Annotated in this window: 61 protein-coding genes, 6 pseudogenes and 2 riboswitches (1 of these 69 running past the window's edge); of the genes and pseudogenes, 32 read left to right on the top strand and 35 right to left on the bottom strand. The window is 32.7% G+C overall.

Features of this window, described 5'->3' with window-relative positions; all coding sequences use genetic code 11:
* From purR to AC37UB_RS04615, 3 genes are all read left to right on the top strand, one after another.
* Positions 1–342 carry the final stretch of a pur operon repressor gene (gene purR / locus AC37UB_RS04625; RefSeq protein WP_241699253.1) on the top strand. It extends 492 nt beyond the left edge of the window, so 342 of the gene's 834 nt are visible here — the last part of the coding sequence; the start codon falls outside the window, past its left edge; it ends in the stop codon at positions 340–342.
* Between the two features lie 81 nt (positions 343–423).
* Complete coding sequence (glmU, locus tag AC37UB_RS04620; protein WP_117972416.1) at positions 424–1,797, top strand: bifunctional UDP-N-acetylglucosamine diphosphorylase/glucosamine-1-phosphate N-acetyltransferase GlmU; 1,374 nt, start codon at positions 424–426, stop codon at positions 1,795–1,797.
* Positions 1,798–1,888: 91 nt separating this feature from the next.
* Positions 1,889–2,860, top strand: coding sequence for a ribose-phosphate diphosphokinase (locus tag AC37UB_RS04615; protein ID WP_117972415.1), 972 nt, complete (start codon positions 1,889–1,891; stop codon positions 2,858–2,860).
* Positions 2,861–2,891: 31 nt separating this feature from the next.
* On the opposite strand, the gene mscL is transcribed toward AC37UB_RS04615, so the two are convergent.
* On the bottom strand, positions 2,892–3,350 hold the full coding sequence (gene mscL, locus AC37UB_RS04610; RefSeq protein WP_241699252.1) for a large conductance mechanosensitive channel protein MscL: 459 nt from the start codon (positions 3,348–3,350) through the stop codon (positions 2,892–2,894).
* A 267-nt stretch (positions 3,351–3,617) separates the two neighbouring features.
* Between mscL and yfmF the strand changes: the two genes are divergently transcribed.
* The 6 genes from yfmF to AC37UB_RS04580 all read left to right on the top strand — a co-directional run bounded on the left by yfmF (position 3,618) and on the right by AC37UB_RS04580 (position 9,099).
* A complete protein-coding gene (gene yfmF / locus AC37UB_RS04605; RefSeq protein ID WP_241699251.1) occupies positions 3,618–4,880 on the top strand; it encodes an EF-P 5-aminopentanol modification-associated protein YfmF in 1,263 nt (420 codons plus the stop codon).
* A 1-nt stretch (position 4,881) separates the two neighbouring features.
* Positions 4,882–6,177 (top strand): EF-P 5-aminopentanol modification-associated protein YfmH, encoded by a 1,296-nt coding sequence (gene yfmH, locus AC37UB_RS04600; protein WP_241699250.1) that lies wholly within the window; start codon positions 4,882–4,884, stop codon positions 6,175–6,177.
* Positions 6,178–6,184: 7 nt separating this feature from the next.
* Positions 6,185–6,910 (top strand): elongation factor P 5-aminopentanone reductase, encoded by a 726-nt coding sequence (gene ymfI, locus AC37UB_RS04595; protein ID WP_490685386.1) that lies wholly within the window; start codon positions 6,185–6,187, stop codon positions 6,908–6,910.
* A 29-nt stretch (positions 6,911–6,939) separates the two neighbouring features.
* Positions 6,940–7,839 (top strand): helix-turn-helix domain-containing protein, encoded by a 900-nt coding sequence (locus tag AC37UB_RS04590; RefSeq protein ID WP_117972410.1) that lies wholly within the window; start codon positions 6,940–6,942, stop codon positions 7,837–7,839.
* Positions 7,840–7,858: 19 nt separating this feature from the next.
* Positions 7,859–8,434: a CDP-diacylglycerol--glycerol-3-phosphate 3-phosphatidyltransferase gene (gene pgsA / locus AC37UB_RS04585; RefSeq protein ID WP_117972409.1), complete on the top strand. Its 576-nt coding sequence runs from the start codon at positions 7,859–7,861 to the stop codon at positions 8,432–8,434.
* A 128-nt stretch (positions 8,435–8,562) separates the two neighbouring features.
* The gene (locus AC37UB_RS04580; RefSeq protein ID WP_117972408.1) at positions 8,563–9,099 is read left to right on the top strand and encodes a DUF308 domain-containing protein; all 537 of its coding nucleotides are present in this window, start codon (positions 8,563–8,565) and stop codon (positions 9,097–9,099) included.
* 37 nt (positions 9,100–9,136) lie between these two features.
* Here the strand turns inward: AC37UB_RS04580 and AC37UB_RS04575 are convergent, their stop codons facing one another.
* Positions 9,137–10,189, bottom strand: coding sequence for an AI-2E family transporter (locus AC37UB_RS04575; protein WP_242094068.1), 1,053 nt, complete (start codon positions 10,187–10,189; stop codon positions 9,137–9,139).
* 125 nt (positions 10,190–10,314) lie between these two features.
* Between AC37UB_RS04575 and AC37UB_RS04570 the strand changes: the two are divergent.
* From AC37UB_RS04570 to lrgB, 8 genes and pseudogenes are all read left to right on the top strand, one after another.
* A pseudogene (locus AC37UB_RS04570) lies at positions 10,315–10,443 on the top strand (MerR family DNA-binding transcriptional regulator); the annotation flags it as partial.
* Entirely contained in the window at positions 10,418–10,603 is a 186-nt protein-coding gene (locus tag AC37UB_RS04565) for a hypothetical protein (protein ID WP_242094064.1), read from the top strand. The pseudogene AC37UB_RS04570 and the gene AC37UB_RS04565, both read left to right, overlap by 26 nt.
* Positions 10,604–10,706: 103 nt before the next feature.
* The gene (locus tag AC37UB_RS04560; RefSeq protein ID WP_490685478.1) at positions 10,707–10,865 is read left to right on the top strand and encodes a TipAS antibiotic-recognition domain-containing protein; all 159 of its coding nucleotides are present in this window, start codon (positions 10,707–10,709) and stop codon (positions 10,863–10,865) included.
* An 82-nt stretch (positions 10,866–10,947) separates the two neighbouring features.
* Positions 10,948–11,505 carry a signal peptidase I gene (gene lepB / locus AC37UB_RS04555; protein ID WP_241699247.1) on the top strand — a complete coding sequence of 186 codons (558 nt, stop codon included), beginning with the start codon at positions 10,948–10,950 and terminating at the stop codon, positions 11,503–11,505.
* A gap of 118 nt (positions 11,506–11,623) precedes the next feature.
* Positions 11,624–13,393, top strand: a complete 1,770-nt coding sequence (locus tag AC37UB_RS04550; RefSeq protein ID WP_241699246.1) for a sensor histidine kinase — start codon at positions 11,624–11,626, stop codon at positions 13,391–13,393.
* Between the two features lie 14 nt (positions 13,394–13,407).
* The gene (locus AC37UB_RS04545; protein ID WP_241699245.1) at positions 13,408–14,136 is read left to right on the top strand and encodes a LytR/AlgR family response regulator transcription factor; all 729 of its coding nucleotides are present in this window, start codon (positions 13,408–13,410) and stop codon (positions 14,134–14,136) included.
* Positions 14,137–14,289: 153 nt separating this feature from the next.
* A complete protein-coding gene (gene lrgA, locus AC37UB_RS04540) occupies positions 14,290–14,718 on the top strand; it encodes an antiholin-like murein hydrolase modulator LrgA (RefSeq protein ID WP_117972401.1) in 429 nt (142 codons plus the stop codon).
* Positions 14,718–15,404, top strand: a complete 687-nt coding sequence (lrgB, locus tag AC37UB_RS04535; protein ID WP_117972400.1) for an antiholin-like protein LrgB — start codon at positions 14,718–14,720, stop codon at positions 15,402–15,404. The genes lrgA and lrgB overlap by 1 nt, the downstream gene beginning before the upstream one ends.
* A 55-nt stretch (positions 15,405–15,459) precedes the next feature.
* Here lrgB and AC37UB_RS04530 read toward each other — a convergent pair whose 3' ends face one another.
* The gene (locus AC37UB_RS04530; RefSeq protein WP_117972399.1) at positions 15,460–16,440 is read right to left on the bottom strand and encodes a polyprenyl synthetase family protein; all 981 of its coding nucleotides are present in this window, start codon (positions 16,438–16,440) and stop codon (positions 15,460–15,462) included.
* A 128-nt stretch (positions 16,441–16,568) separates the two neighbouring features.
* Here AC37UB_RS04530 and AC37UB_RS04525 point away from each other — a divergent pair, with 128 nt between their 5' ends.
* Complete coding sequence (locus AC37UB_RS04525) at positions 16,569–17,471, top strand: prenyltransferase (RefSeq protein ID WP_241699244.1); 903 nt, start codon at positions 16,569–16,571, stop codon at positions 17,469–17,471.
* A 390-nt stretch (positions 17,472–17,861) separates the two neighbouring features.
* On the opposite strand, the gene AC37UB_RS04520 is transcribed toward AC37UB_RS04525, so the two are convergent.
* From AC37UB_RS04520 to AC37UB_RS04490, 7 genes are read right to left on the bottom strand one after another with little or no spacing between them, the layout of a single operon-like run.
* The gene (locus tag AC37UB_RS04520) at positions 17,862–17,978 is read right to left on the bottom strand and encodes a putative metal homeostasis protein (RefSeq protein WP_117972397.1); all 117 of its coding nucleotides are present in this window, start codon (positions 17,976–17,978) and stop codon (positions 17,862–17,864) included.
* 3 nt (positions 17,979–17,981) lie between these two features.
* Positions 17,982–18,953, bottom strand: coding sequence for a CobW family GTP-binding protein (locus AC37UB_RS04515; RefSeq protein ID WP_117972396.1), 972 nt, complete (start codon positions 18,951–18,953; stop codon positions 17,982–17,984).
* Between the two features lie 6 nt (positions 18,954–18,959).
* Positions 18,960–19,340: a hypothetical protein gene (locus AC37UB_RS04510; protein ID WP_117972395.1), complete on the bottom strand. Its 381-nt coding sequence runs from the start codon at positions 19,338–19,340 to the stop codon at positions 18,960–18,962.
* A gap of 16 nt (positions 19,341–19,356) precedes the next feature.
* Positions 19,357–19,518: a 50S ribosomal protein L32 gene (gene rpmF, locus AC37UB_RS04505; protein WP_071456271.1), complete on the bottom strand. Its 162-nt coding sequence runs from the start codon at positions 19,516–19,518 to the stop codon at positions 19,357–19,359.
* A gap of 18 nt (positions 19,519–19,536) precedes the next feature.
* The gene (rpsN, locus tag AC37UB_RS04500; RefSeq protein ID WP_071456270.1) at positions 19,537–19,806 is read right to left on the bottom strand and encodes a 30S ribosomal protein S14; all 270 of its coding nucleotides are present in this window, start codon (positions 19,804–19,806) and stop codon (positions 19,537–19,539) included.
* A gap of 14 nt (positions 19,807–19,820) precedes the next feature.
* Positions 19,821–19,973 carry a 50S ribosomal protein L33 gene (rpmG, locus tag AC37UB_RS04495; RefSeq protein ID WP_117972393.1) on the bottom strand — a complete coding sequence of 51 codons (153 nt, stop codon included), beginning with the start codon at positions 19,971–19,973 and terminating at the stop codon, positions 19,821–19,823.
* A gap of 14 nt (positions 19,974–19,987) precedes the next feature.
* Positions 19,988–21,508 (bottom strand): metal ABC transporter solute-binding protein, Zn/Mn family, encoded by a 1,521-nt coding sequence (locus AC37UB_RS04490; RefSeq protein WP_490685385.1) that lies wholly within the window; start codon positions 21,506–21,508, stop codon positions 19,988–19,990.
* 353 nt (positions 21,509–21,861) lie between these two features.
* Between AC37UB_RS04490 and AC37UB_RS04485 the strand changes: the two genes are divergently transcribed.
* Entirely contained in the window at positions 21,862–22,335 is a 474-nt protein-coding gene (locus AC37UB_RS04485) for an S-ribosylhomocysteine lyase (RefSeq protein WP_071456268.1), read from the top strand.
* A gap of 278 nt (positions 22,336–22,613) precedes the next feature.
* Here AC37UB_RS04485 and AC37UB_RS04480 read toward each other — a convergent pair whose 3' ends face one another.
* Entirely contained in the window at positions 22,614–23,159 is a 546-nt protein-coding gene (locus tag AC37UB_RS04480) for an NADPH-dependent FMN reductase (protein ID WP_117972391.1), read from the bottom strand.
* A 189-nt stretch (positions 23,160–23,348) separates the two neighbouring features.
* Here AC37UB_RS04480 and AC37UB_RS04475 point away from each other — a divergent pair, with 189 nt between their 5' ends.
* The 3 genes and pseudogenes from AC37UB_RS04475 to AC37UB_RS04465 all read left to right on the top strand — a co-directional run bounded on the left by AC37UB_RS04475 (position 23,349) and on the right by AC37UB_RS04465 (position 25,849).
* Positions 23,349–24,071, top strand: coding sequence for a nucleoside phosphorylase (locus AC37UB_RS04475; protein ID WP_117972390.1), 723 nt, complete (start codon positions 23,349–23,351; stop codon positions 24,069–24,071).
* 1 nt (position 24,072) lies between these two features.
* Positions 24,073–24,774 (top strand): nicotinamide riboside transporter PnuC, encoded by a 702-nt coding sequence (gene pnuC / locus AC37UB_RS04470; RefSeq protein ID WP_241699241.1) that lies wholly within the window; start codon positions 24,073–24,075, stop codon positions 24,772–24,774.
* Between the two features lie 177 nt (positions 24,775–24,951).
* Positions 24,952–25,849, top strand: a pseudogene (locus AC37UB_RS04465) (amidohydrolase family protein).
* A gap of 517 nt (positions 25,850–26,366) precedes the next feature.
* Here AC37UB_RS04465 and AC37UB_RS04460 read toward each other — a convergent pair.
* A complete protein-coding gene (locus tag AC37UB_RS04460) occupies positions 26,367–27,743 on the bottom strand; it encodes an NCS2 family permease (RefSeq protein WP_241699240.1) in 1,377 nt (458 codons plus the stop codon).
* Between the two features lie 41 nt (positions 27,744–27,784).
* A riboswitch (purine riboswitch) is annotated at positions 27,785–27,886 on the bottom strand.
* A gap of 149 nt (positions 27,887–28,035) precedes the next feature.
* Here AC37UB_RS04460 and AC37UB_RS04455 point away from each other — a divergent pair.
* Positions 28,036–28,289, top strand: a pseudogene (locus AC37UB_RS04455) (transposase); the annotation flags it as partial.
* 68 nt (positions 28,290–28,357) lie between these two features.
* Here the strand turns inward: AC37UB_RS04455 and menC are convergent.
* From menC to menB, 6 genes are all read right to left on the bottom strand, one after another.
* The gene (gene menC / locus AC37UB_RS04450; RefSeq protein WP_117972387.1) at positions 28,358–29,467 is read right to left on the bottom strand and encodes an o-succinylbenzoate synthase; all 1,110 of its coding nucleotides are present in this window, start codon (positions 29,465–29,467) and stop codon (positions 28,358–28,360) included.
* A 10-nt stretch (positions 29,468–29,477) separates the two neighbouring features.
* On the bottom strand, positions 29,478–30,230 hold the full coding sequence (menH, locus tag AC37UB_RS04445) for a 2-succinyl-6-hydroxy-2,4-cyclohexadiene-1-carboxylate synthase (RefSeq protein WP_158559362.1): 753 nt from the start codon (positions 30,228–30,230) through the stop codon (positions 29,478–29,480).
* 53 nt (positions 30,231–30,283) lie between these two features.
* On the bottom strand, positions 30,284–31,999 hold the full coding sequence (menD, locus tag AC37UB_RS04440) for a 2-succinyl-5-enolpyruvyl-6-hydroxy-3-cyclohexene-1-carboxylic-acid synthase (protein WP_117972385.1): 1,716 nt from the start codon (positions 31,997–31,999) through the stop codon (positions 30,284–30,286).
* Positions 31,983–33,359 carry an isochorismate synthase gene (locus AC37UB_RS04435; protein ID WP_117972384.1) on the bottom strand — a complete coding sequence of 459 codons (1,377 nt, stop codon included), beginning with the start codon at positions 33,357–33,359 and terminating at the stop codon, positions 31,983–31,985. Before AC37UB_RS04435 ends, menD begins: the two co-directional genes overlap by 17 nt.
* 67 nt (positions 33,360–33,426) lie before the next feature.
* A complete protein-coding gene (locus tag AC37UB_RS04430) occupies positions 33,427–34,851 on the bottom strand; it encodes an o-succinylbenzoate--CoA ligase (protein ID WP_241699236.1) in 1,425 nt (474 codons plus the stop codon).
* Positions 34,852–34,864: 13 nt separating this feature from the next.
* A complete protein-coding gene (gene menB / locus AC37UB_RS04425) occupies positions 34,865–35,680 on the bottom strand; it encodes a 1,4-dihydroxy-2-naphthoyl-CoA synthase (RefSeq protein ID WP_117972382.1) in 816 nt (271 codons plus the stop codon).
* Between the two features lie 146 nt (positions 35,681–35,826).
* On the opposite strand from menB, the gene AC37UB_RS04420 reads away from it, so the two are divergent.
* Positions 35,827–36,198, top strand: a complete 372-nt coding sequence (locus tag AC37UB_RS04420; RefSeq protein ID WP_117972381.1) for a PaaI family thioesterase — start codon at positions 35,827–35,829, stop codon at positions 36,196–36,198.
* Between the two features lie 373 nt (positions 36,199–36,571).
* Complete coding sequence (locus AC37UB_RS04415) at positions 36,572–36,739, top strand: hypothetical protein (RefSeq protein WP_158559358.1); 168 nt, start codon at positions 36,572–36,574, stop codon at positions 36,737–36,739.
* A gap of 278 nt (positions 36,740–37,017) precedes the next feature.
* On the opposite strand, the gene AC37UB_RS04410 is transcribed toward AC37UB_RS04415, so the two are convergent.
* Complete coding sequence (locus AC37UB_RS04410) at positions 37,018–38,307, bottom strand: YdeJ family lipoprotein (RefSeq protein ID WP_117972380.1); 1,290 nt, start codon at positions 38,305–38,307, stop codon at positions 37,018–37,020.
* Positions 38,308–38,397: 90 nt separating this feature from the next.
* On the bottom strand, positions 38,398–39,588 hold the full coding sequence (locus AC37UB_RS04405) for a chloride channel protein (protein WP_117972379.1): 1,191 nt from the start codon (positions 39,586–39,588) through the stop codon (positions 38,398–38,400).
* 39 nt (positions 39,589–39,627) lie between these two features.
* Positions 39,628–39,708, bottom strand: a riboswitch (Fluoride riboswitch).
* Positions 39,709–39,903: 195 nt separating this feature from the next.
* On the opposite strand from AC37UB_RS04405, the gene AC37UB_RS04400 reads away from it, so the two are divergent.
* Together AC37UB_RS04400 and budA are read left to right on the top strand one after the other, a co-directional pair.
* Positions 39,904–40,365 carry a Dps family protein gene (locus AC37UB_RS04400; protein ID WP_117972378.1) on the top strand — a complete coding sequence of 154 codons (462 nt, stop codon included), beginning with the start codon at positions 39,904–39,906 and terminating at the stop codon, positions 40,363–40,365.
* A gap of 412 nt (positions 40,366–40,777) precedes the next feature.
* The gene (gene budA, locus AC37UB_RS04395) at positions 40,778–41,488 is read left to right on the top strand and encodes an acetolactate decarboxylase (protein WP_117972377.1); all 711 of its coding nucleotides are present in this window, start codon (positions 40,778–40,780) and stop codon (positions 41,486–41,488) included.
* A gap of 149 nt (positions 41,489–41,637) precedes the next feature.
* On the opposite strand, the gene AC37UB_RS04390 is transcribed toward budA, so the two are convergent.
* From AC37UB_RS04390 to AC37UB_RS04380, 3 genes are all read right to left on the bottom strand, one after another.
* Positions 41,638–41,922, bottom strand: a complete 285-nt coding sequence (locus AC37UB_RS04390) for a sortase domain-containing protein (RefSeq protein ID WP_490685384.1) — start codon at positions 41,920–41,922, stop codon at positions 41,638–41,640.
* A 68-nt stretch (positions 41,923–41,990) separates the two neighbouring features.
* Complete coding sequence (yghU, locus tag AC37UB_RS04385; protein ID WP_117972375.1) at positions 41,991–42,776, bottom strand: glutathione-dependent disulfide-bond oxidoreductase; 786 nt, start codon at positions 42,774–42,776, stop codon at positions 41,991–41,993.
* A gap of 86 nt (positions 42,777–42,862) precedes the next feature.
* Positions 42,863–43,258 carry a DUF1722 domain-containing protein gene (locus AC37UB_RS04380; protein WP_117972374.1) on the bottom strand — a complete coding sequence of 132 codons (396 nt, stop codon included), beginning with the start codon at positions 43,256–43,258 and terminating at the stop codon, positions 42,863–42,865.
* Positions 43,259–43,345: 87 nt separating this feature from the next.
* Here AC37UB_RS04380 and AC37UB_RS04375 point away from each other — a divergent pair, with 87 nt between their 5' ends.
* Complete coding sequence (locus AC37UB_RS04375; RefSeq protein WP_255424286.1) at positions 43,346–43,480, top strand: hypothetical protein; 135 nt, start codon at positions 43,346–43,348, stop codon at positions 43,478–43,480.
* 41 nt (positions 43,481–43,521) lie between these two features.
* Here AC37UB_RS04375 and AC37UB_RS04370 read toward each other — a convergent pair whose 3' ends face one another.
* The 4 genes from AC37UB_RS04370 to AC37UB_RS04355 all read right to left on the bottom strand — a co-directional run bounded on the left by AC37UB_RS04370 (position 43,522) and on the right by AC37UB_RS04355 (position 45,435).
* The gene (locus AC37UB_RS04370; RefSeq protein WP_241699224.1) at positions 43,522–44,139 is read right to left on the bottom strand and encodes a DUF3427 domain-containing protein; all 618 of its coding nucleotides are present in this window, start codon (positions 44,137–44,139) and stop codon (positions 43,522–43,524) included.
* A 105-nt stretch (positions 44,140–44,244) separates the two neighbouring features.
* Positions 44,245–44,655 carry a response regulator transcription factor gene (locus AC37UB_RS04365; protein ID WP_233519165.1) on the bottom strand — a complete coding sequence of 137 codons (411 nt, stop codon included), beginning with the start codon at positions 44,653–44,655 and terminating at the stop codon, positions 44,245–44,247.
* A gap of 358 nt (positions 44,656–45,013) precedes the next feature.
* Positions 45,014–45,106, bottom strand: a complete 93-nt coding sequence (locus AC37UB_RS04360; protein WP_117972371.1) for a histidine kinase dimerization/phospho-acceptor domain-containing protein — start codon at positions 45,104–45,106, stop codon at positions 45,014–45,016.
* Entirely contained in the window at positions 45,103–45,435 is a 333-nt protein-coding gene (locus tag AC37UB_RS04355) for a hypothetical protein (protein ID WP_117972370.1), read from the bottom strand. Before AC37UB_RS04355 ends, AC37UB_RS04360 begins: the two co-directional genes overlap by 4 nt.
* 311 nt (positions 45,436–45,746) lie before the next feature.
* On the opposite strand from AC37UB_RS04355, the pseudogene AC37UB_RS04350 reads away from it, so the two are divergent.
* Positions 45,747–46,069: pseudogene (locus AC37UB_RS04350) on the top strand (DUF4822 domain-containing protein); the annotation flags it as partial.
* A gap of 63 nt (positions 46,070–46,132) precedes the next feature.
* On the opposite strand, the pseudogene AC37UB_RS04345 reads toward AC37UB_RS04350, so the two are convergent.
* The 3 genes and pseudogenes from AC37UB_RS04345 to AC37UB_RS04335 form a co-directional block, all read right to left on the bottom strand.
* Positions 46,133–46,925, bottom strand: a pseudogene (locus AC37UB_RS04345) (transposase); the annotation flags it as partial.
* A 401-nt stretch (positions 46,926–47,326) separates the two neighbouring features.
* A complete protein-coding gene (locus tag AC37UB_RS04340; protein ID WP_241699223.1) occupies positions 47,327–48,592 on the bottom strand; it encodes a TIGR00341 family protein in 1,266 nt (421 codons plus the stop codon).
* Between the two features lie 397 nt (positions 48,593–48,989).
* Complete coding sequence (locus AC37UB_RS04335) at positions 48,990–49,088, bottom strand: type I toxin-antitoxin system Fst family toxin (protein WP_490685383.1); 99 nt, start codon at positions 49,086–49,088, stop codon at positions 48,990–48,992.
* Between the two features lie 148 nt (positions 49,089–49,236).
* Between AC37UB_RS04335 and AC37UB_RS04330 the strand changes: the two genes are divergently transcribed.
* Positions 49,237–49,596, top strand: coding sequence for a hypothetical protein (locus AC37UB_RS04330; RefSeq protein WP_490685382.1), 360 nt, complete (start codon positions 49,237–49,239; stop codon positions 49,594–49,596).
* 582 nt (positions 49,597–50,178) lie between these two features.
* Positions 50,179–51,105 carry a replication initiation protein gene (locus AC37UB_RS04325; RefSeq protein ID WP_490685381.1) on the top strand — a complete coding sequence of 309 codons (927 nt, stop codon included), beginning with the start codon at positions 50,179–50,181 and terminating at the stop codon, positions 51,103–51,105.
* Positions 51,106–52,249: 1,144 nt separating this feature from the next.
* On the opposite strand, the gene AC37UB_RS04320 is transcribed toward AC37UB_RS04325, so the two are convergent.
* From AC37UB_RS04320 to AC37UB_RS04305, 4 genes are all read right to left on the bottom strand, one after another.
* On the bottom strand, positions 52,250–54,367 hold the full coding sequence (locus AC37UB_RS04320; protein WP_490685380.1) for a heavy metal translocating P-type ATPase: 2,118 nt from the start codon (positions 54,365–54,367) through the stop codon (positions 52,250–52,252).
* Complete coding sequence (locus AC37UB_RS04315) at positions 54,360–54,722, bottom strand: ArsR/SmtB family transcription factor (RefSeq protein WP_241699697.1); 363 nt, start codon at positions 54,720–54,722, stop codon at positions 54,360–54,362. The genes AC37UB_RS04320 and AC37UB_RS04315 overlap by 8 nt, the downstream gene beginning before the upstream one ends.
* Before the next feature lie 168 nt (positions 54,723–54,890).
* The gene (fghA, locus tag AC37UB_RS04310; protein WP_241699696.1) at positions 54,891–55,736 is read right to left on the bottom strand and encodes an S-formylglutathione hydrolase; all 846 of its coding nucleotides are present in this window, start codon (positions 55,734–55,736) and stop codon (positions 54,891–54,893) included.
* Between the two features lie 4 nt (positions 55,737–55,740).
* Positions 55,741–56,856, bottom strand: coding sequence for an S-(hydroxymethyl)glutathione dehydrogenase/class III alcohol dehydrogenase (locus AC37UB_RS04305; RefSeq protein ID WP_241699695.1), 1,116 nt, complete (start codon positions 56,854–56,856; stop codon positions 55,741–55,743).
* A gap of 187 nt (positions 56,857–57,043) precedes the next feature.
* Here AC37UB_RS04305 and AC37UB_RS04300 point away from each other — a divergent pair, with 187 nt between their 5' ends.
* Positions 57,044–57,376 (top strand): winged helix-turn-helix transcriptional regulator, encoded by a 333-nt coding sequence (locus AC37UB_RS04300; RefSeq protein WP_241699694.1) that lies wholly within the window; start codon positions 57,044–57,046, stop codon positions 57,374–57,376.
* A gap of 109 nt (positions 57,377–57,485) precedes the next feature.
* On the opposite strand, the pseudogene AC37UB_RS04295 reads toward AC37UB_RS04300, so the two are convergent.
* Positions 57,486–57,671 (bottom strand): annotated as a pseudogene (locus AC37UB_RS04295) (hypothetical protein); the annotation flags it as partial.

Below are 57,671 nucleotides of genomic sequence, written 5' to 3'. Positions count from 1 at the left end.
ATTACTGAAGGATCAACAGTTAGTGTCAATTATGTATCTGGATCGTCTGAGAGAATTGAAAAAATGGAGTTATCTAAACGTAGTTTGAAACGTGGCTCTCGAGTATTAGTTGTGGATGATTTCATGAAAGGTGGCGGAACTGTTAATGGTATGAAGTCTTTGATTGAAGAATTTGAAGCAGAACTTGTTGGTATTACTGTTTTTGCAGAATCTACTTTTAGTGGTCGTCGTATGGTAGAAGATTATACCTCACTTATTTGTGTAAAAGAAGTTGACACAAAAACTAAAAACATCACAGTTGTACCTGGAAATTACTTTTCAATTATGGAAAAAAAGGACTAGATAAAATTAAGGGCTTGAATATCAAGCTCTTTTTTTGTTAGAATAAAGTGTTTAAAACTACACTTAAGGAGTGTCAATAACGTGAAAAATAGATATGCTATTATTTTAGCAGCAGGAAAAGGCTCTCGTATGAAGTCATCATTATATAAAGTATTACATCCTGTTGCTGGAAAACCCATGGTTGAACACGTATTCGAACAAATTGAACCATTAAATACAACAGATATTGTAACAGTTGTAGGCTATGGTGCTGAAAAAGTCCAAGAGCAATTAGGTGAGCGCTCAAAATATGCCTTACAAACAGAACAGTTAGGAACAGGTCATGCCGTTTTGGCAACAGCTGATTTATTGAAAGATAAAGAAGGGACTACCTTGGTAATTTGTGGTGATACTCCTCTACTAACAAAGGAAACATTAACAAAATTAGTCAATCATCATGAACAACTAAACGCAAAAGCAACAATCCTCTCTGCAGTTGCAGAAGACGCGACTGGATATGGGCGTATCATTCGAAATGACGAAAATTTAGTCGAGAAAATTGTTGAACAAAAAGACGCTTCAGAATCAGAACTCGCTATAAAAGAATTTAATACGGGTACTTACTGTTTTGATAACCAATTTTTATTTAATGCTTTAACAAAAGTTGGAAATGATAATGCTCAAGGAGAATATTATCTACCTGATGTCATTAGTATTTTAAAACAACAAGGTGAAGTCGTGACTGCCTACACGATGGGATCTGAAGAAGAGTCTATGGGTGTCAATGATCGTGTTGCCTTAGCTAAAGCAAACCAATTAATGAAAAAGCGAATTAATGAACAGCATATGAGACAAGGCGTGTCATTTATTGATCCGGACAATACATACATTGAATCAGATGTGGTTATTGGTGCAGATACTGTTATTGAACCTGGTGTCATGATCAAAGGTAACACTATTATTGGTAACAATTGTGTCATTCGTTCACATTCAACCATCATTGATAGTGTCATAGGTAACCATGTAGAAATTAAATCTTCAACCATTCAACAATCTAATATTGGTGATTATTCTGATGTAGGTCCATATGCCCACCTAAGACCTCATACTGACTTAAAAGAACATGTCCACATTGGAAATTTTGTTGAAATAAAAAATGCTTCCATTGATAATGGATCAAAGGTTGGTCATCTAACTTATGTGGGTGATGCCACCTTAGGAAAAGATATTAATATTGGTTGTGGAACGGTCTTTGCTAATTATGATGGTAAAAATAAACATCATATTACAGTTGGAAATCACGTTTTCATCGGTAGTGGGACTATTTTAGTTGCCCCACTAACTGTTGAGGACAATAGTATGACAGCGGCTGGTTCTACTATTACTAAAGATATCAGTAAAAATGACTTAGGAATTGCTCGTTCTCGCCAAGAAAATTTGAAGAATTATGCTAAAAAATTACCATATAATAAATAATTATTAATCAAACACTTGATTTATTAGTAGAAAATGTCTACTATTTGTATGTAAGTGTATACTCAGTTAAAACAAGAAAGTGGAGGTCCTCATGTCTAATCATTACTTTGATCCAAAGTTAAAAATCTTTTCGTTAAATTCAAACAAACCGTTAGCACAAAAAATTGCAGATGCAGTTGGTGTGGAACTTGGTAAGTCTGAAGTAAGAAAGTTTAGTGATGGTGAAATTCAAATCAATATCGAGCAAAGTATCCGCGGTAGTCACGTATACTTAATCCAATCTACAAGTAACCCAGTAAATGACCATTTAATGGAATTACTTATTATGATTGATGCTCTTAAACGTGCTAGTGCACAAACTATTAATATCGTTATGCCTTATTACGGCTATGCAAGACAAGATAGAAAAGCACGCTCTCGCGAGCCAATTACATCTAAACTTGTTGCGGATATGCTTGAAACAGCTGGAGCAACTCGTTTATTAACACTAGACTTACATGCTGCTCAAATTCAAGGATTTTTCGACATTCCGGTGGATCATTTAATGGCTGCTCCTTTACTTGCAAACTACTTCATCGATCATGGTTATGAAGGTGATGATGTCGTTGTTGTATCACCTGATCATGGTGGTGTCACACGTGCTCGTAAATTAGCAGAACATTTAAAATCACCAATTGCGATTATTGACAAACGTCGTCCAAAAGCTAACGTTGCTGAAGTAATGAATATCATTGGTGAAGTTAACGGTAAAAAGTGTGTTATTATCGATGACATGATTGACACAGCTGGAACAATCACTTTAGCTGCTGAGGCTCTTAAAGAAAAAGGTGCTACAGAAGTTGTTGCTTGTTGTACACACCCTGTTTTATCAGGACCAGCAATTGATCGCATAAATAACTCTTCAATTGAAAAATTGATTATTACTGACTCTATCCTTTTACCAGAAGAGAAAAAATCTGATAAAATCGAAACAGTTAGCGTTAGTGAATTGATGGGTGATGCTATTAAACGTATCCATGAGAACAAACCGGTTAGCCCATTATTTGAAAAAAAACGTAAATAGAAAACCATGAGGAGTTTAAACTCCTCATGGTTTATTTTTTACCTTCAGTTTTCTCATCTTTTGTATCAGTTGCTACTTGGCTTGCTAATAACTGGCGAATATCTTTTAAAACATCCTCAGTTGTTTCGGCTTGTTCTTCTTCTTTTTGTTCTTCCTCTTCTCCTGGTTTACTCATTAGAGTCTCTGCTTTATTAACAGATTTAACAATAATAAACAAAACAAAAGCTGTAATCAAAAATGTAATAATTGCTGAGATAAGTTTACCATAGTCAAACGTTACACCATTAACTATAAATGTCAAACCTTTTGTTGCATCTTCTACTGTTTCTGCACCTGGAAATAAAAAACTGATAATTAAACCAATAATCGGTGTAATCATTCCATCAACTAATGCATTAACAACACTTGTGAAGGCCCCACCAATAATAATACCTACCGCCATATCTATCACACTTCCACGTGCAATAAATTCCTTAAATTCTTTTACCATCTATACCCCTCCAATCAATTTCATATTATATCAAATTTTTTTCAAGAAATCATTTATTATAAATTGACATGTAATACTGTTGTAATATATGATAATATATTGTAATCATGCATATCTATTGTTAGCATTACAATTTTGTTAAATTTTAATCAAAAATATAAAATTCAATGTGTTTTCCTATCTTACCATGCTTATTTTTGGTAATCTAGGGATGTGTATCGTCATGTTAGAAACACACTATTTGACGGTAATTAAAGGAGTTTTTTTATGACAATTAAATTAAATAACCAGGTAAATTTACATATTATTCCTACCAATAAATATAAAACTGTTCGTATTGTCGTTCGTTTCGCTACACCTCTTGATGCGATAACAAGTAGTAAACGTTCTTTACTTGCCAGCTTAATGGAAACAAATAGTTTAAACTTTCCTGATCAAGTAGCACTTAGTAAAAAATTAGCTGAATTATACGGTGCAGGGTTTTATGTTAGTGTGAATCGTACAGGGAATCAACATTATTTAAGCATTGGTTTGAATGTGATAAATGATAACATCGCACCAAATGGCGTGTCTATTTTAGAAGATTCTGTTGAATTTTTAAAGGAAATTATTTTTAATCCAAATATTAAAAATAATGCCTTTGATACTGAAACCTTTGCTCGTGAAAAAGAAAACTTAATAGTTGATATTGAATCAATTTTTGATGATAAGCAAACTTATGCTGCCATGTCTTTACAAAATCTTTTCTTTTCTGATAATAAAAATCAAAAAACACCAAGTTTTGGAGACATTGAACAAATCAAACAAGAAACACCTGAATCTATTGCTGAATATTATACTGACATGATTGCTCATGACAAAATCGATATTCTAGTAAGTGGCAATGTTGAAGAAGGCTATGTCGAACGTTGTTTTAAAAATTTTGGATTTGTAGATAGAGAAGAAATGAAAACCGATTTGTTTTATAAGCAACCTTTTAAAAATATTATCCAACAAAAAAGTGAAGTATTACCAGTTGTTCAATCTAAATTAAATATTGGCTATCACTGTGATGTTTATTATCATGATGACATGTATTTTCCATTAATGGTTTTTAACGGATTATTTGGTGGATTTCCACATTCTAAATTGTTCTTAAATGTTCGTGAAAAACATAGTCTCGCTTACTATGCAAGTAGTTCAATTGACCCTTTCCGTGGATTTATTAGTGTCCAAACTGGGATTGATAGTTCAAACCGTGAACGTGTTTTACGTTTGGTTAATGAGCAATTAAAAGACATGACTGCTGGTGAGTTTTCAGATGAATTACTTGAGCAAACAAAAAAAATGTTAATCAATCAATACTTACTATCATCTGATAATCAACGTGCTGTTGTAGAACAACACTATCTGTTCTCAAATGTTCCTTACGCAGATTTATCTCAAGAGGAATGGATGAAGAAAATGAACGCTGTTACAAAAGAAGATGTACAAGATGTAGCAACAGGAATTAATCTACAAGCAGTTTACTTCATGGAAGGAGGAAAATAACATGGAAAAAAACTATTATCCTTCTATTAATGAAACACTTTATACTGAAGTTTTACCAAATGGTTTAGAAGTGATGTTATTACCAAAAGAAGATTTCCATAAAACATATGGATTATTTACAACAAACTATGGCTCAATTGACAGTGAATTTGTGCCCATTGGACAAAAAGAATTCATAACTGTCCCCGATGGCATTGCTCATTTTTTGGAGCATAAATTATTTGAAAAAGAGGACGAAGATGTTTTCCAAAAGTTTGGACGACAAGGGGCTGCGTCAAACGCTTTTACAAGTTTTACTCGCACAAGCTACCTATTCTCAAGTACTGATAATGTGATGCAAAATATCGAAACATTAATCGATTTTGTTCAAAGTCCTTACTTTACAGAAGAATCGGTTCAAAAGGAAAAAGGGATTATTGGTCAAGAAATCCAAATGTATCAAGATGACCCAAATTGGCGATTATTTTTTGGTATTTTAAATAATATGTATCCAAAACATCCCTTACATATCGATATCGCAGGAACCATTGAAAGTATTGAACCAATCACTGCTGAAGATTTATATTTATGTTACAACACTTTCTATCATCCAAGTAATATGAACCTCTTTATTGTTGGTAAAATGAATCCTGAAGAAATGATGACTTTTATTAAAGAAAATCAAGCTGCAAAAGAATTTCCAAAAGCAGCCGAAATTAAACGTCATTTTCCAAAAGAAACAGCGGATGATATTGTCAAAGAAGATAGTATCACCCTATCTGTTAATCGACCTAAGGCTGTTGTTGGCTTAAAGGGACTGGACACACCACCTGTTGATGGATTTGAACGATTGAAATACCAAACAACCATTCAACTATTATTACAATTACTATTTGGTATGAGTTCTGAAAACTATTTAGCAATGTACAATAGTGGTTTAATTGATGATAGCTTTTCTTTCGAATTTTCGTTCGATCGTAGTTTCCATTTTGCCGATTTCAGCTCGGATACTGATGAACCTGAACGGTTTGCAAATCAAATTATCAATTATTTATTAAAATCTGAGGGCAGTTCTGAATTAACAAAACAAAATTTAGATTTGGCTAAGAAAAAAATGATTGGAAAGCATCTAAAATCTTTAGATTCCCTTGAATATATTGCCAATCAATTTAGCGGGATGAAATACGGTGATACAACATTATTTGATTTAGTGACTGTCATTAATAGTATTGAATTAAGTGATATTAAAGCCGTCCATCAGTCCTTTATCAGGCCAGAAGCATTAAGTCGTTTCTTCATTTATCCCGAAGAAAGGTAATAAAATAATGAACTATGTTTTAGTAACTGGTGCAAGTGGTGACATTGGTGAAGCGTGTGTAAAGCAGTTAGCAAAGAAAGGATATTCAGTCTATTGCCATTACTTTCGCAATGAACAAAAAATTAAGTCTTTATTATCTGATTTAATTTTAAAGTATCCAAAACAGGATTTCTTTGCTCTTCAAGCTGACCTAAGTTCTCCAAAATCTGTGGAGCAGCTAACAAAAGATATGTTTCAATTGCATGCTATCATTTTTGCTCATGGAGATACGGTATACAAATTACTTTCTGATACAACGCCTGATGAGATGACACATTTATGGCATACTCATGTTTATAATCCCATCAGGTTATGCCAATTATGCCAGCCAAAATTAACGCAACACTCCCATAGTCAAATTGTTTTTATCAGTTCAGTCTATGGTCTAATTGGCAGTTCCATGGAAGTTATGTATAGTACAGTTAAAGGAGCTCAAATTGCTTTTGTTAAATCTTATGCAAAAGAAGTCGCCTCGATGAACCTAACAATCAATGCAATTGCTCCAGGAGCTGTTGATACAAGCATGAATACGTTGTGGTCTAAAGAAGAAAAACAATCATTACTCTTAGATATACCACTTAATCGTTTGGCACAGCCAAAAGAAGTTGCCTCACTTGTTTCCTACTTACTTAGTGAAGACGCATCTTATATTACAGGTTCAACCATCCCGCTAACTGGTGGGTGGTCCGTTTAATAAAATGAGAAAGAAAGGTGTAAGCTCCCGTGGATACAATCGGTGAACAATTAAAACAGGCCCGTTTAGAAAAAGGGCTAACAATGGAAGATTTACAAAAAATCACCAAAATTCAGCGTCGCTACTTATCTGCTATTGAAGTAAATGACTTTGACGCAATGCCTAGTGATTACTATACGAAAACATTTATTAGACAATATGCTGAAGCTGTTGGTCTAAATGCCCGTCCCCTAATTCGCCGATTTGAAGGAAAGCCCGATGAGACACAAGAGGAACTACCTCAAACTAAGCCAATCAGGGGGTCTCGTAAAGAAAAACATCGTAAGAAAAAGAAAAGACAACCAACCTTTAAAGATTACTTACCAGTAACTCTTCTTTCTCTAGTTGTTATTGCAATTATTGGAACCATTATCTATGCCATGCGTTTAGATATTGCTAGTGGACCTTTAGTACCAAAACCTGAAAAGGCAGTAGTCATTGGAAGTGATTCAAAAGAGAATAAGGAAGAAAGTACCTCCCAGTCTAGTCCTACTGACATGACTGAAAAAACAAAAGATTCTTCTAAGAAGAAAAAAAATGATAGTAAATTTAATATTACCTCTGATTCCATTGATTTAGTAACTTACTCTGGTAGTAATGTTTCAAAACCTATTAAACTTGATTTCACTGCCTTAGAAGGCCCTGTTTGGATTGGTCTACAACAAAGCGGAACAAGTGCTATTTATTATCAATACACATTACAAGCAGGTGAAGAGATTAGCTCCATTGTTCCAGAAGATGCAACGGGGATTGATATTATTGTTGGAGCATCTAATAATCTATCTATTAAAGTTAACGATCAAGAATTAGCTTTCAATAAATCTAATCCAACAACTGGGAAAAAAATTATCACGATTAATTTTGATACTACTACTAAAGAAAATGAATAAAAAGGAAGGTTGTTTATAAATGAATTTACCAAATAAGTTGACAGTGATTAGAATATGTATGATTCCCTTATTTATCATTGTCGCTTTAGTCCCTAACTGGGGAATGATTGATGTATTAGGTAGTCCACTGTTGATTTCTCAATTAGTTGCTGCTATTATTTTTGCCGTAGCAAGTATTACAGATTGGTTAGATGGTAAAATTGCCAGAAAACATAATCTGGTAACCAATTTTGGGAAATTTGCTGATCCACTAGCGGATAAAATGTTAGTTATGACAGCTTTTATCATATTGGTTGGGCAAGGTCTTGCTCCATCTTGGGTTGTCGCTATTATTGTCTGTCGTGAATTAGCTGTTACAGGTTTACGCTTATTATTAGTGGAGGATGGCGAGGTTATGGCTGCCGCATGGCCAGGCAAAGTAAAAACTGCTACTCAAATGGTTGCTATTATTTTATTACTATTGGGTAATGTTCCATTTAGTGCAATTAATTTGCCACTTGATCAGATTTTCTTATATATCTGCCTAGCTGCTACTATTTACTCTGGTATTGATTATTTCGTAAAAAATAAACACGTTTTTAAAGATTCTATGTAACAAACTGTGTTACTTCTGATAATGGCTTATACGAAGTAGCACAGTTTTATCTTTTTATTGGTTATTTTTTTGATAGACACGTATAATAACATTAGCATTAAGTCAATTTAAACAAGGAGTGATTTTCTATGTCTTCTCTATTTCGTTCAATCCAACGTCATGCATTCTCTCGTGGGATTCTTTATTTACTGATAGGTATCTTAATCTTTTTAAAACCAAAACAACTATTTGATGCGGGTGTCTATCTAATCGTTGGTTATAATGTGTTACTTGGGGTAATTAATTTAGTTGGCTATTTGAAGAACAAGCAAAACGGTCAAGTTTCTATGAGTATATTTTATTTTATAGCCGCGCTTATTATCTGGCTATTCGCCCAACCAATAGTTAGTATCCTTCCTATCTTTTTAGGTATTTTAATTATTATTGGTGGTGCTACACGTATTTCTCGTGCATTAAACTTAAGACAATATGTTAACATCAGTTACGTTCCTATGTTAGTCTATGGTATTGCTCTTCTTATAGCAGGTATATTTATTTTATTTAATCCATTTGGTAGTTTAATTGTATTATTCCAATTTTTTGGTATTGTATTAACATTATCAGGTATCTCAGAATTAGTTACTGCAATTAAATTACGGAATTATAAAAATCCTGATATCTTTTAAATAAAAAAGTTGTTTTCTTTAGAAGAAAACAACTTTTTTATTTAGATGAATTTATTTGTGGAAGAACTGGTGGTTTTTTATGCTCTACTTTAACATCTAATAAATCAAGTAAAAAAACAAAGGCTGGTACTCCTATAACTAATCCCCATACACCAAAAAATTTCTCTGAAAACATTAAAATTACAAACACATAAAAAATAGGTAAATCTGTTTTACTACTCATTAATTTAGGATTTAATAAGTAAGATTCAACCGCGTGAATAATCATAATCATAATCAAAATGTAAATAACATCTTGAACACCACCCACTGTATAGGCAATTAACGATAACGGAATACAAGAAATAATGACCCCAGCTACCGGTATCAAACTTAATATGAATATCATTAATGCTAAGCTTAATAATTGATCTTGTGGGAATTTCATAAAAATTAATCCGATAATAGTCAATATAGTATTTACTATCGCGATAATAAACTGTGCCTCTATCACTACCCCAAAAGTATTAACAAATTTTTTCCCTAAATAAGCAACATCTTGACTAAATAATCCTATCTTACTTTTAAAAAATGCTTGACCAAACTCGGTTACCCAATCTTTTTCTATAATAAAGAAGAAACTTAAAATCAATGACATCACAAACGTAATTCCCATAGAACCAATATTCGTAATTGTAGTAAATACAACTTTAGCTCCTGTTGTTAATTGTTGTTTGATTTCATTAAACCCGACATTTTGAGCAATCCATTCATATAATTTATTATTGGTATCTGCTTTTTGATAAAAATTAAAGACTTCTTCTATCATCTGTATCGTTTGATTGAACAGTTTTGGAACATATACTGTTATTGAAAAGTATAAAAAAATGATCATTAACAAATACATCGCAATAGCAACTAATTTTTTAGGAAGTTTTGTTACATGATGAATACCATCTACTCCCCGAATGATTAAATACGTTAAGATAAAGGTTAATAAAATTAAACTAAGGATATTACGTATCAAATATAATCCCGAACAAATAATTAGCAAAACCAGCGTTCGTCGAACACTGTCATTCGCTTTCATACGTCGCCATAAGTCGACCATATTCTCACCCCATTGAACATTATATAACTTATTCTACGATAAAAACGAAGGAAAAGATAGTCTTTCACTTGTTAACTTTGACGCAATATCAAGCCATATACTACTTATTGAAAGGAGGAAATACAGTGTATTTGATAACTGAATTAGCTAAATTATCCGGTGTCACAACAAGAACATTACGCTACTATGACAGGATTGATTTATTAAAACCTACTAGTATAGGAGAGAATGGATACCGTTTTTACGATGACAAATGAAGAAAAATTTACTGCATTTAAACAACAACTAATACAAAACAACAACGACATATATAGTGAGGAATTACAGCAAAAATATGTTGAAGAAACCATTAAACAATATAATGATAACTGGATGAATTTATCTGAGGAAGATTATGTCAAACTAAAAAAATAGAAGAAACGCTTTTTATTCAATTAAATGACTTAGAAACACAATCCATTACTGATGTTACTCACCCATTAGCAACGGATGCTGTTTTATAACATAAAGAAGGGTTATCACTGTTAGCTCTATCTACTCTCATAACTATCATAGACAAATGCTTGATATGTATCTAGCAGATGACCGTTTCACTCAATATTATACTAAACATACTTCAAAAAATAGCTTAATATTCTTAAAAGAAATTGTTTATTACTACACATTAATTAAATGACTTTCTGTTTAAACTGTCGTATAATAATCCTTGTTAGTTATCTATTTTGCGAAATAGGAACTAAATAAATAGGAGGTTTATTATGACTAAATCAACATGGATTAAGGATTTAATCTGGTATGTTTTCTTAATTATCGCACTTGTATTACTACGTGTCTTTGTATTTACTCCCGTAACAGTTAGTGGAGAATCAATGATGCCAACGTTAGTCGACGGCGAAAGGAATATTGCTTTAAAAATGGGTGACACAAAACGATTTGACATTGTCTCTTTAGTGGCACCAGACGACCCATCAAAAAATTACGTCAAACGTGTTATCGGAATGCCTGGTGATACTATTGAGTACAAAGATGATGTATTATATATCAATGGAAAAAGAGTAGATGAACCTTATCTAGATGAGAAAAAAGCTGAATTGAAGCAAACAGCCCCTGATGAAAATTTAACCTATGATTTTACATTAAAATCATTAACTGGAAAAGATACTGTTCCAGAAAATACTTACTTTGTTATGGGAGATAACCGACAAAATTCAAAAGATAGTCGTTTCCCTGAGGTTGGATTCATTCCAAAAGAAAATATTATCGGTAAATCAAAAATTGCCTTTTGGCCACCTAGTAAATGGGGTATGGTTAAATAATTTAAAAAACGTATTGAAAGAGGATTTCTCGGTCAATGCGTTTTTTTGTGCTATGTTTTCTCTTTTTAAAAATTTTTTATGCTACACTATGATTAAATTACTAAGGAGTTTTAATATTATGATAGAGCTATTTATCCTAATGATGGAGCGTGTGGGTTTAATTATTCTACTTGCTTTTTTATTAGTAAACGTCCCCTACTTTAAAAAAATACTATTAAGCCGGGATAAGTATCAATCAAAGTTACAGCTTGCAATCATTTTTAGTTTATTTGCCATTATTTCAAATTTTACTGGAATCGAAATCAAAGACAATCAAATTGTTCCCAGTAGTATTTTAACGAATTTACACGATAATGTTTCCATAGCCAATACAAGAACATTGGCGATTGGTGTATCTGGTATTGTGGGTGGACCCTTTGTTGGGGGAATAGTCGGCTTGATTGCTGGAACACATCGATTCATCCAAGGAAGTCACTATAGTTTGTTTTATATCCCCTCTTCCCTTCTAGTTGGTTTTTTATCTGGTTGGCTTGGAAAAAAACTTACTAAAAAAGGACAATTTCCTACTGCGACTCAAGCTGCTTTTATTGGAGCTTTTATGGAAGTCGTTCAAATGTTATTTATTATGCTATTTAGTGGTGGAAATTTACAACAAGGGATAAACTTAGTAAGCTTTATTGCCTTTCCTATGATTATATTAAATAGTACGGGAACTTTTATATTCTTATCTATTTTAACCACTACCTTACAACAAGAAGAACAAGCCAAAGCCGTTCAAACACATGATGTATTAGAGTTGGCAGCTGCGACACTTCCTTACTTTAGAGAAGGTTTAAATGAACATTCAGCACAAGAAGTTGCAACTATTATTCAGCATTATACTAAGGTGAGTGCTATTAGCTTAACCGATACTCACCAAATACTTGCTCATTATGGTGCGGGCAGTGATCATCATATTCCTGAACTAGAAGTAATTACCGAATTATCAAAAGATGTATTAAAACATGGTAAACTCTCCATTGTTCATCATAAAGAACAGATTGGGTGTTCAAACCCAAATTGCCCTCTTAAAGCGGCAATTGTGATTCCTTTGTTTGTTCATAAAAAAATTGTCGGCACACTAAAAATGTATTTTACTGATGCTAGTCAACTTACTCATGTTGAAGAACAACTTGCTAAAGGTTTGGGGACTATTTTTTCTACACAAATCGAGTTAGGTGAAGCAGAAGTCCAATCCAAATTATTAAAAGAAGCAGAAATTAAATCCTTACAAGCACAAGTAAATCCACATTTTTTCTTTAATGCGATTAATACTATCTCTGCTTTAATGAGAAAAGATAGTGATAAGGCTAGAACGCTCTTGCTTCAGTTAAGCACTTATTTTAGAGGGAATTTGCAAGGCGCAAGACAAACACTCATCCCTTTGAAACAGGAATTAGCACAAGTAGATGCCTACCTATCACTAGAGCAAGCACGATTTCCAAATCGCTACACGGTTACTTTTGATGTTGATGATACCTTGATACACTACTTGGTTCCTCCATATGCCGTCCAAATTTTAGTAGAGAACACCATTAAACATGCCTTTGGGTCAAGAAAAGAAAATAATTACGCTCATGTTTCAATCTATAAAAAACAAGCAAAATTGATTATCAGTGTGAAAGATAATGGCTTAGGTATCCCTGATGAGAGATTAACCCATTTAGGAAAAGAATCCGTTATTTCAGAAAAAGGAACTGGTACAGCACTAGACAACCTTTCAAAACGGATGACTAATTTATTTGGTGAACAAGCTGAGTTTAATGTAAAGAATAATATAGATAGTGGTGCAATGTTTACTTTAACTATGCCACTAATTGAAACAAATAATTCAACCACTTTAAGTTAAAGGAATGATAATTTATGACACATGTCTTACTTGTTGATGATGAACCTCTTGCTCGCGAGGAACTCGCTTATTTAGTGACACAACATCCTAATATTTCATCCACTGCCGAAGCTGATTCTGTTGAAGAAGCAATGGAACAAATAATGGATAAAAAACCAGATATTATTTTTTTAGATATTCATTTGACTGATGAAAGTGGGTTTGATTTAGCTACTAAATTAAAAAAATTAAAGAAACCTCCTTATCTGATTTTCGCTACTGCCTATGATGACTATGCGTTAAAAGCGTTTAAAGTCAATGCCATGGATTATATTTTAAAACCATTTGATGAGACTATTGTCCATGAGGCGCTTGATAAAGCCATTTCTATCATTAAACCTTCTAACACCTCTCCAAAAAAGAAAACAGAGTCAATTGACGCTATTCCTATACAAGGTGAGGACCGTATTTTCTTAATTCATCCAAACGATATTTACCTAGTTTCTGTTGAAGACAAAGAACTCAGCGTCCATACAGAAAGTGAAACCTATCAAACTAGCGGTAGTTTAAGTAAAATCGAAACACGATTACCAACAGATATTTTTATCAAAACGCATCGAAGTTTTATGTTAAATACAACAAAAATACAAGAAATTCAGCCATGGTTTAACAATACATTACAAGTTACACTAGATAATGGATTAAAGGTGCCTGTCAGCCGATCATACGTCAAACCATTCAAAGAAATGATTGGCTTATCTTAAATAAAATCACTGCCATTTTGCTTCATGCATTTTAGGAGTGATTTTTTGTATTATACGCTTACATTTTTACGTTTCACGTCAAACACCACACAAATCAGCGTTTCTAACCTATACTCAATGTATCAAATGAATCAGTCAAAAGGAGTTTTTCAAATGGAAAAAAAAGTTTATTCATTCTTACACCAAGCCTTTATTTTTGCAGCCATTATGCTTATCTCTAAAGGAATTGCCTTTATCTTACCTATCCCTATGCCTGCATCTGTTATTGGGTTAATTCTTCTGTTTGTCGCATTAAGCACTAATGTTGTAAAACTAGAACAAGTTGAAGGTTTAGGAACGAGTTTAACTGGTATTATTTCTTTCCTATTTGTTCCTTCTGGTATCTCTTTATACAACTCATTAGATATTTTAAAAGTTTACGGTGTGCCAATTTTAGCAGTCATTTTTATTGCAACTTTTGTCATTCTTGCTATTACAGGTTGGAGTGCATCTTACCTATTAGAAGTTAAAGAAAAATCTGGCGCTAAAGAGAGAAAATTAGCCTTTCTTAAAAAACAACAATTAGAGGAGGTGCAAAGATAATGACCCCATATATCGGTATTGTTATTTCATTCGTTGCTTTTGGAATTGGAACATTCTTATTCAAAAAAACAAATGGCTTTTTCTTATTCACCCCATTATTTGTTGCCATGATTTTAGGTGTCATCATATTAAAAGCAACTGGTATCAACTACGAACAATATAATCAAGGTGGAACAGTCATCAGTTTCTTCTTAGAACCTGCAACCATTGCTTTTGCTATTCCTCTATACAAAAAAAGAGAGTTGTTACAAAAATATTGGGTGGAAATAGTGGCTGCGATTACAATAGGATCAGCTGTATCTGTCACAAGTATTGTTGCTGTTGGAAAATTAATTCGTATGCATCCACAAATGATGGTCTCTCTCCTACCACAAGCAGCAACAACAGCTATTGCCGTTCCAATTTCTGAATCAATGAATGGGATTGTGTCTTTAACCGCTTTTGCCGTTATCTTTAATGCCGTAATTATTTACGCCACTGGTAAGATGGCCTTAAAGTTCTTTCATATCAACAACCCTATTGCTAAAGGATTAGCTCTTGGATCTGCTGGACATGCACTAGGTGTGTCAGTTGGGATTGAACTAGGTGAAACAGAAGCAGCTATGGCTAGTATTTCTATGATTTTAGTGGGAGTCATTACTGTTATCGTGGTTCCTCTTTCCGCCAGTTTATTACAACTAACTTAATCAACTAAACAAACATCATCTAACTTTCTCCTACTTAAAAGTTAGATGATGTTTTTTAATTATTTCTATCTAAAAGTACTTCTGTTACATGATACAAAATATCTTTTTCTGCAATATCTGGTAATTTTTTTATGCTTGTTAGGGCTTTATTAGTGAATCGCTCTGCAATCATCTCAGCTTTTTCTATGCCTTTATATTTTTCGATTAGTTGCTGTACTTCTTTCATCTCTTGATTAGACAACTCTGTCTTTTTCTCTAGATAAGGTAAAAATGCTGCACGATTTTCATTCATTGCTAAAATAAGTGGCAGTGTATAATAACCATTTTTCATATCTTCAAAAACAGGTTTCTGCATGTCTTCTTCTGTCGATTTATAATCAAGAATATCATCCATAATCTGAAATGCCATTCCAATATTATATCCAATTCGTTTAGCCTGTAATTGAATTATCTTAGAAGCATGAGCATAATGCGCTCCTTCATAGCAAGAAAATTCAAATAACTGAGCCGTTTTACCTTTAATATGTTGGAAATATTGTTTCACTGTAATATCTGTATTATAGCGTAAATTCATTTGATCTAACTCTCCAACTAAAATACGTTTCATACTTTGGGCATTTAACGCGATAGTTTTTAAATCACTTGTCGCATTAGTCAATAAATGAAAATACACTGTAAATAAAAAATCTCCTGTATAAACAGCAATATCTTTACCATATAATGCCTGAACAGATGGCATTGAGCGACGAACCGGAGAATCGTCAATAATATCATCATGAATAAGCGTTGCAACATGGAGTATTTCTAATGAGGCTGCCATACGATAACGTTTTTTATCTGATTCTATTGTGCCAAATTTTGAAAACAATAAAAAATATGCTGGGCGTAATAATTTGCCACCAGCACCAAAAAATAATTGCAGTGTTGCAGTAATCTCTTTGTTTCTGATTTTTACTGATTTTTCCATGACACGCTTTGTTTCAATCAAATCTTTTTGGACAGCAGGATACATTTCCCACAATGGATGAACAATCATAGCGGCCTCCTATAAACTTATATAATGTACAATAAACAAGTAATCATAAAATGATAATCACTCATTTTTGAAAAATACCTACTCTAACAGTATAATAAACAGTGGATAAAATGTGAAGGAGTTTACGAATGAATTTTAAAGTATTTGCCGAATTAATCGAGCTGAAAGCAAAAGCAGCGAGTATTTTCCCTTTTATCATGGGATTTTTATATTCATGGTACCACTATCAACAAGTCAAACCAATGTATATGCTCTTATTTTTCATCTCAATGTTATTATTTAATATGGCTGTCGATATATTAGATAACTACATGGACTATCATAATGCGACTGATGTGCACGACTATAAAGAAGAAACCAATATTATCGGGCGAGAAAATTTATCACTCACTCTTGTAAGAAATATGATGATTGGGTTGATTGTCTCTTCTGCTATTATTGGTGTATATCTTGCGTCTCAAACAAGCTGGGTCATTTTATGGTTAGGAATGTTTAGTTATTTCATTGGGATTACCTATTCAGCTGGACCAAAACCACTTTCTAGCCTTCCGGTTGGTGAAGTGACTTCTGGTGTGACAATGGGGATTGTGATTCCTTTAATCTGTGTTTACTTGAACGTATTTGATATTTTACCATTTGATGGTCAGTTTATCATTCAAGTAGCGATTTTATCACTACCAACTGCTCTAGCCATTTCAAATCTTATGTTAGCTAATAATACATGCGATGTGGAAGAAGACGTTTTAAACAACAGACACACACTTGTATACTATATCGGAAAAAAACGAGCTGTGTCACTATTTAAATTACTCGTGATTTTATCATTTGTATTTGCCACGCTTGGTGTGGTGTTAAATATCGTTCCCATCACGTTACTTGGTATTTGGTTAATTTTTCCGAAGATTTGGAAAAATACTATGATTTATTCGAAAGAACAAATCAAAACAAAAACATTTCCATTAGCCATTAAAAATTTAGGTATGATAGCCATCACACAAGTAGTTTTATTCTTTGTCGGTTTATGGGTTTAAAACTTCTTAGCTAACTAAACAAAAAACACCTACAGAAAAGGGAATAACTGTAGGTGTTTTTATAGTCTATACTTCAATTAGGAGGAAGATAGATTAATTGATAAGCATACAATTAATAGCGGCAACTTTAATTGTGTAACTCTTATCTATGAACCTAGTATAATACGGTGATAAAAAAATAAAATACCACAAATCGGCTATCAATAAACCAATTTGCGACATTTTTTATTTACTTCATTATATGAACGTTATGGTATTTGTTATAACCAAATATCATATGCTTCCTCCTATTTATTGATAATATTTTTTATATTCTACCATAAATAAGAAAATTGAGATTCATTATCAATTAAAAAATAAAAACGCCTTGATTAAATCAAGGCATTTTGACTATTTTCCACGTTTATTTCTTTTGGCTTCTTTAATAATTTTTAGTGCACGTTTTTTTGTTTTAATATTAGGACTACTTAAACGTCTATAGGCACTCGACACATCTGTTTTTTCCATTGATTAGTCTCCCTCTGTTGATTTTTCTATCACTAATTGAAATGCTTGATTAATGTCATCTTTATCGATATTTTTACCGATGATAACTAACTTATTGTCATTGTCTTCTGTTAAACGATTAGTCAAATTAAAATTTAATAACTGATTCACACCTTGAATTTCTGTTTGAAAGTCTTGATCAGACACATTGACAAAACCTTTTATTCTATAAATAGATTCCTGATAGTTCATCATTAACCAAGAAAGCCAATTGTGTAATAAACCTTCTTTAACATAACCTGATTCAGATATAATCATTGATTCAAATTCATGATGATGGTGATGATGGTGTTCTTCTTCATCATCGATTGATTGATTAAATAAATGATTTCCTAGTACCAAATCAGCTAACTCTGAAGATGATTGAATTAATGAAAACTCGTATATATCTGCTAGTGGATTAATTTCTTTTAGTTGCTCTTTCATTTGATTCATACTATCTTTATTCGTAACGCCTTTTTGTGAAATCAATAGTCGGTCTGACATAACAAGTTGCTTTGTCGCTTCATGATGTTGGAGGTTTTGTTCAATATTCTCAGCATCTACAACCCCAATAACACCATCCAAATAAAAATAAGGCTGTAAATTAGGGGTACCCACAATCGTTTGAATAATTGGTTGTGGATCAGACACGCCACTTGTCTCAATAATAACTTGTTTAATTGGATAATCTTGTGTTACAAACACATCTAACACTGCTGTTAATGCATTTAACAAATCACCACGTAAACTACAGCAAATACACCCACCGTTCATCTGTACAATATTTTCTTTTGAATGAATTAATAACTCATGGTCAATTCCTGCTTCACCAAATTCATTTTCTATAATGACAACCTCTTCAGGTGCTAGATCACTCCCTTTAATGACTTGATTAATTAATGTTGTCTTTCCTGAACCTAAAAATCCTGAGATAACTGTAATTGGTATACCCATATCCCTCTACCTTTCTGATAAATATTCAGTAATTTGTAGCCTATCATCATAACTCATATTTTCAGATAAAAGATGATCTTTTAACAATTCTTTAAACGAAAGTGAGATTTCCCAAAAACCATCAATCTTTTGAAAAAGATTGACGTCGTATCGTTTAAAAACAGGATACAGAGTCAAAAAGTCTTCAAAGGACAGGTCTTCTTCTTCATAAAAGTCTTTTACCCAACCCATATCTAATGCTTTTTCAGTTGGGAGGCCCTGTTCTGTAATAATTCCTACCTCAATCATATGCTGATACATCCTAATTTTATCTTCCATCTCAATATTCTTTTCATCAAAATGATAAGATAAACTATCCTCAACAAGTGGTGGATAAATAATATTCATCTAGATTCACCCCCTACTAAATGACTTTTCTACCTTTATAGTAACCATCACTTGATACATAGTGACTGCGTTTATATACTCCTAATACACTATCATAAGACACTGTTGATGATAGTTTTTTATGTGTTTGTCGCGCATTTTTCTTAGCTTTTGATGTTTTTCTTTTTGGAACTGCCAAATTGTTTCCTCCTCTTTTTTACCAACTTGCTTTTTTAACGCCGGGCAATTGTCCCTTATGTGCAAGTTCTCTAAATGTAATACGAGACACGCCAAACTTACGCATATAAGCTCTTGGTCTACCATCTGTTTCATCTCTTAGCTTTAATCTATTAGGATTTGACTCTTTAGGTAGTTTACGTAACCCCTCATAGTCCTTATTTTCTTTTAATTCTTTCCTTATTTCTGCATATTCTGCCACTAATTTTTTTTGTTTTTCATATTTGGCTATCTTAGATTTTTTTGCCACTTTATTCAGCTCCTTTATTTTTTGGTCTCTTTAAATATCACATGCTGTCTAAGCTTTGGAGAATATTTTCTTAACTCCAGTCGTTCAGGTGTGTTTCGTTTATTCTTACTTGTTAAATACAATCGTTCTTTTGTTTCAGAACATTCTAATATAATGGGTGTTCTCATACATCTCTTCCTTTCTAATGAGCCATCATTTCTTGTGCGACTTCTTTTCCAGATAATTCTTTAGGATAATAAGTTGGCCAGTTTTCAAGTTCTTTATACAGTGCCTCTTGACTATCATTGCCAAAGTACAAATGGAAATGAGCTGATTTAGTATCCGTGATTTCATGGTCGCTAAACTGAACATACTTAAAAGCCCCTTGACTAGGATCTGTTGCCTCAAAGCAATATCTCACACCACGGTTTCCTTTTTCATAAGTTAAAACTTTTTGACCAATATACTTATATTTTGAGCTCATTTTTTTACCACTATCATCAATAAAAGTCATCGTTGAATCTGTAATATCAATTTCTTTAATTGATGTTTTATACCCTGACTCATAATACTTTTTATATTCTTCAGCCGATTTATCTTTTTTCATTTTAGCTTTGTAATCAAACACTTGATCTAATGTGCCCTCTTTTAAAAGTGGGTAAACTGACTGCCAACTTCCTTTCCAATTTGATAATGGTCTATCCTGTATTTGACTATCCTCAAAGTATCCTGCTTGTACTGTTTTTTCAGGTGTTTTACTTACAATAGATTTTGTCGTTTCTTCGCCAGTAGTTTTACGCAAAGCTGTTAGATTTTTTTCCATAGTCGAAACATAGTTTTCACCTTTATCAATCTCTTTTTGACTTAGCCCCTCTAACGGACTTAATACTAGTAATTCCACACCAGTTTCTTTTGCCAATGTTTTAGCAATAGCATCTGTTGCATTAGATTCAAAATAAATATACTTAATATCATTCTCTTTCACATACTTATTTAGTTCAGCTAATCTAGCTGGCGATGGTTCTTCATCTGGAGAAAGACCAGAAATTGGTACTTGTGTTAAACCATATTCCAATGCTAAATAACCAAATGCTGCATGCTGTGTCACAAAACTTTTTTGTTTAGCGTTCTTTAATGTATCTTGATACGACTTATCCAAAGTAGCCAATTTTTTTAAGTACTTATCAGCATTTGTAGTAAATATTTTTTCTTTGTCTGGATATCTTTTTATCAGTTGATTGCGAATTTCTTCGACTTCTTTAATTGCTAAACTAGGTGCTAACCAGACATGTGGATCTAGTTCATGTGAGTGCCCCTCCTTACCGTGTTCATGATGGTCATGTTCTTCTTCGCTTCCAGGTAGTAATACCATATTTTCAGTTGCTTTTATCTTTGTTACGTTTCCCTCCTTTAATACTGATTCAACGGAAGGTACCCACGTTTCCATATTTTCATTATTATAGACAAAGACATCACTATCTTGTATTTTCTTTAAATCCTTAGCTGATGGTTCAAAATCATGTGCTTCAACTCCGGTTGGAACAATCATATCCACTTCTCCAGCATCACCTACAATTTCTTTCGTAAATTCATACATTGGATAAAATGTGGTGGCTACTTTTATTTTGTCAGTATTTGTCTGCTCAGTTTTAGCAGTCGAGCATGCTGCAAGTAACCCTCCCATCATTATCCATGACATACCTAGTACTATTTTTTTCTTCATCCAAAAACCCTACCTAACTCTTTAACTTTTAAATCGTAATTATTACGCTTTATATTTTTGAATATTATCAAATATTTTTTTTATTGTCAACTAGATTCTTATTTTTTTTAATATTCAGTAGTTGATTACATATCTACAACAAAAAGAAAATGATCTTTATTTATGATGTTAAAAAAATGACCTTTATTTATGATGTTAAAAAAATGATTTTTTTTAACATGTGATTAACTTGTTTTTAAAAAATAGATTTTTAGCGGATTTTTCAACACCTTATTGACACTTCTTAAAAAAAGGTTATCCTTGAGGTATCATCTAAAAAATGACTTTTTATAATACTGAAAGGAATGATATAAATGGCAGAAGTAGAAAGTTTTACATTAGACCATAATAAAGTTATCGCACCGTATGTTCGAGTGATTACAACAGAAAATGGAAAAAAAGGAGATTCAATCACAAATTACGATTTACGATTTGTTCAGCCTAATAAAGGAGAAATGCCTACAGGTGCTATTCATACTTTAGAGCACTTATTAGCTGATTTATTAAGAGATCGATTAGATGGAATCATCGATATTTCACCATTTGGTTGCCGAACTGGCTTTCACTTAATTGTGTGGGATAACTACCCAGCTGATGTTGTAGCAAAAGCGTTAAAAGAAACATTAACTCAAATTGTAGAAGAGATTTCTTGGGAAGATGTCCAAGGAACTGATGCTAAAAGTTGTGGAAACTATAAAGATCATTCATTGTTTTCTGCAAAAGAATGGGCTAAAACTGTATTAGATCAAGGAATCAGTACAGATGCTTTTGAACGAAAACCTATTTAAAATATTCCTCTATTAGATAACCTCTCTCACTTTGGTAAGGTTATCTAATATTTTTTTATGAATACCATAGTATTTTATGAATACCATAGTAATAGATTATTCATCTACAACCGAATACGATACAAGGGGTAAAATAAACAAAATGGTAATGCATGACATTAGCATTGATGTATAAATATCATGTTAGAGGTTTCTATATATTTTTTATGACATAACACCATCCTTAAAGACAAAAAAACTATCACAGTCATTTACTGTGATAGTTTTTTTGTCTTTAACTAAGCAAATTTTGCTGCAAATTCACTAAATTGTTTTCCAGCATTTGCTAAAAATTGTTTTGTATCATCATTTGTTGGTTCTAAGTTTTCATCAAACAACTGATCGGAATGACCAATGTACAATTCAGGTTGTTGCATAGTTGGCATATCTAAAAATACTAATGACTGTCTTAACACATGATGTGCTAAGACACCTGAAATACCTGAAATAGATTGAGAAGCAACAAGTGCTGGTTTTTTAGCCCATACATTTTGTCCCCATGGTCTTGAAGCAACATCTAATGCATTTTTTAAAGCAGCTGGTATACTTCTGTTGTGCTCTGGTGTGACAAAAATAATGGCATCTTGTGCAGCGACTTCTTCTCTAAAACGTGTGTATTCAGCAGGTGAGTTGGCATCTAAATCTTGATTGTACAAAGGTAAATCACTGATGTTGATGAATGTTACCTCTGCGCCATTTGGTAAACCTTTTACTATTGCCTTTGCTACCGCTTCTGAATAAGAATTTTTTCTTGTTGAACCTACAATAACTCCGTATTTTTTCATAATGATTATCTCCTTATATACACTTACATTTTGTAAGTTTTATTATGTTATTATAGTAACACCGTCTTTTTATTAGTGCAATTTATTTGTCTCGGACTATTTTAAAAATTTATTATATCTTTTTATTTTTTTAGTGTATTATATTATCTAAAGAAATAACTACTAAACGTTTTTAAGAAAGGAAATCTTATGACCAAACAAGCACATATCCAACTAGAAAAAATGAAACAAGTTTCAAAAGCAATTATTGTCGGTGATCCAAAACGGGTCGAACGTGTCGCTTCATGTTTAGAAAACGTAGAGAAACTTAGTGATAATCGTGGCTACATTTCTATTAAAGGTGACTACCAAGGCGCTTCTATTTTAGTCATTGCTACCGGCATCGGTGCTCCTTCCACAGCAATTGTTGTAGAAGAATTAGCTAACATTGGGATTGATACTATTATTCGGGTAGGAAGTTGTGGAGCCATGCAACACAATATTCCACTCGGTGCCTTAATTATTCCGACAGGGGTTGTTCGCGATGAAGGATTGACAAAAAAATATGTTCCTACTGATTTTCCTGCTGTTGCAAACAATGAGTTACTATCTAGCGCAAAAAAATTTTTACCAAATGGTTATTATGGTATTACTCGTTCGCATGATGGATTTTATATGGAAAATAATGCCGAAACGGAAAAATATTGGTCTCATTTTGGTATTTTAGGTGCCGATATGGAAAGTAGCGCTCTTTATGTTTTAGGTAGCTTAAAGGGTATTCGTGCCCTTTCTATCTTAAATAATGTAGTTCTTTACGAAGCCGACTTAAGCGAAGGTGTCAACAGTTTAGTAAATGAAGAAGATGCTGTTGCAAAAGGTGAAATGGATTCAATAAAACTTGCTTTAACGATTTTAAATGAGGTGGGAAATTAAAATGACTGATACAAAACATTCATGGATTTATAATCAATTATTTGTTGGTTGGAAGCCATTTGAAGTAAAATACGTTTCTGTTTTATTATCTCTTCAACTGATTGTTTTTATGATTTCTCCAGACTCAGTTATCGGAATGATTAGTGGAGTTGCTGGTGTTATCTGTCTGGTTTATGGGATGAAAGGGCGAAAAATCACGTTCTTATTTGGTATTATTCAATGTCTTGCAATGACGTATATTGCTTGGCAGAGTCATGCCTATGGCTCATTTGTCATGAATATTATTTATGTTATCTCACAACCAATTGGCTGGTTTTTATGGGGTAATGATGAAGCTGTGCATGAATTCAAACCTAAAACAAAACAGTTCCTATTTTTAGGAAGTGTGATTGCTTGGGTCATTGGTTGGATTGTCATTGGGAATTTTGGTGGGCAACTACCATATATTGATAGCGCAAACCTTGTCATATCTTTAATTGCACAAACTCTTTATATTTTCAAATACAAAGAAAACTGGTTATTATGGATTTTTGTCAATATTGCCAATCTATTATACTGGTCACTACTTGCCTTTAATTCATGGACAGGAAAATCAGATATCGGCTCGTTAGGGATTTATCTTTCTCAAATTGCTCTACAAGCTGCACTTTTATTTAACAGTGTTTATGCTAATAAAGTTTGGAAAGATTATGAAACTAATTAATAACAACGAAAGACTCAATTTAGAGTCTTTTTTTAACGTGCATTTATTTAGTATTTTTTTATTCATCGTGTACTCTTAAATCAATCGTGATTTTCAACATCATTAAAGGAGAGATAATATGCTTACTGGTTAACAAACGTGCGTATAGAAACTGGATTTATCAGAGAAAATGACTAGATTAAAGCAACTGAAACACAATTAGTGGCGATCCATATCCACAATGGAAAGATTACAACGATTATTCCTACAGAAGATTTTTCTGCTACTGATGAAAAATTTATAGATTGTAATGAACAGTTACTGCTTCCAGGTATCGTAGATAAACACTGCCACTTAGACAAAAGTAAATTAGGAACACCCTATACTCTGATCACTCCTGCTAAAAGTTTAGTGGAACGTTTCGAAACAGAAATTCCTATATTGGATAGTCTAGATGAACCGATTGAGGTGCGTCTTAAAGCACTGTATGACTTAGAAGTTTCTCATGGCGTGACTGCGTTTAGGTCTCATATAGATATTGAGCTAGCAACAGGCCTTAGATACCTAAACGCCATGACATCATTGCGAAAAAATGTGTGTACACCTATAAAATTAGTTGCGTTTCCACAACATGGATTATTACGTTCAAAAATCAATCGATTAATGGAACGAACTTTACAAAATGGTGCTAATTTTGTTGGCGGCGTGGATCCTTACTCACTAGATTATAACGAGTGTTCCTATTACACCAAATACGACTCCTCCGATCATGGAACGTATCGATTACGGTGTCTCTGTTCATCTAGGTTGTGATAATATTTACGACTGTTGGTCTCCTTACGGTGATGGCTCACTTCAAGAAAAATTGGTGCGTTTAGGTGAATTATTTAACGTAAAAGATCAAAATGATTTGACTCAGCTTTTAGGATTAATGACTGATGGCGTGACTACTTTAGATAAAGACGGAAACCATATATGGCCTAATGTTGGTGATGAAGCTACTTATTTACTTACTCCAGCAATGTCATCAGCTGAATTTGTTGCTAGAAAATCGCCTATCACATCAAGCTATTATCAAGGAAAACAAGTGAAATAAATAAGCTGACTAAAAAGGCTTAAAGTAGATGTATTGGTCATGACCTAAAACAGGTCATGATTTCCGCAACTTCTAGCCAAATAACTCATGTATTTTCTCGCATCATTTATACTGTTACCATTAATCATCCTCGAGCTTTGTCGATATCTATCAACATCACGACAGAATCATAATAATCATGATTTGTATTAAGTCTTATATTATTAATACTGAACTGATTTTTGTAACACCTTTATAAGTCGAGGCTGCTAATAAAATTCCTTGTAAATTAATTCACCATAATCCTTCTAACGAATTTAGTACTAAGATATCTGGATCCAGTTAAAGTACACGTTTTATTGTTTTAGGTAGAATATCCCCACAAAGTAAACGATAATACATCTCTTTTGGGGAGGGGCTTGACCGACAACTTTAAGTCGATTGTAAGTTGACTTATTTTTATTACAGTATGTTTCGCAAACAAACCGTATAAGATACAAAATCCACATGTCATCACTTTTAGACATGTGGATTTTAGTTAAATTGTAAATAAATAGAGTATAGAAATCACTGTGATAAAATGCATCACATTTGGAATTTCTTTTAATCGTCCGGCAAACATCATGCATAACTCATAAGATAAAAATCCTAATACAAGTCCTAAAGCAATTGAACCGGTTAACGGCATCATGACAATCGTTAAAAATGCTGGAATAACTTCTTCAAATCCACCATCCCAATCAATCCCTGTGATGTTTTGCATCATAAAAATACCAATTACAACCATCGCTGGCGTGGTCACAGCTGTTGTGACAAGAGATAACACTGGATAAAAGAAGGCTGATAATAAAAATAATCCCGCCACAATGACACTCATCAAACCAGTTCTAGCACCAGCAATAATTCCTGATACAGATTCAATATAAGTTGATAAACTTGATGTTCCTAAGATTGAACCAAAAAATGTTCCCAAAGCATCGGCACTGTAAATACGTTTGTTGTCTTCAAAGCTTTCTTGTTTAATATCGGATACTTGTGTTGCAGCTGCAGACAATGTCGTCGCTGTTCCAAAGAAATCTAAAAATAAAAATGTCAAAATAATAACAATAGAATCTAACGATAACATCTTATCTAAATTTTTCACTGCAACCATAAATGTATCGTTCATCATGGCATTCATTGGCTCAGTCGGAATGACAACGGGCGATCCCTTTGGTAATTGCGGTAATGTCGCGATAACATCTGCACTAAGGTTAAACCAATTCATTGATGCACCAAATCGAATAAACAATCCACATACGGCAGCACCAATCATTCCTAGAAACACGGCATATTGATTTTTTCTCACTAAGAAAAATGCGGCTGTGATGATACCAAAGAATGCGATAATCACATTAGGGTTAGAAAAACCGCCAAATGTAATAAACATTCCCTCATCTGGTACGATGATTCCTGAATTTTTAAAACTAACAAAAGCGATAAAAATCCCCAAACCTACTGTTCCTGCTTGTTTCACATTCGTTGGTATAGCTTTAATTATTTTAGAGCGAGCACCTGAAAAAGCAAGCATTAAAAATAATACTGAGGCAACGAAAACGGATGCCAATGCTTCTTGCCAAGATTTTCCCATTTGCAAAACAACAGAATAAGCAAAAAAAGCATTCATTGACATACATGGTGCAAGACCTAGTGGAAATTTTGCCCATAACCCCACAATAAGCATGGCGATGGCTGAAGACAAAATAGTCGACATAAAGACGGCATCTTGTGGCATCCCTGCTTGCCCTAAAATAATCGGATTAACAAAAATAACATAGGACATCGCAAAAAATGCCGTTAACCCTCCTGTAAACTCTCGTTTAAAAGTAGAACCTGAAGCGGTGATACCAAAATACTGATCAATCTTTTCCTTCATTACTATTCCTCCTATTGATTTAAAAAACACATCATGGCAGAATAATAAGATTCATTTGCCAAAGTAAGTTACTTTACGGGTAACTTGTAGAAACTTCTAGACCGTATTACTAGAATTATATGGTTTTTTATTACCTCGATATCATAACAACTTTCTTTTACTTTTTCAACAGTGAAACGAACAAATATAATTAAAAATATAATAATAGTTAATTTTTATTGCTTTTTTACTATCTATTTTAACTTAATCACGATTAATTACATAAAAAAGGCAGACGTTTTTTAAACAACTGTCTTTGATTAATTATAATGATGTTGATATCTATTTTACTGAGCCTGGAACCCCATCCCAAAGAGGTTTAAACGAATAGTCTAATGGGTTGCTACGTCAAGATAAATTGCCCAGAAAATGGATTTCAATGAAGTGGAGAACTCGTTTATCCATTCTATCACATCTAAAAGAAATAATATTCCTAGAAAATCATTAAACTATAAAACACCATTAGAAGTATTTTTGAGTTATGTAGACAACATAGATTTTTTCTAGCTTAATTTGACAAATGAAAAATATAAAATAAAAAGCAACCCTTGGCTGCTTATAAAATACAAAAATATTTATTTGACATACATCACATGATAGTGACCATATTTTTCTAACATCTCTTTATTTAATGTCACACCTAACCCAGTTTCCCTAGGTACACTTAGCCTTCCATTTTCTAGTTCAAACGTTTCATTAATGATATCTTCTTTAAAATATCGAGTTGAAGCGGAAATATCACCCGGAAAATTAAACCCTTCTTGAGAAGCAAAAGCCAAGTTAAGTGCTCGTCCAACACCTGACTCAAACATGCCACCACACCATAGTCCTAAGCCATTATTTTTACAATACTCAACAATTTTTTGTGCTTGTGTCACACCACCTACACGCGAAATTTTTAGATTAACAGCTCCCAAGCTACCTAAACGATGACCTAACATCACGTCTTCTACACTACGAATATTTTCATCTAGACAAATCGGTGTTTCAATATTCTTTTGAAGTTCAGCATGTTCTAAAAAATCTGAATAGCCAAAAGGTTGCTCAATCATCGATAGTTGATACGTGTCTAGTTCTTTAAAAATAGTTAGACTGTCTAAATCATAAGCAGAATTTGCATCCACCATTAAAAGCATCTCTGGAAAATGACTTCTTACAGCTTTCACAAAATCTACATCCTGATTGGGTGCTATTTTTAATTTTATCCGAGTATATCCTTCAGCCACATAACGTGATACCACTTCAATCAAATCCTGTACGCTTTTTTGAATGCCAATACTCACCCCAACAGATAATTTATCAGTCTGACTACTAAATAGTTCTGCCAAACTTTTTTTATGCCTTTTTGCATACAAATCCCAAATTGCTGTTTCTAAAGAAGATTTAGCCATCCAGTTTCCACGTATTACAGAAAATAATCGTGTGACATCATCGGGATGAGTAATCTGTGACTGAACTAACAACGGAATTAAATGATTAGCTAGAATCAACCGAGCTGTTTCTAATGTTTCTTCTGTATAATCAGGTTGTTTAAACGCTACTAATTCCCCGTATCCTTGGTTACCAAGTTCATCTGTCACAACAAGAATATCCATCGCTTTATGCGATAAAAAGCCATAACTTGTTTTAAATGGTGCCACTAAAGGTAGTTGCACATGATAACTCTCTATTTTTGTGATATTCATAACCTATCCCTCACTCTAAAAGTTGTATCACTGTTGCTAAAAACACTGCTGGTTTTTCAACATGAATGCAATGACCACTATCTTCAAACTCAATCACCGTTGATTCTTTCATAAGCTGATTCATCTGCTTAGCCAGTGATACAAACTTAACGTCTTTCTGTCCAACCAAAAAATAAGGATGAAAAGGATACTCTTTTTCTAATTTCCTCCATAGTGATGGTTGAGTCCCTGTACCAAAATAGTGCAAGCTCATAGCAAGTCCGATTGCTTGTTGCGACAGTCGTTCCTGTCTAATAGTCTCACGAACTGTTTGTGACAACGTCTTTTGTGTATCAAATAAAGGGATCGTCTCCCAGTAATCAACAAATTTTTCAATCCCCTTATCTAGCAATAAACAAGCTAAACGATTATCTGATTGGCGACGATTCCCCCTTGAATCAGCTTCAGCTAACCCTGGGGAAGAACTTTCCAGAATCAGTGAATTGACTCGTGTCGGATATTCAAATGCGTAAGCCAATGCAAGACGTCCTCCCATTGAGTAACCCAACAGATCTATTTTATCTAGATTTAAAAACTCACGTATCTCTTCCAAATCTTTTACCTGTTGTTCACTTGTATAACGATAAGGGTGAACAAAGATACTTGTCTTTCCGTGCCCTATCAGATCAATCGCGATAACATTATGGGTTTTGATAGCATGTAAAAAATGAAACGTTTGTGATGTTCCAGTAAACCCATGCAAACACAGTAATGTTGGTTTCATATAGTCGAACTCTGTCACATAATTGATATAATAGTCTAAATCTCTGACGCTTATTAGCATGTCCTATCACGTTCTATTGTCTGACGTACTTGTTGTTGGAACGCTCTTCTTAACTCTGCGTTTTCTTCTCGATTAGTACGAACTTCAATCAATCTTGGATAATTCGGTCGGTCGTTAAGTAAGCTTTCTAACTCAATTAAGGATTCAGCAGACGAATAATCCAGCGATACCATGTTAGCCATAGCTTCAAAATTAACATTAGTTGAGGTAGCGAATAAATCATCAAACAACGAAGTCGGTAAGTTTTTTTGAGATAGCATTGAAAATATTCCACCACCATCATTGTTTATCACAATAATCGTAATAGGTAATTGATATTTTGTCGCCATAGCCAAACCTGTCGTGTCATGAAAACAAGATAAGTCCCCTATCAATAGTCGTGTGTGACGTGTTGTATCATTTGCTGCTACACCTATAGCAGTTGAGGTTACCCCGTCTATTCCGTTTACCCCACGATTACCATAAATAGTAACTCTTTCTTTCGTGACAGGAAGATATGTATCTAAATCTCTAATAGGCATACTATTTGAGATAAACAATTGATCCTTTTCTTGCATCGTGTGATAAACGACTTGGGTGATATTACTGTCACTAAACAATGTTGTATCTTGGTTTTTTATGCTGTTTACAACGATTTGGTCTAATTTATTAAATAATTCTAGCCAACTTTCATCAGCCCTTTTTAACTGAGTTTCTAACATATTGGATAAAAAGTCGACTTCATCTGACACGATTAATGTTGTCATCATTTTTGATGCATCTAACCATTCTGTTTCAGACTCTACTAGATAATAATCACCTGTAAATGTCGCGAGCCACTGATTTAACGGTTTTGAAACAGGCAGTTTTCCAAATCGCACAATGATATCAGGCATCATATCTTCTTTGACATAACGTAAATACGTATCATAGTATGGTGAAATTGTGGGACTATTTATGCCAAAAGTTCGAATGTTTGCTAACGGATCAGCTAGAATAACCCAACCTAATTGTTCTGCCAAGTCAACTAATTGTCTCACTGCTTCCTCATCAAATGATGGCCCTACAACAAAAGTGCCTTTTTTTCCTGACCAGTTTTGGCTTATCTTTTCAATCTCAGCATTTGATAGACACCTTTTTCCAGTCATTGTATTAACTGACTTAACTTTTGGAACAGCTAAGTCTAAATCAGGTAATAGTGGCTCTCTTAACGGTAAATTCAGATGAACAGGTCCTTGTGGCAATGAATAAGATAGATTTGATAATTTTGCTCCTTGAACGTAAGCATATTGATACATCTCTTCTGTTCCTTCAGGTAACGCCATTTCAACAAACTGTTTAACTTGTGAACCATACATATTAAGTTGATTCATCGTTTGTGGTGCACCGTTATCTCTTAATTCATGTGGGCGATCTGTTGTCACCACAACAAGCGGTACATTCGATTGCTTCGCCTCAGACACGGCAGGTAAATAATTTGCCGCCGCTGTTCCTGATGTACACACTAACGCCACTGGTTTTTGACTTGCTTTACTCAACCCCACAGCAAAAAATCCCGCTGAACGTTCATCGACATCGATATAGGTTTTTATTTCTGAACGTTGGTGCAATAAAATGGACACGGGCGTAGACCTAGACCCTGGACTAATCACTGCTTGAGTTACTCCACCATCAATCAACCCTTGGATGAATGAATTGATATAGTTTGTCATACTACTTTGATGTGACATTTTCTTCTCCTCCTATCGCACGTAACATTGGCTGAAATTTCACACGTGTTTCTTTTAATTCTTCTTGAGGAATAGAGTCCGCTACAACCCCACAGCCTGCATATAACGTTGCTGATTTTCCTGATAAAAGTGCCGAACGAATGCCTACCGCGAATTCCCCTTCCTCAAGTATCACTGAACTCCAACCAATTGGGGCTCCGTACAAGCCACGGTTGATTGGTTCATGTTCTCTAATCCATTTTGTTGTCAACTCTTTGGGTTGTCCACCTAATGCTGGCGTTGGATGTAACTGCTCGATAGCTGAAAAAAATGATACATCAGCTTTTTTTTCGCCACTAAATGGGTAAAACAAATGTTGTATGTCTCGGTTTTTTAATAATGATGGCTGACCTTTTTCCGATAAAGTTTCAGTAATCTGGCTCATATCACGCTCAATTGCCTCTACAACGATTTGGTGCTCCACTTGATTTTTCATGTCATTTAATAATTGACTGCCAAGTTGATTATCTTCTCCTACTGTTTTTCCACGTGGTATAGACCCTGCTACACACGCTGTTGAAATGTTATTTTCTTGTAGTAACAACAATCTTTCTGGTGTGGCACCTATAAAAGCATTCTCGTTATGTTCTAAAACAAAAACATACGTATTTTCTTGTTGCTCTAGACAATTTTTTAAAACATCATTCACTGAAAAGACCTCTGTTGCCTCTATAAACAACTCTCGTGCTAAAACAATTTTTCTAATATCACTATCAGAGGTTATCTCATCAATCGCCAATTCAACCGTCTCTAACCACTCTGGAACATGAATTTCATTAGCTTGTATCTGTTGACGAGTTGGTGACTCAGATTGTCTACTTTGACTAACCGTATTCCACAATGACACGATGTTTTCCCACTGTGTATTTAAATCATTACTTGATTCTACAATCATATTGAACGTTAAAAAGCGATTATCATTTGTTTGGGTTACCATGATTTTAGGTATAAAGAGATACCCATCCCCTAACTCTTGCCATGTTTTTTGACTATCAACAGTTTTATCAAAAGGAAATCCACCTAAAAAAACAGGTCCAGTTCCACTGTGTTTAGCATTCGTTATCGTGTTTTTCAACAATTTTTCACGACTAATCGCCATATCACGGTAATCTTGTGCCACATATTCTTTACATGTGCCTAAGCCCACAATAGAAAACGACGCATCTGGTGTTTGCCAAAAATAACGAGTGGTAAATACTTTTTTTGCTTGATAAAAATAAGGCACAACAGCCTCTAAAATGTCGGATAAATTGACTACCCAACTAACCAACGTTGGTTTATTTATCTCTAATTTTCTAACATCATTTGGTATATTAAACATGAATTAAAACTCCTTTAATACAATGAAAAGAAGCCAACCATACCTATCAAGATGGTTGGCGCTTCTTTTACTCATTTACTAATAATCGTTTTGCCACTTTACCACTAGCTGTACGTGGTAAGGATTCAACGACATAATATTTTTTTGGGCATTTATATTTCGCTAAAAAGTTAAGGCAAGTTTCATTTATCTTCTCTATATCTATCGTGTCGTCCATCACAATATATGCTACAGGAACTTCACCCCATGTATCGTCATTCTCTCCTACAACAGCGACTTCCATTATACCGGATAAACTTGCTATGCATTGTTCAACTTCAGCTGGATAGATATTTTCCCCACCCGAAATAATGAGTTCACTCAAACGACTGACAACATATAAGTATCCGTCCTCATCAAGATATCCTAAATCACCAGTTTTAAAGTAACCATCTGACGTCCATGACGACGATTTATTGAGATAACCTGGGGAAATATTGGGACCAGATAATAGTATTTCACCAATTTCCATTGGTTCACAGGTTTCATCATTTTTTCTAATGACAAGACTTATCCCATCTAATGGTAAGCCAGATGACCCTATTTTTTGAAGGGCATCATCATATCCTAATGCCACTACCTGTGAACACGTTTCAGTCATACCAAAGGACTGAATCACTGGAATGTCTTTGCTAAAACAATCTTGTAGCATCTCTTTAGAGACAGGTCCGCCACCAACAAGTAAACATTTAAACTTATCAGAATATCCTTGCTTTGGATAGGCTTGTAATAATTGTTTGAGCATCACATTAACAACTGATGAAACGGTTATGTCTCCTGTTTTAAACAAACGAGACATAAGAGATGCATCAAATTTTTCAAGTATATACACTCCACACCCTATCACTAACTGACGAACAACAATGGATAAACCACTAATATGGAACATTGGAACAGCACATCCCCAAACATCTTGAGCCGTAATGTTCATATTTTTTTGTGTCCCTATGCTACTTGCTAAATGATTACGAAACGTTTGGATCACACCTTTAGGCTTACCAGTTGTGCCTGAAGTATACATAATAGAAGCTGTTGCATCAACTGAAAAGGTTGGATAACTAATCGAATCAAGCAGTGGTTGACAATGGATATCCGAAAAAGAAATCAACTGAACGTGATTGAAATTTTTTTCTTTTAAATCATCTGCGACAAATATCGTTTTCACCCCAGAATCTTCCAGTTGATATGACAATTCTTGAGTGGTTAGATGCGTATTTAAAAAGACAATTTCTTTTCCTAATGACCACAAAGCTAAAATTAAAAAATACATGTCACTTGAATTGTGACTCAAAATAGCGACGCGTTTATCATTTTGTGATAAAAACACCATCACTCTTTTGGCTCTTTCATCGACTTCACTAGCAATCTCTGCTATTGTCCAAGACTGATTAATAGTATATAACCCAATTTTGTCTGGATGTGTTTCTAGTTGTGCTGTTAACCATGGTAACATTGTCTTCACTCTTTTATGGGAATTTTGGAAATTGATCAAAGTCAGGATCACGTTTTTCCTTAAACGAATCGCGGCCTTCTTTGGCTTCGTCCATTGTGTAATATAAAAGGGTCGCATCTCCTGCTAATTGTTGAATACCAGCTAAGCCATCTGTATCTGCATTCATTGCCGCTTTAATCATACGTAGCGCAATTGGACTTTTAGTTAGTAATTCTTCAGCCCATTCCATCGTCACTTCTTCGACTTTATCTAAAGGTGCAACTGTGTTAATCCAACCCATTTCAAGAGCTTCTTCAGCTGTGTATTGTTTTGTCATAAACCAAACTTCTTTAGCTTTCTTATGACCAACCACACGTGCTAAATAACCTGACCCATAACCACCATCAAAACTTCCGACGTTTGGTCCTGTTTGACCAAACATGGCATTATCAGCAGCGATTGTTAAATCACACACTAATTGCAACACATTTCCGCCACCAATGGACCAACCTTTAACCATTGCAATAACCGGTTTTGGAATGACGCGAATTAATCGTTGTAAATCTAAAACATTTAAACGAGGGATTTGGTCTTCTCCAACATATCCACCATGTCCACGTACTTTTTGATCACCACCAGAACAAAAGGCTAACTCACCTTCTCCCGTTAAAATAATCACCCCAATATCTGTCATATCACGGCTAATTGTAAATGCATCTATTAATTCAAACACTGTTTTAGGTGTAAAGGCATTATGTACCTGCGGACGGTTAATACTAATTTTAGCTATTTTCCCATGTTGTGTGAATAAAATTTCATCATATTCTTTAATTGTTTTCCAATCATACATTTTATAAAGTTCCCCCTTAATTTTCTACTCATCAATTATACACAATCTTATCTGAAATAGTAGAATTGATGCTTATTACTAATAAACTTTTATAAAATACTTCGCAATGTTATAATCTATCTACTAAATCAAAGGACTGATCACAAGTGAATGCTTTAGATTATTTAGACATTAAAATCGAAGACGTTTTAAAAGAAAAGGTCATCTTAACTATGGTAGTTGATGTGAAACACTTACAACCTTTTGGCTTAATGCACGGTGGGATGAATGCTGTTTTGATTGAAACAGCAACAAGTATTGGATCAAATGAGTCAATAGATACAACCAAGCAAGTTGCTGTTGGACTTGATATTCAAGTCAATCATCTTAAAAGTGCCGTCAAAGGTGATACGTTAACGGTTGTAGCCGTCCCTGATCATATTGGAAAAACAACACAAGTTTGGCAAGCTGAAATCACTAATCAAAAGCAACAAAAAGTCAGCGTGGGAAGATGCACGCTGATGGTAAAAAATAAGTAATAATGTTAATACACACTATTTTTATACATATTAATTAATATAAATTTAATAGGTTATGGTTATTTTATCTTCACTTTATACTTAAATAATAATATTTGTATAGTATGATAAAATAACTAAAAGTATGTAGAGTCTATAGATGGATTATCAAAATATAGAGTAATTTTAATTGCAATAGTTTTACTCATTTTATTATAAATAGAGCAAAAAAATAGTTTTTTCATAACCAATTAAAAAATTTGACGGACAAATCGAAATAATACTTTTTGTAAAAAATAACAAAGTTAAAAAAGTAATGCTAATATACACTGTTCAATATAATGATAAAAATAACTTTTCTTTTTATCAAGATAGAACCGAGAGAATTTCTTATATGTGGCATCAAGAAGGTATTGTTTCTAGTTTAAAAACTAATGATAAAGAATCTATATTAACTTCAAATGACTTATCAAATGAGCAAATTATGGATATGTTTGGTACTACAGATTATAAAACAGAAGAATCTATTTTATTTATGTTTAGTCAAGGTTACACAAATTAAATGAACGATAGCCTGTTTTCCTTATAGGAAAACAGGCTATCTAACTAATCAATATTTAAGTTTTAAAGTTGTGAGTGACTATTTACTACATTTAGGTTTACTTCTCATTTAAACGACACAATCCCGAACCTCTATTGCATCCTTGTAGCCCTATAGCTACGCCAGTTTGAATAAATTTCATTAAAATATTCCAAATTTCGCTTAATAAATATTTTTCATATTACATACATCATAACATACTTTACTCATTTTACCAAAAATATAACTATTATTAAAACCTATATATCATTCTCAATGATTGGAATAAGCTTATTGGCTAAGTCATCTGAAACATCTTTAATGTTAATAACTGACGCATCTGAAATTACCTTATTGGCAAGTTCTTTTCCTTTTACAGGATCGTCCCATTCTTTATCTTGATAATGACTAGGAACAGGATATAAAGTCACTGTGCCATCTTCATTATTATGGTATGTAAACATCCCTGCCGCTAGAGGGTTTCCTGAAATAACTGTTACATCTTCCGGTAAATAAACACCCGTTTCCCAGATTTGTAAAGATTTATTTGGATATAAACTGTAAGTTGTGGTTGAATTTAGTAAGCTACTCACATTTGACTCGGTTAAGTTAGTCATTTTTATCAATACTTTGGCTGCTAATAATTTATTGTTTTCATAACTTGTTGATGTTGATTGAGTTGACTGTGCTACATCTCCACCTACAATCTGACTAAATCCAGCCTTAATATCAGTGTTTTGTGTTTCACTAAAGTGAAGGTAATTTTCATTATTTCCTTGATTTTGTTGTGTCACATAAACTTTTGGTTGCCCGTTTTCAATAATAAAGAAATACACATGTTTTTGTAAATAAGGCTGTGTATCAGCATCTGAATAAACAGCCACTAATTGATAAGGTAAGCTACCTTCTCCCGTTTCTGACCATTCAACTTTTACTGGTTGATTGTTGATTGCCATAGTCCACTCACCACTAAAGATATCTCCTGGAACATTGACACCATATAAATCAACACTACTTGTTTTGCTATATTCTTTGTAATCTTGTCCCATTTTATTACTGAATTGTGCCATAAATCCTCTTAGACTATCTCTTTTACTATCATTCCATACAGTATTTGATGCTGCTTCTTTTTTATCCGAACTCTCCGTTGTTTTTTCTTCTTTTTTACTGTCATCTTTTTCGGCTTCTTTTTTCATCTGAGATATTTCTGTTTTTTCTTTTTTGGCATACTCTACTAATTTATCAGAGCCATGTTCAATTTTTATAACAGCATCTAAACTAGCCTTGGCTTCGTCGTATTTTTTCTTTTCTTTTTTATCCAGCGCATTAATGTAACGTTTTAATTGACTTTGATAGTTTTTTGCTTCTTCATCTTTTGGTTTACTTTCCAAAGCCATTTCTACAAATCCTTCAGCTTGTTCAAATTTTTTCTCAACAATCGCTTCTTTTGTCTTTTGCATTGATTGATCAAAGTTATCACTCTTCCCACAAGCTGTAACACTCACCAACATGCCACATAGTAATAATATTTTTTTCCATTTTTTATTCATGATATATCTCCTATGATAAATTAATCAACAACCATATAAATATTATACATTAAAAAATAGAGGTCTGTCTCACATTTTTTAATAACTTTCTTAATTGTATTTTTGTAAGGGGTAGATGCTCTTTCCTTTTGCAGATACAAATGATGTCACACAGACAATAACAAAGAAAGGTAAATAACTAAAACCAAATACTTCTCCTCCAATAAAAATAGGCGCAAAAAGGGTGTTCGTTGCACTACCAAAAACACTCGCATATCCCAATGCTGCGGTCAGTTCTATTGGTAACCCAATTAATTGACCCAAGACAACACCTAATGTCGCCCCAATAGAAAATAATGGTGTGACTTCTCCGCCTAGAAATCCGACTGATAAGGTTAACACAGTCAATAATAATTTTAATAACCAATCATAATAATGAACTGATTGGCTAGTAAATGACATCTCGATAAGATTTGTTCCTAAGCCAGAGTATCTACCTTGTCCCAATAGCATCAATAATGCGCTTAAAATTACCCCACCTATTCCTATTTTAATAACGGGATTTTTAATTAATTTGCTCAAATACCCTTTAGTATACTCTACAAGTCCGACAAATAATCGACCAGTTAACCCAAATAATACTCCTAATAAAACTAAAGTAATAAACAACGATAAATCAATGTCTAATTTTGTCGTTAATAGAACCTGAAATTTTTCCAATCCTAATTGTTTTGATGTCTGACTTGCTACAAAAGCCCCAATCAACGTAGGAAATAGTACATCATGACGTAATGTTCCTACTACTAAAACTTCCAACGCAAAAAAAGTCGCCGCAATAGGGGTTTCAAATAATCCAGCAAAACCTGCTGCAATCCCGATAATGATAAAATGACTTGTTAACTCCTCTTGTTTTATGAGTCGCCCAAACCAACTTGACACTGTTGATCCAAGTTGAACAGCGACACCTTCTCTACCAGCACTTCCACCAAATAGATGCGTCATCCATGTTCCAACCATAACAAAAGGAATCAATCTCAATGTAATCTCCTGTCTTGTTTCATGCCCTGCTTCAAAAACAAGAGACATACCTTTATAACTTTCTTTGCCATACTTCATAAATAAATGCATAAAAATCATACCAGAAAAGGCTAAAAATGGTATAAGCTGATAGAAATATTCCACCCTAATAGTGGATACCCAAATCAATATTTTACCAAAAAAAGTATCTAATCCACCAACTATTAACCCAATAACAACACTACTAATTATTAAAATGGTTTGTCTTTTAATTAACTCCTTCATTTTTTCCTCCTAAAAAAATGACTCCTACACACCTAAATAAGATATGTAGAAGTCATTAGCATTTCTTGCGGTTTCAGTATCTATAACGAACTGTGGGAGACATTCATTCCCTCGTATTAAGTTAATTAAATTATCTTACATGACGAGATAATTGTCAATTATTGGTTTTTCTCTGATAAAAATAAATTAGAAGAAGCAATAAAATATAAGACTTACCATGACTTCATTAATTGTTTGATAAAACAATAAAGGGTATTCAAATTTTTGGTAATTTTTCTTCTTTAGTTGTATCATATAGTTAGGAGGGTGATATATATGAAATTAGAAGAAACTAAACGTACGTTGAATCAATTAGTAGCAGATTTAAGTCAGTTTTCGGTGGTTATTCATCAAACGCATTGGTATATGAGAGGACCAGAATTTTTATCATTACACCCATTAATGGATGAGTATATGGATGAAATAAACGATCAGCTAGATGTTATTTCTGAACGCTTAATTACTTTAGGTGGCGAGCCTTACTCTACCTTGCAAGAATTTATTGACAACACTGGTATTAAAGATGAAAAGGGAAACTATACTAAACCAATTCCTGAACGCTTAAAAAACTTAGTCGCTGGTTATAAATATCTAATCGGTGTTTATGAAAAAGGAATTGAAGTGAGCGAAAAAGAAGGCGACCTAGGAACTCAAGACATCTTTATTTCATTTAAGACAGATCTTGAGAAAAAAGTATGGATGCTACAAGCAACTCTTAATGAAGCTCCTGGAATTTAAACAACTACTTATAATAAAACAGAACAGGTTTTTGTTCTGTTTTTTTCTTTTATTAGACCAGTTATTCTCCTTAATGTATTATGATAAAAAAAGAGGATAAAAGATGAAAAAAATACTATCTAATCAGTCTAGCAACTAGATTAATTATGCTATTTATCTTACCTTCGCTCAGCTATCTGAGTTTCTTATTATTGAATCAAGGTGTAATGAATGAGTTTCTTGATAAGATATTGTTATTAAAAACACCTTTAATTATTATCCCTCTCTTTTTTATTACTTTTTCTATTGTTGGATTAATAATAGATTATTTGCACTACAAATAATAAATGCTGAGAAAAGATCATCTTCTTGATATCTTTCTGCGTAATGATAAGATAAAAAGCACTAATAAAAATGGAAAGAAGGATACATCATGTCTCATAATAGTCTTTTTCAACAAGGGACCATGCAACTTTTAAGTGAAGGACTTTTAGATGGATCAATTACCTTAAAAGAATTACTTTCTCATGGTAATACAGGAATTGGAACTGGTGAAGGTATCGATGGTGAACTAATTATAATTGATGGGGTTGGGTATAAAATTAATCATTACGGGGAAACCGAAATTCTTAATGACTCCTTTAACATTACTTTTGCAGATACACACTTTGATCACTATCAATTACTAACCGATGTACACGATGTCGATTTAACAACTTGTCTAAATGATATTAAACAACTTATTTCAGGAAATAACCTATTCTTTTCAGTTAAACTTCATGGTAACTTTAAACAGATTACAACTCGTTCAGCAAAAAAATCAGTTAAACCCTATCCTAACTTAGAAAAAGTAGGAGAAAATCAAGTTGAATTTACAGCCAAAAATGTGACAGGGACACTTATCAGTTATTATTCTCCAATGCTATATCAAGGGGTTACTGTTGCTGGCTTTCATAGTCATTTCTTAGCTGATAACTTATCTATAGGTGGACATGTCTTAGCAGCAGAAATTGATCATGTTATAGCTTATACTCAAATCTTCCGTTCATTTTTACAAAGTAACCCCATTGATAATTCTGACTTTATTCATGCCGATTTAAGTGATATCAATAAATTAGATACTGTCATTAAACAAGTTGAATAATGAAAAACTCCTCTCAAATTTATTGAGAGGGGTTTTTATTTCCAAAATGCAATGATAGGTGTGATTAAACCTAATACCATTTCCAAAATATTGGATATATTTTTTGTTTTTTTACTCTGCTACTTCTTCCTTGTCTCATAAAATCCCCCTCATTTTTTATCCATTACTTTTATAATAGATTGATTCGTTTTTTCAGTAGGTATTTTCTTCAAAAAAGAGGCCTTCACCATAGAACGTCCTTCTCCTGTCTCATCACACGTTATTAACGTTAACTCGGAGTGATCATCATGATTTTCAATCACATGCACATCGGTAGCTTGAATATATGTCATATCATCAATTTTATATTTATAAACAGTTTCTAAGTCAGTCAAGCACTGTTTTACCTGGCTTGATGCTACTTTTACTAGGTAGCGCGGCAGCTTTTTTTGCAAAATTTAAATTTTCAACTAAATAACAAAAAAATCTTCTAACCAATCACAACAGTTAGAAGATTTTTCATTTAATCAATTGATTGGTACTCTACTGCCAATCCTCGTTTTACTCCAGGTCTTTTAGCGATTCGATTCGTCCATTCAATTAAATTAGTATAACTAGAAATATCTAAAAATTCTGCAGATCCCTCATAAAGTTTACCTAATACAAGTTGACCATACCATGACCAAATAGCAATATCTGCAATAGTATAATTTTCTCCAGCAATATAAGATCTATCAGCTAAAACCTTGTCTAGTAAATCTAATTGTCTTTTTGTTTCCATTGTATATCGATCAATTGGGTATTTTAACTTTTCAGGAGCATAGTGAAAGAAATGGCCAAATCCACCACCAACAAAAGGTCCAGCCCCTACCTGCCAAAATAGCCAATTAAGCGTTTCTGTTCTTTCATGTATATTTGATGGTAAAAATTTCCCGAATTTTTCAGCTAGATAAACTAAAATAGAGCCTGACTCAAATACATCCACTCGTGGAGTTTGACTTTGATCAACCATTGCTGGAATTTTAGAGTTTGGATTAATTGAGACAAAATCAGATCCAAACTGATCTCCTTCACCTATATTAATTTTGTATAAGTCGTAATCTGCCCCTGTCACTCCTAATTCTTTCAATTCTTCAAATAGGATAGTAACCTTCACGCCATTAGGTGTTCCTAATGAATACACTTGAAATGGTGCTGTTCCAATTGGCAAAGTTTGATCAAATCGACTTCCTGCTGTTGGTCGATTGCCACCTCTATTGGTATTTTCATCGTCCCATTGCCAAATGTTTGGTAATTGATAGTCTGTCATAGTATCACTCCTTACTCTTATTTTATGTTTATGATAGCACTTATAAAAAAAAACTGTCCAACATTTCGTTTTTACTTTACATTTATCTAGCTAGATGACAGTCCCCATTTTATATTCAATAAATAGGTTTGATGATACTTTTGACTTAACTCTTTTAAAAAATTTTCTAATTCTTTACTTTTTAAAGGTGTTGTTTCAATTAGATCTTTGTATCTATTTTTTTCCTCAACTGTTGCAATCTTTTTAAAATATCCCCAAATATGTTGGTAAGTAACTGTCAGGGTTTTGTCTGTTGGTTGATAATCCTCTAATTCAGATAATGTGTTTGTATATTGGGCATGTTTTTCTTGAGTCCATTGATTGCCTTTAGCTAGTAAACGGATATCATTGTATGCCTGTTGTGAACGAGACATCACCCAATATTTATGTTTAGTCCATGATGTTTGAAATTCTTTTAATAATTGCTTATCTGTCTGCTCCATATAATCCTCCTATCTTTCCATTGGTTTTCCTTATATATTAAGGTATATTATAAATGCAAAGACAAATCAATTAAAAGAGGTGATTCTATGGGAAAATATCAATTAGATCAAAAAGGAAAAGTCGCTGTTTCTAAGTATCATGAAAAACAAACACCAAATAAAGTTGACAAAAAAGAACAACTTGCTAAATTACGTGAGAGTTACATGAAGAAAAAGAAATGAAAACAAGTAGCCAATTTTCAGGCTACTTGTTTTCATTTATACTAATCTAAATTACCCGTTAAAAATTCATACATGTTAGGTTCGACTCTATTTTTTAACAAAAAATCCATTTCAACAACATTTTTTAATGTATTATCAGATGTTGGCTTTTTGTTCTGTTCAATTGTTTCAATGATAGGATTCATTTCTCCAACATAATAAACATCTGTTTCTCTGTCTTGTTGATTGTATTTACGCTTTATAAATAAATGAATCGTCCAGTTTTCTGAATCTCTTAATATTGTTACTACTGGAGAATCTATGGTTCTAGAAGGTTTAGTAAACCAATGGAATGTCTGTTCATCAATAAATACTTCTTCATAGGCCATTAAAGATGCTTTGGACTCTTTTCCTTTGGCTAGTGCGACAAATATAACAAACTGATTATTATTATAGGCGTATCCACCAATCCCTTGTTCATTTTGATTAAATTTCATATTTAACAATCTTAATACATCTTTACGTCGATATTTAGAATACAATTGTAAGCTGTCTGGCATACCTTTCGACTCTAATTTTTTTAATCCTGTATCAATAACATCTTTCAAAAACAAAATAAATGAATCATTTTTCTTTGCCTCTTTAAAAAATAATGTTAGTTCTAATCCTTTAATTTCCATGATTCGTCATCCCCTAGCTATACTTTTATATTAGCCTGTTTCATTTCATAAAATAGGTCTAATGCTGGATGCAAATAAGTAATTTATGGACTAGGCTAACAATGGTTATATATTAAATCGATTCCCACTTCCCCAAATCATTTCAAATAATTTTTCTTTACTCCAAACAATATTAGGATATGTCACTAGGAAAAGTAATAAAGAACATGCTTTAGTTGTAAAGATGACCTCTTCATTATTAATAAAGACTTTTCTATCAGATGACTCAATGGAAACATTAGCAATTTTTATCAGAACTTTTTCTGAAGATGCTTGTTTAGTTAACTTATAAAAACGTGATAAATGTGCTTTAACCCGGGTAATTAACTCATTTGGACTAAATGGTTTAATCATATATTCTACAATACTTAAACCTAAACCTGCCCCTTTTGTAAAAGGGGTTCTCGACTTATCCCCTCGATAAAATCTTTGAAATACTTTATTAACTTGTTCTTGTGTCATTATCCCATCATCTATTACTTCAATTATGACAGATTGTTCTGTGTTAATTAAAGAAAGACTGATCTTAGATATTTTTTTGTTGAATCCAAAAATTTCAAACTATTTTGAATAATATTGGTCAATGCACGATGAAATTGAATGGTATATATATCATAATAAATCGCTTCTTCGGATAAATTTACCGTCCATTCTACCTTCTCATCAACTAAATAATCTTCCATAAGTTCTTGTATAAAGTTAGTTAAGTTAACTCGATCGTAATGAAAAAGAACAGCATCCATATTAAATTTTGACTATAAAAATAATGCTTCAATTAATTCATTTAAACTTTGAGACTTTTTATAGATGGTTTGTAAATAGCGTTGCTTTTTTCCTATGTATTGGATACACCATCTAACATTCCTTCAACATATCCTATAATAGAAGTGATGGGTGTTTTTAAATCATGTGAGATGTTAGTAATCAATTCTTTACGATTATCTTCGTACTATTCACTGATTTTTTTGCTCTTTCTAACTCTATCCACATATTTTTAAAACTAATCTGTAAATGTTCAACTTCTTTCGCAATATTCTTATCAGGAAACTGTTCAATCATATTAGGTAAGCTATCCGATTCTTGAACGGAAAAAGTTGTCTCTTCTAAATGTTTAATCGGTTGAATAATCGGTTTTTTCAAGCGTTGAATAATTAAAGAAGCCAACAATACTGCTACAAGGATAATAAAAATAACTAACCACACGCCCCATTTAGTAAAAAATTCCAATAAATTACTTTCTCGCTTTAAAATAATCATGCTACCATATTTTCCATCCTTATATAAAAAATCCGATTTAATATAGTGGTACACCCACCTAGCATTATCTAATGTCTCAATCGGTTCAAAATTATTGATTCCATAATTAGGGGCATGACCTTTAATCGATTTTTCAACTAAACCATCTAAATAATAAGAAAACTAGATACTTTATTATTTGCAACAGCGTTAACCGGTACTATTCTTACGGGATGTTCAACAAATAGCCAGACGACAACACCTAGTGAGTCTGCCTCATCACAATCAAGTACAACAACTGATTCTTCCCAAAAAGAAGACTTAAAAAAGAAGACTTAATAAGAGAAAATAGCATGTTTATTAGTTTAGCAAAAGTCGATGTAACCCATAATAAAAATGACTTTTTCGATCTTAATACAAGGAAACCAAAAGGAGACTTTGGTTACTTTAACATCATTGATCACAATAAATGACGTGCTCATGTCTCAATCGGAGAAAATAAATACGGTGCTGTGTTAGAACTAACAGAATTAAATGACAAAAATTTACTTACAAACGTACTGGTAAAGATAAAGATGATAAAGAAGTAACGGTCTTTGTAGAACACGCTCCTTATTCTGAGGAATATAATCTAAGCATTACGTTTGATTCATAAGATAAATTAACAAAAAGTCTCAAGATCTTAATAAAGACCTTGAGACTTCAGAGTGAAATGACTTTTTAATTTATTGTAAATAGAGATAAAAGTACGACTATCATGTTGATTACCTGGATGCGTTGTATATCCTAAAACCCATCCGTTTTTATCACATGCCACTTGTGTGGCATAGGCAAAGACTTGTTTATGTTCTCCTTTATGACACTGTCAGCATCGTTTTTACTAATTTTTTTAACCTTTGTATTTGTCTCAATTTTTTCTTTTTAAGGGCTTTTTTAATTGTTTTTCTCTATCTATTTCAACTTCCTATTTCAACTTCTTTTTGAAGTGATTTTACATAAAATAATTTGTCTTCAGTTATTTCTTTGTTTTCATACTTTTTATTATTTGCATGTGCTTTAATATGAGTCCCATAAATAAATACCTCAGACGTATCAACTAAATGAACTTCTATACACTGCGCTAAAATACCATAAAAAATTTGTTCAAAGATATCTGTTCCTTTAAATCTTCTTGAGTCATTTTTACCAAAAGTCGAAAAGTGAGGGACTGAGTCTTGGATATCTAAACCTAAAAACCATCTGTAAGCCATATTTACTTCGACTTCTTAAATCGTTTGTCTCATGCTCTTAATTCCGTATAAGTATTGCATCAAGGGAAGTTTGATTAACATAACTGGATCTAAACTAGGTCGTCCATTAGACTGATCATATTTATCCTCAACAAGTTGATAAATAAAACTAAAATTGACGTATTTATCAATATCTCTTAAAAGATGTTCCTGTGGAACTAAGTCTTCTAATGAATAAAAACCTATTTGATTGCGTTTACTCATATCTTGCTTTTTCAACATTAATAGTCACTTCTTTCCTCTATTTTACCAAAAAAAAAGACAAAGTATCGAAATTTATCAATACTTTGTCTACAGTCTGAAAGCCCTCATCATTCTGAGGGCTTTTTTTAGCTAGTAATAATATTTATTTAGTCAACAGTACGGTAAAACTCTTAATCAATCAAAACGGCTACCAGAATTTTTGTTAAAATAACCTATTTTTCATTTTTTAAAGGTGTTTAATTCAACAATTTTGCATATTAACATGCCTATACTTTATTTATATTTTAGTTTGATAGGATTTACAAAATATTGGATGAATATAAGTCTGAATAATAATTTGTCAACAGATACACAAAAATAGACTTCCTCTTGTCAACTTTTCTTGACTAACTCATAGCCATTTTCAATCTTCGCTTTATCTAATTTCCATCTTCCTTAAATACTATTGATAAATTGTCTATCTTATTATTATAAGTATCTAAAACATAGCTTTCTATGTCACTTTCTAAACTCTTCGTAAGATTGGATTTAAGCTCTATGGTTAACACGTTTTTAATTTGTTTTTCATTACTAGCTACTTCTGAATTCATATATAATTTTTTAATATCAAGTGGAAAGTTTGTTTTTATTATTTTGTTTTTTTCAATAATGAAGTCCTCTAGAGTCTGGGGGTCTTCCTTGACGGACGGTCTCACAGAAGTTTCTGAGTCAATCAGCTGTCGAATTAAATGTTCTAATTCTTTTCCAGATAAACTATCTGTTTCAGTAATTTGTTTAATATTTAAATCCATATTACCTAGATGATACTCTGGTAATTTATTCTGTAAACTTTGTAATTTAGTATCATTGATACTTGTATCTGATAATGTTAAATGAATTGTCTTTTTTTCTTTTGAGATTTTCTTTTCTAAAATCAGTGAGTCTTTTAATTCACTTTCAATAAATCGATTTAAATTATTTTCATTTAATGAATCTTTGACCATTGACGAAGCCGTATAAATACTAGGTATAATGATAATAATCGTCAAGATAATGAACATTGTATTTGTTGATTTCTTTTTTATTGAATCAATCTGCTTATCATGTTTTGCTTCAAAAATATAAACAGTTATAAATGTCGAAAGACTGATGAAAAAGATATTAATAACAAACAAATAGAACGCACCAAAAATATAAGTCATACTCTGAATTGAAATAGCATATCCCAATGTACAAAGAGGCGGCATAAGTGCTGTAGCAATAGCAACTCCAGGAACAATATTATTAGCAGTTTTTTTCTTAAACCCTATTACACCAGCTACTCCTCCTGTAAAAGCAATCACAACATCCCAGATTGTAGGATTTGTTCTGGCTATTATTTCACTACTTGCATAAGTAAGTGGTGAGAAAGAAAAATATAGCGTTGAAACAACTAGACTGACAATTACTTGTAGCGCTAGTAAGGTTATTGATTTTCTTAAAATGGAAGTGTCTTGAAAAGCCAAACTAATTCCTATCCCTATCACAGAAGTCATTAGAGGAGAAATAAGCATTGCTCCTATAACAATTGGTGTCGAATTCATATTCAAACCAATAGATGCAATAAAAATAGAACAAATTAGAATAATAATATCCTCGATGTTAAAATGTAATTCACTATTAATTTTCACTAAAAATGGATTATCTTTTTTATTGTATGTATTCATGTTCTCATCCTTGTATATTATATTTAAGGTTTTTATCTTTCGATTTTTAGTAGGAAACCTTATGGACCTGTTGTTATTTATTAATCTATATTTTCTCAATTATTTGAGAAAATATAGATTAACGGATTGAGGGGTATGTTAAAAACTTATTTTGTATAACACTTATATCAAGTGGTTATAATAAGTATAACATCTTATTTTTAACTATGCATAACGTGATTTATGTTAATCAATTATGTATTTTGATTGAAATTTAAAACCATGATATAATAAAGGTGCGAAAACGTTAGAAGTTTCGAGTGCAAGTTTCATAGCACAAAAGCCCCAACCATTGCGAGTGGTTAGGGCTTTTTTTTTCGCTTTGCGACTAAGCGTGTGGGTTGATTAGCATTAGCCTTTAATTATCGTCTTGCTTTTCCAACCAGTAAGCAAACAGTTCAAGAACTGCCCCAACAATGATTGGTGCGATAATTAACATTAGAAGTTTTTCAACCATGCAAGTTTCACCTCCAAACCTATAATAGCTTTGGTAGGCTAAGTGCCATTAATTAATATAGCATAATTTTTCTAACATTTTATACTATCTTTTATGACCACAACAAAAGTGGTAGCATGTTGTTATGATTTGTTACAGGAGGTTTATGATGAAAAGTATTAAAGAAATGGCTGATATGCTTGATGTTTCAAAAATGACTGTATCAAGATACATCAAAACAATTGGTGCAACAGAAGTGACTAAAAATGGACAAACGTTACTGTATGATGATGCGGTTGTAAACCTTGTTATGAAAGGTTTATCTAAAGATAAAGACCAAAACGCCGAAACAAATGATGTTGCAGTTGATTTTAAAGCTCAATATATTAAAAGCCTTGAAGATTCTAATCATTTTTTGCAAAAGGAAGTAAAAGATAAAAATAAACAATTGATATCAAAAGATGAGCAGATTAATTCACTTCAAACAATTCTAAACCAACAACAACAATTACTACTTTACGAGCAATAAAAAAATACAAAACTACTAGAAGAAAATATAGATTCTAAAAAATGGTGGCAGTGGTAGAAATAAACTCGCTTTTTATTCTTGTCATTTACTACTGATTTCCACTCTAGGGTTGTTAGGGTTTACCCTGACCGTCTGAAAGACGTTTTACTTATCTGAATAAGGTTTTTAATCAAATGAGCGTAAATAGCTCTTTTTTTGCGTTTTAAGGCTGTTGAATGATTTCTTTGGAGAAATGGGTTAGGTTTTAGCAAAGGAGCGTAAAGCGACTGCTGCAAGTTCAATGTGAGAGTGGTTTTCTCTCACTCCTTTTTATATATTTTCATAGTACGCATAGATCATTTTAACAAAATAAAGAAAAAGTTTTGGTGGGAAAATATATCCCCTCTTTTATAATCTCTTTTAAACCTCTTTTAAACTTCTTTTAGACCTTGTTTAATCCTTACTCCCCCAATGGATACAGAATATTTATAAGTACATTTTGTCTGTTTATAAAGTACACTTTGTCTGTTTTAAGTCTTTACTTAAAGTACTTGAACTTGTAATATGTACTTTATAAATATTATATTAATGTGAGGTGCGTTTATGGTTAATGAATTAGTTAAACATCATACAGAATTAAATACTATTCCTTTGAGAAAGTTTACCCCTGTTCAAATGAATTTATTTTTTTCAATTATCTCTAGAATGCGTGATAAGGGGCAAAATAAAGTAACCTTCTCTTTTAGCCAACTTAAAGAATTAAGTGATTATAAAGCAACTGCCAATAATCGTTTTATTGATGACTTAGAAGAAACGTATGACAAATTAATGGATTTGAGATTTGGTCGTAGAAGCACCTCTGGTTTGAGACGTGAGCGTTTCGTTTTATTTAGCTCATTCGACATTAATGGAGAAGCAGATTCCCCTTATGCTGAAATTCAAATACATGAAAAAGCTATTCCTTTACTCAATGACTTAGACGAATGGGTTCGTTATTCTCTTCAACAGTTTAATGACCTACAAAGCAGTTATTCAAAAACCATGTTTCGATTGTTAAAACAATTTCGAACAACGGGCTATGCATATTTCTCTAAAGAAGATTTTTTTGAGCTTTTAGATATTCCTAAAAGTTATTTGAAAGAACCTGCTAATCTTGATAAAAGAGTCTTAAAGCCTATTAAAGACGAATTAACTCCATTATTTCGCGGTCTTACCATTCGTAAGAAATATGGTAAAGGACGTGGGAAACCTGTTGTTGGTTACCAATTTGCTTTTAAACCAGAAAATAAAAATGCTAATGACTTTTCTAAAGGAGAACGCGAAGACTTACGACAAAAAATATTTAATATCGAACACAATGGTGATCTTTCTCAAGAAGAAAAATGGGTCGCAAAAGATAAAGTATTAGGTTTAAAAATTGGCACACATGAGTCAGATTTTTACGCTCAGAAACAAAAAGAATTTGAAAAAATTGAAGAAGAAAAACTTCGAAAAGATATTTTAGATGATTTAAAAAGTGGTTTCCATTAATCAGAAAACTATTTCGAACAACACGACAAAGTAGAAAAACTTCTCCATACTTTTGGAAAAGTTTTTTATTTTTTTTTTTTGAAAAACTAATTTTTCAATTGAAATGATTTAGGATAATTCTTTTATTGATAAAAAATAGTGTATGTCAAAGGTGTGTCAAAGGTGGTTAAAAGGTGTATCAAAGGTGTGTTAAAGGTATGTCAAAGGTGGTTAAAAGGTGTGTTAAAGGTGTGTTAAAACAGTGCAAACGAGAAAAAATCATGTTATATCGGAAACGTTGATACTATCAACCCAACAGCTTGCCTGTTGGCAGTTTCCCTTATGCTCTTTAGACGTAAAATTGGCCAAAAGTAAGATGACGAATGATTGAATGACTCATCTATAAAAAAATAAGTCAAAGGAAATGACGTTTTAGATTTAAAAATCGACACACATGAGTTAAATTTTTACGTTCAAAAATAAAAAGACTTTGAAAAAGTTTAAAAAGAAATCGTTAGAAAAAATAGTTTGAATCATTTAAAAAGAGAATTCCGTTAATCAGAAAATTATTTTTTGACTTCAAAAAGTATCGAGCAGCGCGACAAAAAAAAGAAAAAAATTCTATCAATATGTGTAGAATTTTTTTCTTTTTTTGCGGTCTTAGGTGCCACCTAACAAGCTAAACAATTTTCAATTTTTGGGTTTGTACGTACAAACCCGTTGCTTGCCTTATTGATTTTTTGGCAACAATTGATTTTTAGTCTGATCACTTTTTGATTTTTTTGCCAAACTTTTTTTCAACACACGTAATTCTTTTCCATTTGTCACACCACTTTTTTTTTCAAAAAGGACAAAAATTTCCCTCTCTCTTTTTTTCTTTTTGTTCGCAGACTTTTAAAAATTTTTTTCCTTTTTTATTTTACTTGGTGACATCTTTTTTATTTTTTTTCATCTAATCAATCAACAAAAAATAACACGAAACAAAAAAAATGATTGGGTGTCTTTCACTATCTCGAAAAAAAAAGAATCGCCACTTGATGGGATTCTTTTTTGACTGTTTATGTAGACCAATTGGCATTCACAATCTCGCGAACTGAATCCGTTGGTAGGTGTGATACTTCTTAAAATGGTGATTATGTTAATCAACGAGATAAATAACTATTTCTTACTTCTGTTTCATCAATCTCAATCCATTAAGTGTTACTAATAAAGTTGCTCCCATATCTGCAACAATAGCAATCCAAAGTGATAACCATCCTGGAATAATTAGCAATAAAGCTAAGAATTTAATGCTTAAAGAGAAAGTAATATTTTGTTTTATAATTTTTAATGTTTTTCGACTAAGATTAACAATAAACGGTAACTTTTGTAAATCATCACCCATTAAGGCAACATCAGCTGTTTCTAAAGCAGTGTCCGTTCCAGCCCCACCCATTGCAATCCCAACAGTTGCTGATGCTAACGCAGGAGCATCATTTACTCCGTCTCCTACCATAGCCACTTTTCCATACTTTTCTTTAAGCTCTTTAATATACTCTAACTTATCTTGTGGCATTAAATCACCTTTAATGTCTGTCACACCAACTTGTTCTCCAATTGATTTAGCTGTTCTGATATTGTCACCAGTTAACATAATTGTATGTTCAATACCTAACTGATGAAGCTTAGCGATTACTTCTGAACTTGACTTTCTTAATTCATCAGCAACTGCGATAATTGCCAAAATATTTTGTGCTGTTCCAAAAATCATGACGGTTTTTCCTTGCTCTTGTAACTTCTCATAATTTTTCATGACACTAGCTTGCCTAATTAATTCTGAATCAAATAATTTAGGACTTCCAACAAAATAAGTTGTACCTTGATAATCACCTTTAATTCCTTTACCAGTTACTGATTTAAAATTCATAATATCGATCATTTGATAGTTTGACTCTCTTCTATCAGCTTCTTTAAGAATGGCTGAAGCTAAAGGATGTTGAGAAAGTATTTCTAACGCTGAAATGATAGATAAGTACTGATTTTCTTGATTTGTGTCACTTACAACAAAGTCTGTTACAGAAGGCGTTCCTTTGGTTAAAGTCCCTGTTTTATCAAAAGCGATTGCTTTTAATCCTCCGATTTCTTCGAGATAAATACCTCCTTTTACCAGCACACCATTTTTAGCTGAATTTCCAATAGCTGAAACGATTGAAACAGGTGTTGAGATAACTAATGAACAAGGACAACCAACTACTAATAGTGATAAACCCTGGTACAACCACTTATTCCAATCACCACCAAAAAACAATGGTGGAATAATGATAATTAAAGCCGAAATAGCCATGATAGAAGGGGTATAGTATTTAGCAAAGTTATCAACGAATGCTTGTGCAGGTGCTCGTTCTCCTTGTGCTTCTTCCACTAAATGAATGATTTTAGCAATGGTTGTATCATTAACATGTTTAGTCACTTCCACTTCTAAAATCCCCTCTCCATTTAAAGTACCTGCAAAAATTTCGTCCTTATTTTGTTTTTCAATTGGAACAGACTCACCCGTTATTGCTGCTTGATTAACAGCAGAATGTCCTTTAATGACTACCCCATCCATAGCTATTTTTTGCCCTGGTTTAATAACCATAATATCTCCTATTTGAATATCAGAAACATTTATCATTTTTTCTTCGTTATTTCTTCTAATCAAAGCTTCTTTTGGTGCTATATCCATTAACGAACGAATAGATTGTCTTGCTTTATCCATTGAAAATCGTTCAAGGGCTTCACTAACAGCGAATAAGATAACTACAATAGAACCTTCAGCCCATTCACCTATAATTGATGCGCCTATAATTGCTATTGTCATTAAAACTTCCATTGAAAAGTTTAATTTAAGTAAATCCTTAATTCCTTCTGTAAATAAACTAAATCCACCAATAACGATAGCTGATATAAATAAGCTTTTAGTTATGATATCATTCTCGCCTACAGTAGCTCTAAAATAAAAAGCTATGGCTATTAATATTACTGAAATAACTAATGTCCAATTACGTTTCAAGAAAGAATCTTTCTGTTCCCCTTCAGATTCTTGATTGTCCTCATCTTGAATAATTAGATTTTCAAAAGCTCCAGCAGACTTAATTTCTTGAATGGAAGATGTTCCCTCAACTTTAATTTTTCCAGCACCAAAGTTTACTTTTGCATCTGTTACACCTTCAATACTTTTAACATTTTTTTCAAATTTAGCAGCACAATTCGTACAGCTTAATCCCTCTACTCGATATGTTTTACTAGAAGTTTCTTTACTCATATCTATCACCCTTTTCTAGTTGTTTTCCAAAATTTATCAATTCAACAATCCTATCATCAGAACTAAAATAATAAACTAATTTGCCTATTTTTTTACTATCTACAACACCTAATTTTTTTAATGATTGCAAATGATGTGATGTATTTGCCATAGTTGCTCCAATAATATTGGCTACGTCACATACACATAGTTGATCTTCATAAGCTAAAGCATGTAATATTTTGAATCTATTTTCATCTGATAAAATTTTAAATAAAGAACTTAGATCTTTGCTATTAGTATTTTTTAATCTCTCTTTTGAATTAGTTACTTGCTCCTCATGAATACAAGTAATCTCACATATTTCATTTGTCACGTTTATTCCTCCAAAATCACTCATTCAAGTTCATACTTGATTATATATAAACAGATTGTAATAATCAAGTACAAGTTTGATTGTATTTGATTTCACTAGGTATAATTTGATTTATGTTAACTCTACAAAATACTTAAAGCCTTCAGTATAATTCTGAAGGCTTTCCTTTTATATTTTTTTTAATTCTCTTAAATGAAATTTAATATGACTTTCAATAAATGTTGCTATAGTAAAATAACTATGATCATAACCTATTTCTCTTTTATATGTTACGTCTCTATCAACATTTTTAGCAGCAGATAAAAATGCCTCTTCATCTAATTGTAACTCATAGAAGTTATCATCTGTACCTTGTGTTATTAATATCGGAACATTATTTTTGGTTGATTTTTTTATAATTTCTGTAGCATCCCATTCTTTCCATGCTGACTTATCATTTCCTAAATAAGAGGAGAAGGCTTTTTTCCCCCAAGGAACGTTGCTTGGATTAGATATTGGAGCAAATGCTGAGATAGAAACAAATCGGTTTGGATTTCTTAGCCCAAGTACTAATGCACCATGACCTCCCATTGAATGTCCCATAATGCTTTCTTTTCCTGAGAAATTTGGAATTAAAGTGTACACAATTTCAGGAAGTTCTTTAGTTAGATAATCATACATTTGAAAATTTTCTTTCCATGGTTCTAAAGTAGCATTTATATAAAAACTAGCTCCCTGTCCTAAATCCCAGTCATCACTATCAGCAACATTGCCTCTAGGTGATGTATCTGGCATAATAAATGCAACGTTTTGCTCAGAAGCATATTTCTGAAATGCTCCTTTTTGACTAAAATTATCATCTGTACAAGTTAAACCTGCCAACCACCAAATAAGTGGAACTGTTTCAGTTTCTGATTTAGATTCTGGTAAAAATAAACTAAATATCATTTCACATTTCAAAATTTTTGAAGTATGCTGATATTTAATTTGCTTTCCACCAAAAGAAGTATGAATTTCCAATATTTTCAAGTCCATACATCTAATCTCCATAAGTTAACATAGTTCGAATTGATTCACCGTTATGCAGTAACTTAAATGATTCATTAATTTGTGAGAAACTTAGTCTATGTGTAATAAACGAATCTAAATCAATCTTTCCATCCATAAATTCTTCAACCATGCCAGGTAATTGGGTTCGACCTTTCACTCCTCCAAAAGCAGAGCCTTTCCATACACGTCCTGTTACTAATTGGAATGGGCGCGTGTGAATCTCTTTTCCTGCTCCAGCAACTCCAATAATAATACTCTCTCCCCATCCTTTATGGCATGATTCTAATGCAGATCGCATTACTTCAACATTTCCAATGCATTCGAAACTATAGTCTACACCTCCATCTGTCATTTCAACTATTACTTCTTGTATTGATTTTTCATAATCTTTAGGATTTACAAAGTCAGTAGCTCCCATCTTTTTCGCTAATTCCCATTTATCAGGATTCGTATCGACTGCAATAATACATTGAGCATTAACTTTCTTTAAACCTTGAATAACTGCAAGACCAATAGCTCCTAAACCAAATACAGCAGTAATAGCCCCTTCTTCGACTTTTGCTGTATTTTCAACTGCACCTATACCTGTTGTAACACCACAACCTAGCAATCCAACTTTTTCTAATGGTGCATTTTCATTTATTTTCACTAAATTAATTTCGTTTACTACTGTATACTCACTAAAAGTACTGGTACCCATGTAATGATAAATTGGTTCACCGTTATATGAAAAACGAGTTGTACCATCAGGCATTACTCCTTTTCCTTGTGATTCTCTTACAGCAGAACATAAATTTGTTTTTCCAGATAAACAAAATTTACATTTACCACATTCTGCTGTGTATAAAGGTATAACGTGATCTCCTTCTTTAACTGATGTAACACCAGAACCAACTTTTACAACGACTCCAGCTCCCTCATGTCCTAACACAACAGGAAATACACCTTCAGGATCTTCACCTGATAAAGTATAAGCATCTGTATGGCAGACAGATGTATACAATATTTTAACCATAACTTCATTTTCTTTTGGATCTTCCACATCAATCTCTACAATTTCTAATGGTCTATTTGGACCAAATGCAACAGCAGCTCTACTTTTCATAACTATTCTCCATCCATTTTCATAATTAGATTACTCATCTATCTTATTTATTAAAATCCTTTTTGTACGTTATTGCTTATTATATAAACAATGACAAAAAAAGCAATACTGATGTTTTTGACACTATAGATTTTAATTGATATAATTTCTAAAAATATAAATCAAAAACAATAATGAGGTTCCTTTTATGTATAATTACAATGAAAAATATTTTGTCAATACTAAGGATTTAGCTATGTCTGTTATTGGCGGAAAATATAAAATAGCAATTGTCTGGTCTTTGTTACAAAAACCTATATTACGATTAAGCGAAATAGAAAAGATGCTGCCAGATATTAATCAAAGAATGATTATTAGGCAGTTACGTGAACTAGAAAAAGACAACATAGTTAAACGAACTGTATACCCTGTAGTTCCTCCAAAAGTTGAATACCAACTAACAGATATTGGAATGGAATTATTACCAATAGTCGATAATATATGTGCATGGGGTGATAAGTTTTGGAATAGTATTAAGTAATAAAAAAATATGTAAACAATGGATTTTGATTGTTATTTAGAATCATGATATAATAAATATGCGAAAACAAGAAGATTTGCTAGTATATCTAGCACAAAAGCCACTACCTTTACAGAGGTAGTGGCTTCAGAGTGAAGACAAACCAATTACTCATTAAGAGTAATTGGTTTGTCTTTTTTATATTCTATGATTAATGTAGGTAAAAAATTAAAAATAGAGCCCTCTAGGTCTCTTAATTTAAGCATTTTTGCTAATTTTTTTATATTAAGACATGCGAAAGTAAGCCCAATTTTCA

Source organism: Vagococcus changpingensis, assembly GCF_058211775.1.
This window is presented reverse-complemented; position numbering and strand designations above follow the sequence as displayed.

Bases quoted from the DNA above. Each gene is read 5' to 3' on its own strand.
- AC37UB_RS04615 (WP_117972415.1), top strand. From the start codon at position 1,889: ATGTCTAATCATTACTTTGATCCAAAGTTAAAAATCTTTTCGTTAAAT.
- mscL (WP_241699252.1), bottom strand. From the start codon at position 3,350: ATGGTAAAAGAATTTAAGGAATTTATTGCACGTGGAAGTGTGATAGAT.
- yfmF (WP_241699251.1), top strand. From the start codon at position 3,618: ATGACAATTAAATTAAATAACCAGGTAAATTTACATATTATTCCTACC.
- yfmH (WP_241699250.1), top strand. From the start codon at position 4,882: ATGGAAAAAAACTATTATCCTTCTATTAATGAAACACTTTATACTGAA.
- ymfI (WP_490685386.1), top strand. From the start codon at position 6,185: ATGAACTATGTTTTAGTAACTGGTGCAAGTGGTGACATTGGTGAAGCG.
- pgsA (WP_117972409.1), top strand. From the start codon at position 7,859: ATGAATTTACCAAATAAGTTGACAGTGATTAGAATATGTATGATTCCC.
- AC37UB_RS04580 (WP_117972408.1), top strand. From the start codon at position 8,563: ATGTCTTCTCTATTTCGTTCAATCCAACGTCATGCATTCTCTCGTGGG.
- AC37UB_RS04575 (WP_242094068.1), bottom strand. From the start codon at position 10,189: ATGGTCGACTTATGGCGACGTATGAAAGCGAATGACAGTGTTCGACGA.
- AC37UB_RS04565 (WP_242094064.1), top strand. From the start codon at position 10,418: ATGGATACCGTTTTTACGATGACAAATGAAGAAAAATTTACTGCATTT.
- lepB (WP_241699247.1), top strand. From the start codon at position 10,948: ATGACTAAATCAACATGGATTAAGGATTTAATCTGGTATGTTTTCTTA.
- AC37UB_RS04550 (WP_241699246.1), top strand. From the start codon at position 11,624: ATGATAGAGCTATTTATCCTAATGATGGAGCGTGTGGGTTTAATTATT.
- AC37UB_RS04545 (WP_241699245.1), top strand. From the start codon at position 13,408: ATGACACATGTCTTACTTGTTGATGATGAACCTCTTGCTCGCGAGGAA.
- lrgA (WP_117972401.1), top strand. From the start codon at position 14,290: ATGGAAAAAAAAGTTTATTCATTCTTACACCAAGCCTTTATTTTTGCA.
- lrgB (WP_117972400.1), top strand. From the start codon at position 14,718: ATGACCCCATATATCGGTATTGTTATTTCATTCGTTGCTTTTGGAATT.
- AC37UB_RS04530 (WP_117972399.1), bottom strand. From the start codon at position 16,440: ATGATTGTTCATCCATTGTGGGAAATGTATCCTGCTGTCCAAAAAGAT.
- AC37UB_RS04525 (WP_241699244.1), top strand. From the start codon at position 16,569: ATGAATTTTAAAGTATTTGCCGAATTAATCGAGCTGAAAGCAAAAGCA.
- AC37UB_RS04520 (WP_117972397.1), bottom strand. From the start codon at position 17,978: ATGGAAAAAACAGATGTGTCGAGTGCCTATAGACGTTTAAGTAGTCCT.
- AC37UB_RS04515 (WP_117972396.1), bottom strand. From the start codon at position 18,953: ATGGGTATACCAATTACAGTTATCTCAGGATTTTTAGGTTCAGGAAAG.
- AC37UB_RS04510 (WP_117972395.1), bottom strand. From the start codon at position 19,340: ATGAATATTATTTATCCACCACTTGTTGAGGATAGTTTATCTTATCAT.
- rpmG (WP_117972393.1), bottom strand. From the start codon at position 19,973: ATGAGAACACCCATTATATTAGAATGTTCTGAAACAAAAGAACGATTG.
- AC37UB_RS04490 (WP_490685385.1), bottom strand. From the start codon at position 21,508: ATGAAGAAAAAAATAGTACTAGGTATGTCATGGATAATGATGGGAGGG.
- AC37UB_RS04485 (WP_071456268.1), top strand. From the start codon at position 21,862: ATGGCAGAAGTAGAAAGTTTTACATTAGACCATAATAAAGTTATCGCA.
- AC37UB_RS04480 (WP_117972391.1), bottom strand. From the start codon at position 23,159: ATGAAAAAATACGGAGTTATTGTAGGTTCAACAAGAAAAAATTCTTAT.
- AC37UB_RS04475 (WP_117972390.1), top strand. From the start codon at position 23,349: ATGACCAAACAAGCACATATCCAACTAGAAAAAATGAAACAAGTTTCA.
- pnuC (WP_241699241.1), top strand. From the start codon at position 24,073: ATGACTGATACAAAACATTCATGGATTTATAATCAATTATTTGTTGGT.
- AC37UB_RS04460 (WP_241699240.1), bottom strand. From the start codon at position 27,743: ATGAAGGAAAAGATTGATCAGTATTTTGGTATCACCGCTTCAGGTTCT.
- menC (WP_117972387.1), bottom strand. From the start codon at position 29,467: ATGAATATCACAAAAATAGAGAGTTATCATGTGCAACTACCTTTAGTG.
- menH (WP_158559362.1), bottom strand. From the start codon at position 30,230: ATGAAACCAACATTACTGTGTTTGCATGGGTTTACTGGAACATCACAA.
- menD (WP_117972385.1), bottom strand. From the start codon at position 31,999: ATGTCACATCAAAGTAGTATGACAAACTATATCAATTCATTCATCCAA.
- AC37UB_RS04435 (WP_117972384.1), bottom strand. From the start codon at position 33,359: ATGTTTAATATACCAAATGATGTTAGAAAATTAGAGATAAATAAACCA.
- AC37UB_RS04430 (WP_241699236.1), bottom strand. From the start codon at position 34,851: ATGTTACCATGGTTAACAGCACAACTAGAAACACATCCAGACAAAATT.
- menB (WP_117972382.1), bottom strand. From the start codon at position 35,680: ATGTATGATTGGAAAACAATTAAAGAATATGATGAAATTTTATTCACA.
- AC37UB_RS04415 (WP_158559358.1), top strand. From the start codon at position 36,572: ATGTGGCATCAAGAAGGTATTGTTTCTAGTTTAAAAACTAATGATAAA.
- AC37UB_RS04410 (WP_117972380.1), bottom strand. From the start codon at position 38,307: ATGAATAAAAAATGGAAAAAAATATTATTACTATGTGGCATGTTGGTG.
- AC37UB_RS04405 (WP_117972379.1), bottom strand. From the start codon at position 39,588: ATGAAGGAGTTAATTAAAAGACAAACCATTTTAATAATTAGTAGTGTT.
- AC37UB_RS04400 (WP_117972378.1), top strand. From the start codon at position 39,904: ATGAAATTAGAAGAAACTAAACGTACGTTGAATCAATTAGTAGCAGAT.
- budA (WP_117972377.1), top strand. From the start codon at position 40,778: ATGTCTCATAATAGTCTTTTTCAACAAGGGACCATGCAACTTTTAAGT.
- yghU (WP_117972375.1), bottom strand. From the start codon at position 42,776: ATGACAGACTATCAATTACCAAACATTTGGCAATGGGACGATGAAAAT.
- AC37UB_RS04380 (WP_117972374.1), bottom strand. From the start codon at position 43,258: ATGGAGCAGACAGATAAGCAATTATTAAAAGAATTTCAAACATCATGG.
- AC37UB_RS04375 (WP_255424286.1), top strand. From the start codon at position 43,346: ATGGGAAAATATCAATTAGATCAAAAAGGAAAAGTCGCTGTTTCTAAG.
- AC37UB_RS04370 (WP_241699224.1), bottom strand. From the start codon at position 44,139: ATGGAAATTAAAGGATTAGAACTAACATTATTTTTTAAAGAGGCAAAG.
- AC37UB_RS04355 (WP_117972370.1), bottom strand. From the start codon at position 45,435: ATGATTATTTTAAAGCGAGAAAGTAATTTATTGGAATTTTTTACTAAA.
- AC37UB_RS04340 (WP_241699223.1), bottom strand. From the start codon at position 48,592: ATGAATACATACAATAAAAAAGATAATCCATTTTTAGTGAAAATTAAT.
- AC37UB_RS04335 (WP_490685383.1), bottom strand. From the start codon at position 49,088: ATGGTTGAAAAACTTCTAATGTTAATTATCGCACCAATCATTGTTGGG.
- AC37UB_RS04330 (WP_490685382.1), top strand. From the start codon at position 49,237: ATGAAAAGTATTAAAGAAATGGCTGATATGCTTGATGTTTCAAAAATG.
- AC37UB_RS04325 (WP_490685381.1), top strand. From the start codon at position 50,179: ATGGTTAATGAATTAGTTAAACATCATACAGAATTAAATACTATTCCT.
- AC37UB_RS04320 (WP_490685380.1), bottom strand. From the start codon at position 54,367: ATGAGTAAAGAAACTTCTAGTAAAACATATCGAGTAGAGGGATTAAGC.
- fghA (WP_241699696.1), bottom strand. From the start codon at position 55,736: ATGGACTTGAAAATATTGGAAATTCATACTTCTTTTGGTGGAAAGCAA.
- AC37UB_RS04305 (WP_241699695.1), bottom strand. From the start codon at position 56,856: ATGAAAAGTAGAGCTGCTGTTGCATTTGGTCCAAATAGACCATTAGAA.
- AC37UB_RS04300 (WP_241699694.1), top strand. From the start codon at position 57,044: ATGTATAATTACAATGAAAAATATTTTGTCAATACTAAGGATTTAGCT.